Genomic DNA, 57,025 nt, shown 5'->3' with positions numbered 1-57,025 from the left:
GAAGATGCACCGCATGAAATTATGCTGACTATCGACGCCAGCACCGGACAGAACGCCGTTAGCCAGGCGAAGCTGTTCAATGAAGCGGTAGGACTGACCGGGATCGCGCTGACCAAGCTGGACGGCACCGCGAAAGGCGGGGTGATCTTCTCCGTAGCCGACCAGTTCGGCATTCCTATCCGCTACATCGGTGTGGGCGAGCGTATTGAGGATTTGCGTCCGTTTAAAGCGGACGACTTTATTGAGGCACTATTTGCCCGAGAGGACTAACAATGATTCGCTTTGAACACGTCAGCAAGGCCTATCTCGGTGGGAGACAAGCGCTGCAGGGAGTCACATTCCACCTGCAGCCAGGCGAGATGGCATTCCTGACCGGCCATTCCGGCGCGGGGAAAAGTACTCTGCTCAAGCTTATCTGTGGGATCGAACGGCCAAGCGCCGGGAAAATCTGGTTCAGCGGCCATGATATTAGCCGTCTTAAGAACCGTGAAGTGCCGTTCCTGCGTCGTCAGATCGGCATGATTTTCCAGGATCACCATCTGCTGATGGATCGCACCGTTTTCGATAACGTCGCTATCCCGCTGATTATTGCCGGTGCCAGCTATGATGATATCCGTCGTCGCGTCTCTGCGGCGCTGGATAAGGTTGGGCTGCTGGACAAAGCGAAGAACTTCCCGATCCAGCTCTCCGGCGGTGAACAACAGCGTGTGGGCATCGCCCGTGCGGTGGTGAACAAGCCGGCCGTACTGCTGGCGGATGAACCCACAGGTAACCTGGACGATGCGCTCTCCGAAGGGATTTTGCGTCTGTTTGAGGAATTCAACCGCGTTGGGGTCACAGTATTGATGGCGACGCACGATATCGGGCTGATTTCCCGTCGTTCGTACCGCATGCTGACTCTGAGCGATGGACATTTGCACGGAGGCCATGGTGAACAAGCGTGATGCAATGAACCAGATTCGGCAGTTCGGGAACCGGTTTGACCGTTTCCGTAAGCCGCAGGGTGGCGGTGATGGCAATCGTAACGCACCTAAGCGCCAGAAAGCGGCGCCAAAGCCGGCTTCGCGCAAAACCAACGTGTTTAACGAGCAGGTGCGCTACGCTTTCCACGGCGCGTTGCAGGATCTGAAAAGCAAACCGCTGGCAACGTTCCTGACGGTGATGGTCATCGCCATCTCCCTGACGCTGCCAAGCGTCTGCTACATGGTTTATAAGAACGTGAACCAGGCGGCGTCCCAGTATTATCCGTCGCCGCAGATCACCGTTTATCTGGATAAAGCGCTCGACGATAACGCGGCGGCGCAGGTGGTCGGGCAAATCCAGGCCGAGCAGGGCGTGGAGAAGGTCAACTATCTTTCCCGTGAAGAAGCGCTGGGCGAGTTTCGCAACTGGTCCGGTTTTGGCGGCGCGCTGGATATGCTCGAAGAGAACCCGTTACCTGCGGTTGCGGTGGTGATCCCGAAGCTCGATTTCCAGGGGACCGATTCGCTAAATACGTTACGCGATCGCATCGCCCGGATTAACGGAATTGATGAAGTGCGCATGGACGACAGCTGGTTTGCCCGTCTTGCCGCGCTGACCGGGCTGGTGGGACGTGTGTCGGCGATGATCGGCGTACTGATGGTGGCCGCGGTGTTCCTCGTCATTGGTAACAGCGTGCGCCTGAGCATTTTTGCTCGCCGCGATACCATTAACGTGCAGAAACTGATTGGCGCGACGGATGGCTTCATCCTTCGTCCGTTCCTCTATGGCGGCGCATTGCTCGGTTTTTCTGGCGCATTTCTTTCACTGATTTTGTCAGAAATTTTGGTGATGCGTTTGTCATCGGCCGTGACGGAAGTGGCGCAGGTTTTCGGAACTAAGTTTGATATCAGTGGCTTAGGCTTTGACGAGTGCCTGTTATTACTGCTGGTTTGCTCGATGATTGGTTGGGTGGCAGCCTGGCTGGCGACCGTTCAACATTTACGCCACTTTACTCCCGACTAATAAAAGCGTGATATAATCTTTCCCTGCACCGAGATGTTCGCTCTGCAGGGAAAGCGTCCCTGTTGTCTCTTCCCCTGTTATCATCTCCATGTCACATTTTGTGCGTAATTTATTCACTGTTGCACCTGGAACTTGTGGATAAAATCACTGTCTGATAAAAGAGTGAATGCTAATCTCGTTGCTCAAACGCTTTGGCATGGTTGTTGCCTGACGGGGACAACCTGGACCAGAAGAAACATTGAGAGGAATGAATGACCAAAGAAATGCAAACTTTAGCTTTAGCCCCTGTTGGTAACCTGGAATCTTACATCCGGGCTGCGAACACCTGGCCGATGTTAACGGCCGAGGAAGAAAAGGAGCTTGCTGAAAAGCTGCATTACCAGGGCGATCTGGAAGCAGCGAAAAAGCTGATCCTGTCTCACCTGCGCTTTGTTGTTCACATTGCTCGTAATTACGCGGGCTATGGCCTGCCGCAGGCGGACTTGATTCAGGAAGGTAACATCGGTCTGATGAAGGCTGTACGTCGCTTTAACCCGGAAGTGGGTGTGCGACTGGTCTCCTTCGCCGTACACTGGATCAAAGCAGAAATTCATGAATACGTGCTGCGCAACTGGCGTATCGTGAAAGTCGCCACGACAAAAGCGCAACGTAAACTGTTCTTCAACCTGCGTAAAACCAAGCAGCGTCTGGGCTGGTTCAATCAGGATGAAGTGGAAATGGTGGCGCGCGAGCTGGGTGTATCCAGCAAAGATGTGCGTGAGATGGAATCCCGTATGGCCGCGCAGGACATGACGTTTGATATGTCCTCCGACGACGACGGCTCTGACAGCCAGCCAATGGCCCCGGTTCTGTATCTGCAGGATAAAACCTCCAACTTTGCTGACGGCATTGAAGAGGATAACTGGGAAGATCAGGCCGCGAATAAGCTCACCCATGCGATGGAAGGCCTCGACGAACGTAGTCAGGATATTATCCGTGCCCGCTGGCTGGACGAAGACAACAAGTCCACGCTGCAGGAACTGGCCGACCGCTACGGCGTCTCCGCTGAACGTGTGCGTCAGCTTGAAAAGAACGCCATGAAAAAACTTCGCGCCGCTATCGAAGCGTAATTTCTGCGAAGTACACTGAGAACCCCTGGATGAGAGTCCGGGGGTTTTGTTTTTTTAGCGCCCGCTCTGGCGAATTCCTCCCCCCTGGCAAACACTTACTGATGCGCTAAGCAGGCGATTTTCTCAGGGGGACAGGGTGAAAAATAACGAACTGAACGACCGGCGTTTGCAGGCGACGCCGCGCGGTATCGGCGTCATGTGTAATTTCTATGCCGATAAAGCCGAAAATGCCACGGTGTGGGACGTAGAAGGCAACGAGTATATCGACTTCGCCGCCGGCATTGCGGTGCTGAATACCGGCCATCGCCATCCCAAAGTCATTTCCGCTATTGAAAAACAACTCCACGCCTTTACCCATACGGCGTACCAGATTGTGCCGTATGAAGGCTATGTGGCGCTGGCCGAGCGTATCAACCAGCGCGTGCCCATTGATGGCCCGGCCAAAACGGCCTTTTTCTCGACGGGCGCAGAAGCGGTTGAAAACGCGGTTAAAATAGCCCGCGCCTATACCCGACGTCCTGGCCTCATCACTTTCGGCGGCGCGTTCCACGGCCGTACTTTTATGACCATGGCGCTGACTGGCAAAGTTGCGCCGTACAAACTGGGCTTTGGTCCGTTCCCTGGCTCGGTGTATCACGCGCAGTATCCGAACGATCTGCACGGCGTTAGCACGAATGAGGCGTTAAAAAGCCTGGAGCGCATCTTTAAAGCGGATATCGCACCGGATCAGGTCGCGGCAATTATTCTCGAACCGGTTCAGGGGGAAGGCGGTTTCAATATTGCACCTGCCGATTTTATGCAGGCGCTGCGTGCCCTCTGTGATACCCACGGTATTTTGCTGATTGCCGACGAGGTACAAAGTGGTTTCGCCCGTACAGGCAAACTGTTCTCGATGGAACACCACTGCGTGAAGCCCGATTTGATCACCATGGCGAAAAGCCTCGCGGGTGGGATGCCGCTCTCTGCGGTATCGGGCCGTGCCGACGTGATGGACGCACCTGCGCCGGGCGGGCTGGGCGGTACTTACGCGGGGAACCCGCTGGCGATTGCCGCTGCGCATGCGGTGCTGGACGTGATTGATGAAGAGGATCTCTGTATACGTTCTGCGTATCTTGGTCATCACCTGGTAGAGGTGCTGAACAAAGCGAAGGAAGACTGTCCGTATATCGCCGACATTCGCGCGCAAGGATCGATGGTGGCGGTAGAGTTTAATGACCCGCAAACGGGCCAGCCTTCGCCGGAATTCACCCGCCAGGTACAGGAACGCGCGCTGCAGGAAGGTCTGCTTCTGCTGAGCTGCGGCGTTTACGGCAACGTTATTCGTTTCCTTTATCCGCTGACAATCCCCGAAGTGCAGTTCCGTCAAGCGCTGGACATTATCTCCGCCTCGCTGACACGTTAAAGCCGCGCGCCCGGTGAAATCTTTGCCGGGCTTATCATATATTCATTTCAAATTAGCTATTCCAAAATCATAAAAATGGGGTATGTTTTAGCAGAGTATGCTGAAAAAGCGCGAACAGCACACCAATAACTGAAATAAAGCGCTGCACAACAACATCACAACAATCGTAATAACCATAATAATGGGGAATCTCAGGATGAACATGAAGGGTAAAGCGTTACTGGCAGGATGTATTGCGTTGGCATTCAGCACCATGGCACAGGCAGACATTAAGGTGGCTGTGGTTGGCGCAATGTCCGGTCCGGTAGCACAGTACGGCGACCAGGAATTTACGGGCGCTGAACAGGCGGTTGCAGACATTAATGCTAAGGGCGGTATTAAAGGCGAAAAACTGCAGATCGTAAAATATGATGATGCCTGTGACCCGAAACAAGCGGTAGCGGTTGCGAACAAAGTGGTGAACGACGGGATCAAATACGTTATCGGTCACCTGTGCTCTTCCTCAACTCAGCCTGCGTCTGACATCTACGAAGACGAAGGGATTCTGATGATCACCCCGGCGGCGACCGCACCGGAGCTGACCGCGCGCGGCTACAAACTGACCCTGCGCACCACGGGCCTGGACTCTGACCAGGGTCCAACGGCGGCGAAATACATTCTGGATAAAGTGAAGCCGAAGCGTATCGCGATTGTTCATGACAAACAGCAGTACGGTGAAGGTCTGGCGCGTGCGGTGCAGGATGGTCTGAAGAAAGGCAACGCCAATGTGGTCTTCTTCGATGGGATCACTGCCGGTGAGAAAGACTTCTCCACGCTGGTGGCGCGCCTGAAAAAAGAGAATATCGATTTCGTTTACTACGGCGGTTACCACCCGGAGATGGGCCAGATCCTGCGCCAGGCGCGTGCAGCCGGTCTGAAAACCCAGTTTATGGGACCTGAAGGCGTAGCGAACGTTTCCCTGTCTAACATCGCGGGTGAATCTGCGGAAGGCCTGCTGGTGACCAAGCCGAAGAACTACGACCAGGTCCCTGCGAACAAACCTATCGTAGATGCCATCAAGGCGAAGAAACAGGATCCAAGCGGCGCGTTCGTCTGGACCACCTACGCGGCGCTTCAGTCTCTGCAGGCGGGTCTGAACCAGTCAGCCGATCCGGCTGAGATTGCGACCTGGCTGAAAGCGAACACCGTCGAAACCGTGATGGGACCGCTGTCCTGGGATGAGAAGGGTGACCTGAAAGGCTTTGAGTTCGGCGTGTTTGACTGGCATGCCAACGGTACGGCGACAGACGCCAAATAATTTTCCCGTCGCCTTTCGCGCCGCAGGTGCGTTGGCTGCGTTATTCAACCCCGGTCACTTACTTATGTAAGCTTCCGGGGATTTCATAACTTGCCGCCTTCCTGCAACACGAAATGCTTGGGAAAATACGGTGGAGAATGTAGGCCGGGTAAGGCGCAGCCGCCACCCGGCTTTCTTTTAGCGCTTCTCCCACCCACTCTCCTGCGCCGTAAACCCTAACGCCTGCATAAACGCCGCCATCACGCCGCGGTCTTCTACGCCTACGTCAGCCATCCACCATGAGGTCACGTTCGGGTTTTCGCGGATCACTTCTTCAATTAAATACTGCCCCACGCCGCGACGACGGGTGACGTCACGTACACGCAGTGAGTCCAGCGCCCCTTCTGTACCGCTCAGGGTCACGCGAACCGCAGCCAGCAGGCGTTCGTTGAAACGCGCGGCATAAATGCGGTGAGTCTCGTCGACGCGTAGCGACGAAGGGGAATATTCCGGCCAGATCTTGCCCAGGTCGATATGATCCTGGTCGCTAAAGGTCACCAGACGCACGATAGTCAGTTTCATTAGCTACATGTCCAAATCAAATTGAGTAGGGGCAGTGTACTCAATTTATTCACTCAGCGGCTTCCTCTTTTTATTCTCATTAACCAGGTGATTAGTTTTTTGGTAACGTGCTGGGCAGTTTGAAAACACATGGATCGAAAAATAAGCAGAATTTTAACCTGAATGGTAGTGATTTATTCGGCGCTTTGTACCGTTATTTTATGCTGCAAACTGCACTTTTATTTGTTTATCTCTGCATGATTTCAGAATATTATCTTTGCTTAATCGCCTGAAAAATAGAGATTTTAGTCTGGTTTTTGGCAAAAAACTGCGCTAAACCATTAAAGGCACTGGTAAAAATAGCGTTGTGCATTAAAAGTACAGAATGCTTTTTAACCATAATAAAACAAAATATAAACACGACATCACGAATGGGGATTCTGAGATGAAAAGGAACGCGAAAACATTTATCGCGGGAATGGTTGCACTGGCGATCTCGCATGCAGCCATGGCGGAAGAGATCAAAGTTGCGGTCGTGGGCGCAATGTCCGGCCCTGTTGCCCAGTGGGGTGATATGGAGTTCAACGGCGCGCGCCAGGCCATCAAAGACATCAACGCCAAAGGCGGCATCAAAGGCGACAAGCTGGTGGGCGTGGAATATGACGACGCCTGCGATCCGAAACAGGCCGTCGCGGTCGCCAACAAAATCGTCAACGATGGCATCCAGTATGTGATTGGCCACCTGTGCTCATCGTCCACCCAGCCTGCGTCTGATATCTACGAAGACGAAGGAATTCTGATGATCACCCCCGGCGCCACTAACCCAGAACTGACCCAGCGCGGCTATCAGCACATTATGCGTACCGCCGGTCTCGATTCTTCCCAGGGGCCCACCGCCGCCAAATTTATCCTCGAAACCGTAAAGCCAAAGCGCATTGCCATCATTCATGACAAGCAGCAGTACGGCGAAGGCCTGGCGCGTTCCGTTCAGGACGGCCTGAAAAAAGGTGGCGCGAACATCGTCTTCTTCGACGGCATCACTGCCGGTGAGAAAGACTTCTCCGCGCTGATTGCTCGTCTGCAAAAAGAGAACATCGACTTCGTTTACTACGGCGGCTACTACCCTGAAATGGGGCAGATGCTGCGTCAGGCACGCGCCACCGGTCTGAAAACCCAGTTTATGGGACCAGAGGGCGTGGGTAATGCCTCCCTGTCGAACATCGCGGGCGATTCTGCCGAAGGCATGCTGGTTACGATGCCAAAACGATATGACCAGGATCCTGCGAACAAGGCTATCGTTGATGCGCTTAAGGCGCAGAAAAAGGACCCGAGTGGTCCGTATGTCTGGATCACCTACGCGGCCGTACAGTCTCTGGCGACGGCTCTGGAGCGTACCGGCAGCAAAGAGCCGTTGGATCTGGTGAAAGATTTAAAAGCACACGGGGCGAACACCGTGATTGGGCCGCTGAACTGGGATGAGAAAGGCGATCTGAAGGGATTTGAGTTTGGTGTCTTTAAGTGGCACGCCGACGGGTCTTCCTCGGCCGCCAAATAATTATCCCGCCGCCCGGACCGCCGGGCGGGAATAAAAAGGTTTGCATATGTCCGAGCAGTTTCTCTATTTCCTGCAGCAGATGTTTAACGGCGTCACGCTGGGAAGCACCTACGCGCTGATTGCCATCGGCTATACGATGGTTTACGGCATTATCGGCATGATCAACTTCGCCCACGGCGAGGTGTACATGATCGGTAGCTACATCTCCTTTATGATCATCGCCGCCCTGATGATGATGGGCATCGACAGCAGCTGGCTGCTGGTTGCCGCCGGGTTTGTCGGCGCCATTGTGATCGCCAGCGCCTATGGCTGGAGCATCGAGCGCGTGGCCTATCGGCCGGTGCGCAGTTCCAAGCGTCTGATTGCGCTCATCTCCGCCATCGGTATGTCGATCTTCCTGCAAAACTACGTCAGCCTGACCGAAGGGTCGCGCGACGTGGCGCTGCCAAGCCTGTTTAACGGCCAGTGGATCGTGGGGGCCAGCGAAAACTTCTCTGCCTCTATCACCACCATGCAGCTCGTCATCTGGGTCGTGACCTTTATTGCAATGCTCGCCCTGACGCTGTTCATCCGTTATTCCCGCATGGGGCGCGCCTGCCGTGCCTGCGCGGAAGACCTGAAGATGGCGAGCCTGCTTGGCATCAATACTGACCGCGTGATTGCCCTGACCTTCGTGATCGGTGCCGCGATGGCGGCAGTGGCGGGCGTGCTGCTCGGCCAGTTCTACGGCGTGATCAACCCGTACATCGGCTTTATGGCCGGAATGAAAGCCTTCACCGCGGCAGTACTTGGCGGTATCGGCAGTATTCCTGGCGCGATGATCGGCGGCCTGATCCTGGGCGTGGCGGAAGCGCTCTCCTCGGCGTACCTGAGCACCGAATATAAAGACGTGGTGTCGTTTGCCCTGCTGATTCTGGTTCTGCTGGTCATGCCTACCGGTATTCTGGGCCGTCCGGAGGTAGAGAAAGTATGAAACCGATGCATTTTGCAATGGCGCTGCTCTCTGCCGCCATGTTCTTCGTGCTGGCGGGCGTCTTTATGGGCGTCCGGCTGGAGCTGAGCGGCACCAAACTGGTGGTGGATACCGCACCTGACATCCGCTGGCAGTGGGTGTTTATTGGCACGGCGGTGGTGTTCCTGTTCCAGCTGCTGCGTCCGCTGTTCCAGAAAACGCTGAAAGGTGTCTCCGGGCCGAAATTTGTTCTTCCGGCTATCGACGGTTCCACCGTGAAGCAAAAGCTGTTCCTCGTGGCGCTGCTGGTGGCGGCCGTGGCGTGGCCATTCGTGGTCTCGCGCGGCACGGTGGATATCGCTACCCTGACCATGATTTACGTGATTTTGGGTCTCGGTCTGAACGTGGTGGTGGGGCTCTCTGGCCTGCTGGTGCTGGGCTACGGTGGTTTTTACGCCATCGGTGCCTACACCTTCGCGCTGCTGAACCATTATTACGGCCTCGGCTTCTGGACCTGTCTGCCGCTGGCGGGCCTGGTTTCTGCCGCTGCGGGCTTCCTGCTGGGCTTCCCGGTGCTGCGCCTGCGCGGTGACTACCTGGCGATTGTGACCTTAGGCTTTGGCGAAATCGTCCGTATCCTGCTGCTGAATAACACCGAAATCACCGGTGGTCCGAACGGCATCAGCCAGATCCCGAAACCGACCTTCTTCGGGCTGGAGTTCAGCCGTACCGCCCGCGAAGGCGGCTGGGATACCTTCAGCAACTTCTTTGGCGTGAAGTATGACCCGTCCGACCGCGTGATTTGGCTCTACCTGGTTGCGCTGCTGCTGGTGGTGGTGACCCTTTTCGTGATTAACCGTCTGCTGCGCATGCCGCTGGGCCGCGCGTGGGAAGCGCTGCGTGAAGATGAGATCGCCTGCCGCTCCCTGGGCCTGAACCCGACCCGCATCAAGCTGACCGCGTTTACCATCAGCGCCGCGTTTGCCGGTTTCGCCGGGACGCTGTTTGCCGCGCGTCAGGGCTTCGTCAGCCCGGAATCGTTCACGTTTGCCGAATCGGCCTTTGTGCTGGCGATTGTGGTGCTCGGCGGGATGGGCTCGCAGTTTGCCGTCATTCTCGCGGCCATCCTGCTGGTGGTCTCGCGCGAGCTGATGCGTGACTTTAACGAATACAGCATGCTGATGCTGGGTGGTTTGATGGTGCTGATGATGATCTGGCGTCCGCAGGGCCTGCTGCCGATGACCCGTCCACAGCTGAAGCTGAAGAACGGGAAAGCGAAAGGAGAGCAGGCATGAGTCAGCCATTATTATCCGTTAACGGTCTGATGATGCGTTTTGGCGGCCTGCTGGCGGTCAACAACGTGAATCTGGATCTGCATAAGAAAGAGATCGTCTCCCTGATTGGCCCCAACGGCGCGGGAAAAACCACGGTGTTTAACTGTCTGACCGGTTTCTACAAGCCGACGGGCGGCACCATCATGCTGCGCGATAAGCACCTGGAAGGGCTGCCGGGCCAGCAAATTGCCCGCATGGGCGTGGTGCGTACCTTCCAGCACGTGCGCCTGTTCCGCGAGATGACGGTGATTGAGAACCTGCTGGTGGCACAGCATCAGCAGCTCAAAACCGGGCTGTTCTCCGGTCTGCTGAAGACTCCGGCCTTCCGCCGAGCCCAGGAGGAGGCCCTCGACCGCGCCGCCACCTGGCTCGACCGCATCGGCTTGCTGCAGCACGCCAACCGTCAGGCGAGCAACCTGGCCTACGGCGATCAGCGTCGTCTGGAGATTGTGCGCTGCATGGTGACGCAGCCGGAGATCCTGATGCTCGACGAACCGGCGGCGGGCCTCAACCCGAAAGAAACCAAAGAGCTGGACGAGCTGATTGCCGAGCTGCGCGATCACCACGACACCACCATCCTGCTGATTGAGCACGACATGAAGCTGGTGATGGGTATTTCGGACCGTATTTACGTGGTCAACCAGGGCACGCCGCTGGCAAACGGCACGCCGGAAGAGATCCGCAACAATCCGGACGTGATCCGCGCGTACCTTGGTGAGGCATAAGATGGAAAAAGCGATGTTAACGTTCGACAAGGTCAATGCGCACTACGGCAAGATCCAGGCGCTGCACGACGTCAGCCTGCACATCAATCAGGGTGAAATCGTCACCCTGATTGGCGCCAACGGCGCGGGCAAAACCACGCTGCTCGGTACCCTGTGCGGCGACCCGCGGGCTACCAGCGGGCGGATTGTGTTTGATGGCAAAGACATTACCGACTGGCAGACTGCAAAAATCATGCGTGAAGCGGTGGCGATTGTTCCGGAAGGGCGTCGCGTCTTCTCGCGCATGACGGTGGAAGAGAACCTGGCGATGGGCGGCTTCTTCGCTCACCGCGATGAATACCAGACCCGCATCAAGTGGGTATACGAACTCTTCCCGCGCCTGTGGGAGCGCCGTATTCAGCGTGCGGGCACCATGTCCGGCGGTGAGCAGCAGATGCTGGCGATTGGCCGCGCGCTGATGAGCCAGCCACGCCTGCTGCTGCTGGACGAACCGTCGCTCGGTCTGGCGCCGATCATTATCCAGCAGATCTTCGACACCATCGAGCAGCTGCGTAAAGAGGGGATGACCATCTTCCTCGTCGAGCAGAACGCCAACCAGGCGCTGAAGCTCGCCGACCGTGGCTACGTGCTGGAAAACGGCCGCGTGGTGCTTGAAGATACCGGCGATGCGCTGCTGGCGAACGAAGCGGTGCGGAGCGCGTACCTCGGAGGCTAAGCCGTCTGTGTTGCCCGGTGGCGCTTACGCTTACCGGGCCTACATGCCTTTCTCCCTCTCCCTGTGGGAGAGGGCCGGGGTGAGGGCATCAGACCGCACTCAATCACCCAACCCCCCAACACCCTTCACACAACCATCATCCCCCTGACGCTTTGCTGTCATTTATCTGTAAACAAACAGTTATTTTTCTGTCATTCGAGCATGTCATGTTACCTCGCGAGCATAAAACGCGTGATATCGCGCATCCGGCACAATAAGAGAGATGACAATGACATCGTTACGACACACAGCTTTGGGTCTGGCACTGGGTCTGGCTTTTGCGACCAACGCAATGGCTGTCACCACCATTCCATTCTGGCATTCCATGGAAGGGGAGTTGGGTAAAGAAGTTGACTCCCTGGCGCAGCGTTTCAACGACACCCACCCGGATTACAAGATTGTGCCGGTGTACAAAGGCAACTACGAGCAGAGCCTGAGCGCGGGCATCGCCGCCTTCCGTACCGGTAACGCTCCTGCACTGTTACAGGTTTATGAAGTGGGTACCGCGACCATGATGACCTCGAAAGCCATCAAGCCGGTCTATGAAGTCTTCAAAGAGGCGGGCATCAACTTCGACGAGTCGCAGTTCGTGCCAACCGTGGCGGGCTACTACACCGATTCCAAAACCGGTCACCTGCTGTCTCAGCCGTTTAACAGCTCCACGCCGGTCCTGTACTACAACAAAGATGCCTTCAGGAAAGCCGGTTTAGATCCGGAGCAGCCGCCAAAAACCTGGCAGGATCTGGCCGACTATACCGCGAAGCTGAAAGCTGCAGGGATGAAGTGCGGCTACGCCAGCGGCTGGCAGGGCTGGATCCAGATTGAAAACTTCAGCGCCTGGCACGGCCTGCCTGTTGCCACCAAAAACAACGGCTTCGACGGCACCGACGCGGTACTGGAGTTCAACAAGCCGGAGCAGGTGAAGCACATTGCGCTGCTGGAAGCGCTCAACAAAAAGGGCGATTTCAGCTACTTCGGCCGTAAAGACGAATCCACTGAAAAGTTCTACAACGGTGACTGCGCTATTACCACCGCGTCTTCCGGTTCGCTGGCAGATATCCGTCACTACGCCAAATTCAACTACGGCGTGGGCATGATGCCGTACGACGCTGACGTGAAGGGCGCGCCGCAGAACGCCATCATCGGCGGGGCCAGCCTGTGGGTGATGCAGGGCAAAGACAAGGGCACCTACAAAGGCGTGGCCGAGTTCCTCGACTTCCTGGCGAAGCCAGAGATTGCCGCTGAGTGGCACCAGAAAACCGGCTACCTGCCGATCACCAAAGCCGCCTATGACCTGACCCGCGAGCAAGGCTTCTACAGCAAAAACCCGGGCGCGGATATCGCGACGCGACAGATGCTGAACAAGCCGCCGTTGCCGTTCACCAAAGGTCTGCGTCTGGGCAACATGCCGCAGATCCGCACCATCGTGGATGAAGAGCTGGAAAGCGTGTGGACCGGGAAGAAAACGCCTCAACAGGCGCTGGATTCAGCGGTAGAACGCGGGAATCAGCTGCTGCGCCGTTTTGAGCAGTCGACCAAATCGTAATTAAAACCTGCCTCTCACCCTAACCCTCTCCCCATAGGGGAGAGGGGACTGCACGGAGCCGTCTTTTCTCCCTCGCCCCTTTGGGGAGAGGGTCGGGGTGAGGGGTGAATACCTACAGAGCTAACCTATGTCATCATCCCGTCCGGTGTTCCGTTCCCGCTGGCTGCCCTATCTTCTGGTCGCGCCGCAGCTGGTCATCACCGTTATCTTCTTTATCTGGCCTGCGGGCGAAGCGCTGTGGTACTCGGTACAAAGCGTCGACCCGTTCGGGCTGTCCAGCCAGTTTGTTGGCCTGGACAACTTCACCGCGCTGTTCCACGACAGCTACTATCTGGACTCCTTCTGGACGACGATGAAATTCAGCGCGCTGGTCACCGTCAGCGGTCTGGTCGCTTCGCTGTTCTTTGCCGCGCTGGTGGATTACGTGGTGCGCGGCAGCCGCCTGTATCAGACCCTGATGCTGCTGCCTTACGCCGTCGCGCCCGCCGTTGCGGCCGTGCTGTGGATCTTCCTGTTTAACCCGGGGCGCGGGCTGATTACCCATTTCCTGGCCGAATTGGGTTACGACTGGAACCACGCCCAGAACAGCGGTCAGGCGATGTTCCTGGTGGTGTTCGCCTCGGTGTGGAAGCAGATCAGCTATAACTTCCTGTTCTTCTTTGCCGCACTGCAGTCCATCCCGCGTTCGCTGGTGGAAGCCGCGGCGATTGACGGCGCAGGGCCGGTTCGCCGCTTCTTCAGATTATCGCTGCCGCTGATCGCCCCGGTGAGCTTCTTCCTGCTGGTGGTTAACCTTGTGTACGCCTTCTTCGACACTTTCCCGGTGATCGACGCGGCGACCGCGGGTGGCCCGGTGCAGGCGACCACGACGCTTATCTATAAGATCTACCGCGAAGGCTTTGCGGGGCTTGATCTCTCGGCCTCCGCCGCGCAGTCGGTGGTGCTGATGTTCCTCGTCATCATCCTCACGGTGGTGCAGTTCCGCTATGTTGAAAGTAAGGTGCGCTACCAATGATTGAGAACCGTCGCGGGCTGACGATTTTCAGCCATACCATGCTGATTTTAGGGATCATCGTCATCCTGTTTCCGCTGTACGTGGCGTTTGTCGCCGCCACGCTGGACACCAAAGCGGTGTTCGACACGCCGATGACGCTGATCCCAGGTTCGCATTTGTTTGAGAACATGAAGACCATCTGGACCCAGGGCGTGGGCGCGAACAGCGCGCCGTTCTGGCTGATGATGCTCAACAGCTTCATCATGGCGTTCGGCATCACCGTCGGCAAAATCACGGTGTCGATGCTCTCCGCCTTCGCCATCGTCTGGTTCCGTTTTCCGCTGCGCAACCTCTTCTTCTGGATGATCTTTATCACCCTGATGCTGCCGGTGGAAGTGCGTATCTTCCCGACGGTGGAAGTGATCGCCAACCTGAAGATGCTCGACAGCTATGCGGGCTTAACCCTGCCGCTGATGGCCTCGGCGACCGCCACCTTCCTGTTCCGCCAGTTCTTTATGACCCTGCCGGACGAGCTGATTGAAGCCGCGCGTATCGACGGCGCGTCACCTATGCGCTTCTTCCGCGATATCGTGCTGCCGCTGTCGAAAACCAACCTTGCGGCGCTGTTTGTGATCACCTTTATCTACGGCTGGAACCAGTACCTGTGGCCGCTGCTGATTATCCAGGACGTCAGCCTCGGCACCGCCGTCGCGGGCATCAAAGGCATGATTGCCACCGGCGAAGGCACCACCCTCTGGAACCAGGTGATGGCGGCGATGCTGCTCACCCTTATCCCACCCGTAGTCATTGTTTTAGCCATGCAGCGCGCGTTTGTCCGCGGCCTGGTCGATAGCGAGAAATAAGATGGCAGGTTTAAAACTTCAGGCAGTAACCAAAAGCTGGGACGGCAAAACCCAGGTCATTCAGCCGCTGACGCTCGACGTAGCGGACGGGGAATTTATCGTGATGGTTGGCCCGTCCGGCTGCGGCAAATCCACCCTGCTGCGCATGGTGGCGGGGCTGGAGCGCGTGACCTCGGGCGATATCTGGATTGACCGCCAGCGCGTCACCGAGATGGAACCGAAGGATCGCGGTATTGCGATGGTGTTTCAGAACTACGCCCTCTATCCGCACATGAGCGTGGAAGAGAACATGGCGTGGGGGCTGAAAATCCGCGGCATGGGCAAAGGCCATATCGACGAGCGCGTCAAAGAAGCGGCACGCATTCTGGAACTGGACGGCCTGCTCAAGCGCCGCCCGCGCGAGCTCTCCGGTGGTCAGCGCCAGCGCGTGGCGATGGGGCGCGCCATCGTGCGCGACCCGGCGGTATTCCTGTTCGATGAACCGCTCTCCAACCTGGATGCCAAGCTGCGCGTGCAGATGCGTCTTGAGCTGCAGCAGCTCCATCGCCGTCTGAAAACCACCTCCCTGTACGTGACCCACGATCAGGTCGAAGCTATGACCCTTGCCCAGCGCGTGATGGTGATGAACAAAGGCATCGCCGAGCAGATTGGTACGCCGGTGGAAGTTTACGAGAAACCGGCCACCCGCTTTGTGGCGAGCTTTATCGGCAGCCCGGCAATGAATTTGCTGGAAGGGCGTATCAGCAATGCAGGCACGCACTTTGAGCTGGAAAGCGGGATGGCATTACCGATCAACTGGTACTATCGTGGCTACGCCGGGCGTAAGATGACGCTCGGGATCCGCCCCGAGCATATCGGTTTAACCTCTCAGGCGGACGGCGGCGTGCCGCTGGTGATGGACACGCTGGAGATGTTGGGGGCAGATAACCTGGCGCACGGGCGCTGGGGCGAGCAAAAAATGGTGGTGCGTCTGGCACATCAGGAGCGCCCGAAAGCAGGCAGCACGCTGTGGCTGCACCTGCCGGAAAATCATCTGCACCTCTTTGATGGTGAAACAGGACAACGAGTATGAGCAACTGGCCTTATCCCCACATCGTCGCCCACCGTGGCGGCGGTAAACTGGCGCCGGAAAATACCCTGGCGGCGATTGATGTTGGCGCGCGCTACGGTCACACGATGATCGAGTTTGACGCCAAGCTGTCGAAGGACGGCGAGATTTTCCTGCTGCATGACGACAACCTCGAACGCACCAGCAACGGCTGGGGCGTGGCGGGTGAACTGCCGTGGCGCGATCTGCTGAAAGTGGATGCCGGAAGCTGGTACAGCGGTGAATTCAAAGGCGAACCGCTTCCGCTGCTGGCGGAGGTGGCGGACCGCTGTCGTCAGCACGGCATGATGGCCAATATTGAAATCAAACCGACCACCGGCACCGGGACGCTGACGGGTAAAGTCATTGCGCTGGCCGCGCGTGAGCTATGGGAAGGGATGACGGCGCCGCTGCTCTCCTCGTTTGAAATTGACGCCCTGGAAGCGGCCCAGGCTGCCGTGCCTGAACTCCCGCGTGGGCTGCTGCTGGACGAGTGGCGTGAGGACTGGCGCGAGCTGACGACCCGCTTAGGCTGCGTCTCTATCCATCTCAATCACAGGCTGCTGGACGAGGCGCGGGTGAAGATGCTCAAAGACGCGGGTCTGCATATTCTGGTTTATACCGTGAATAAACCCCAGCGTGCAGCCGAACTGCTGCGCTGGGGTGTGGACAGCATCTGTACCGATGCCATAGACCTGATCGGGCCGAAATTTATTTATTAAGCATGCTGCCATTCTGCTGGGTCGGCAGCATATGCTGCTGACCGCTGCTTTGCGACATCCCGCCGCCTAACATTCCGCCGTTTGCGTTTGGCAGCGGCTGCTCACGCACCTGTCCCTGCTGTACGCGCTGGGTGTTGGCGTTCATCTGATTTTGCAGGCTCTGCTGCTGCATCTGGGTCTGTGTTTTCAACTGCTGGTTCAGCATCCCTTTTTGCTGTTGCTGCTGGCTCATCATCTCCGTCTGCATACGCTGCTGGCTCGGGATGACATAACCCTGCTGGTTCGGGTTGTTCATGGTGTTAAGTGGCTGTGCGAGCGCGGCAAACGGGATCAGCGCCGCAAGAATCAGTAAGCGTTTCATTGCCATTTCCTCCTGTTGAGGTCTCTCTTAAGTTTACCCTGATTTCACCATGACGATGATTTTTTAGGAGTTGTGAACCAGGCTTAAGCGGGGAATATGGATCCCTTCACCTGGAGAACAATAATGATGAAACCAACGTTTTTGCGCTGGGTCGCCATCGCCGCGCTGATGGCAGGCGGGACATTTAGCGTGGCGGCCAACCCGCCAGCGGCTCCGCCAGTATCGTATGGCGTGGAGGAAGATGTTTTTCATCCCGTGCGGGCAACCCACGGTATGGTGGCGTCCGTGGATGCGCTGGCAACCCATGTGGGCGTCGACATTCTCAAACAGGGCGGTAACGCGGTAGATGCGGCGGTCGCGGTGGGATATGCACTGGCGGTAACGCACCCGCAGGCGGGGAATCTGGGTGGCGGCGGCTTTATGATGCTGCGCACCAAAGACGGCAAAACGACCGCCATCGACTTCCGCGAAATGGCGCCTGCTCAGGCGTCCCGCGATATGTTCCTCGACGACCAGGGGAACCCGGACAGTAAAAAATCCCTGACTTCCCATCTCGCAAGCGGCACGCCGGGCACCGTGGCGGGCTTCTCGCTGGCGCTGGAGAAATACGGCACCATGCCGCTGAACAAAGTGGTGCAGCCAGCCATTAAACTGGCCCGGGACGGCTTTGTGGTGAATGACGCTCTGGCGGACGATCTCAAAACCTACGGCAGTGAAGTGATTCCCAATCACGAAAATAGTAAAGCCATCTTCTGGAAAGACGGCGAGCCGTTGAAGAAGGGCGATAAGCTGGTGCAGAAGAACCTCGCCAAAAGCCTTGAGCTGATAGCTGAAAACGGTCCGGACGCGTTCTACAAAGGGGCGATTGCTGACCAGATTGCTGAAGAGATGAAGAAAAACGGTGGGCTCATCACCAAAGCGGACCTGGCCGAGTATAAGGCGGTAGAGCGTGAGCCGATTAGCGGAACCTATCGCGGCTACGAAGTCTTCTCGATGCCACCGCCGTCCTCCGGCGGGATCCACATCGTGCAGATCCTCAATATTCTTGAAAACTTCGATATGCATAAGTTCGGCTTCGGCAGCGCGGATGCGATGCAGGTAATGGCGGAGGCCGAAAAACGCGCCTACGCCGACCGCTCGGAATACCTCGGTGACCCGGACTTCGTGAAGGTGCCGTGGCAGGCGTTGACCAACAAGGCATATGCCAAATCCATTGCTGATGAGATCGACATCAACAAGGCTAAACCGTCCAGCGAGATCCGCCCCGGCAAGCTGGCACCGTATGAAAGCAACCAGACCACCCACTTCTCGGTGGTGGATAAAGACGGTAACGCGGTGGCGGTGACCTATACGCTCAACACCACCTTTGGTACCGGGATTGTGGCGGGCAACAGCGGCATTCTGCTTAACAACGAGATGGATGATTTCTCTGCCAAGCCGGGCGTGCCGAACGTCTACGGTCTGGTCGGCGGCGATGCGAATGCGGTTGGGCCGAAGAAGCGACCGCTGTCATCCATGTCACCCACTATCGTGGTGAAAGACGGTAAAACCTGGCTGGTCACCGGCAGTCCTGGCGGAAGCCGGATTATCACTACGGTGTTGCAGATGGTGGTCAACAGTATCGATTTTGGGATGAACGTCGCCGAAGCGACCAACGCGCCGCGTTTTCATCACCAGTGGCTGCCGGATGAACTGCGCGTTGAGAAGGGCTTTAGCCCGGACACCATCAAACTGCTGGAGCAACGTGGACAGAAGGTGGCGGTAAAAGAGGCGATGGGCAGCACCCAGAGCATTATGGTCGGGCCGGACGGCGCGCTGTTTGGGGCATCGGACCCGCGTTCGGTAGATGATTTGACGGCGGGGTACTGATTTTGTTGCCCGGTGGCGCTGCGCTTACCGGGCCTACAACGGCACGAATGTAGGCCGGGTAAGGCGAAGCCGCCACCCGGCAACAAATTACTTCATTCTCGCCATATAATACGCATCCACATACTCACCGTTGCGCAGGGCGTAGCGCTTGCCAGTACCTTCAATCTCGAATCCGTGTTTTTTGTACACGGCTATTGCCGGCTCGTTATCCACAAACACCGTTAATTCGATGCGGTCGACGCGCAGCCAGTTGTCGCACATGTCGATCATGGTGCGGATCAGCGCGCTGGCGACGCCGCGGTTGTGCCACTGTGCGCCTACGCAGATACCAAAATCGGCCACGTGGCTGCGGCGCGGGCGCTGGGCAACATCAATGGTGAGGTGCCCAACCACGATATCGTCAATACAGGCAACCAGTTGCTTAATACCGGGCTGGTCGCCTAGCCGCATCTGCCACATTTCCAGCGAAGGGTGAGGAACCTGTAGCGTGTTGTGGTACACCTCCGGCTGGGCGTGGATCTGACGAATGGCGTCATAATCTTTCGGTTCCGCGTGGCGTATCACAATCTCACTCATCCCTTGTTCCTCAGTCAGTTAAATGTCCCTCTCAACATCAATGACTTTAAAATTTGAGTCAACCGCTATTTTTTGCAAAAAGTATTGGACAAGTGCGAATGAGAATGATTATTATTGCTCTGCATTCAGGAAGACCCCTACGGGAACCTGAAAGCACGACATTGCTCACATTGCTTCCAGTATTACTTTAGCCAGCTTTTAGCTGGCTTTTTTTTTGTTATGGTTAGACTCAATAACCTTCCAAAAGGACTGAGCCATGACACTACATTGCGCATTTATTGGATTTGGTAAAAGTACGACCCGCTATCACCTGCCGTATGTCCTCAACCGTAAAGACAGCTGGCACGTCGCGCACATCTTCCGCCGCCGCGCGAAGCCGGAAGAGCAACTCCCGCAGTACTCCCATATTCATTTCACCAGCGATCTCGATGAGGTGCTTAACGACCCGCAGGTTAAGCTGGTGGTTGTCTGCACCCACGCCGACAGCCATTTTGACTATGCGAAACGCGCGCTGGAAGCGGGCAAAAACGTGCTGGTGGAAAAACCGTTCACCCCAACCCTTGCCGAAGCGAAAGTGCTGTTCGCGCTGGCAAAAAGCAAAGGGCTAACCGTGACGCCGTACCAGAATCGTCGCTTTGACAGCTGTTTCCTGACGGCGAAAAAAGCGATTGAAAGCGGTAAGCTCGGTGACATTGTGGAAATCGAAAGTCACTTTGATTACTACCGTCCGGTAGCGGAAACCCAACCCGGGCTGCCTCAGGATGGCTCTTTCTACGGACTTGGCGTGCACACCATGGACCAGGTCATCTCCCTGTTTGGCCGGCCGGACCACGCTGCGTATGACATTCGCAGTCTGCGCAATAAAGCCAACCCGGACGATACCTTTGAAGCGCAGCTGTTCTACGGTGACCTGAAAGCCATCGTCAAAACCAGCCATTTGGTGAAAATCGACTATCCGAAATTTATCGTTCACGGCACCCGTGGCTCGTTCATCAAGTACGGTATCGACCAGCAGGAGACGAGTCTGAAGGCCAACATTATGCCGGGTGAACCGGGCTTTGCGGCGGATGATTCCGTGGGCGTACTGAAATATGTCAACGACGAAGGCGTAACGGTCAAAGAAGCGCTGAAGCCGGAAACCGGCGACTATGGTCGCGTCTACGATGCGCTGTTTGAAACGCTGACCCGCGGGGCACCCAATTACGTCAAGGAATCTGACGTTCTTACCAACCTCGAACTGCTCGAGCGGGCGTTCGAACAGGCTTCTCCTGCCACGATCACCCTCGCGAAATACGCAAAAACGGCTCCTCTGCGCTTGTTCACAATTTTTGAACAGAGGAGTCAATTTTCACCCTCTATGATCCCAGGCTGTTTGCGTCCACACTTACTCCATCGAAACGAACTGAGGGTGAAAACAATGATCTATTTACGCAAAGCAAACGAACGTGGTCACGCGAATCATGGCTGGCTGGACTCATGGCATTCATTCTCGTTTGCCGACTACTACGACCCGAACTTCATGGGCTTCTCTGCACTGCGCGTCATTAACGACGACGTGATTGATGCAGGTCAGGGCTTCGGTACCCACCCGCACAAAGACATGGAAATCCTGACCTATGTGCTGGAAGGGGCGGTTGAGCACCAGGACAGCATGGGCAACAAAGAGCAGGTTCCGGCGGGCGAGTTCCAGATCATGAGCGCGGGTACCGGGGTGCGTCATTCCGAGTACAACCCGAGTAAAACGGAAAAACTGCACCTGTATCAAATCTGGATCATTCCAGAAGAGACCGGCATCACGCCGCGCTATGAGCAGCGCCGCTTCGACGCCAAACAGGGCAAACAGCTGGTGCTGTCCCCGGATGCGCGTGAAGGTTCCCTGAAAGTGCATCAGGACATGGAGCTGTACCGCTGGGCGCTGGCGAAAGATGAACAGTCTGTGCATCAGATTGCCGCTAACCGCCGCGTCTGGATCCAGGTAGTGAAAGGTGAGGTGTCCATCAACGGCACCAAAGCCACCACTGCCGATGGTCTGGCGATCTGGGATGAACAGGCACTCTCCGTGCATGCCGACAGCGAAAGTGAAATCCTGCTGTTTGACCTGCCGCCGGTCTAAATAATTTCTCAACCTTCCCTTTAAACGGGGAAGGTTGAGCTTTGTCCGTGATAAACTGAGCAAATCTCTCACTTCAAGATTTCTCAGGACGATGAAAAAGAAACGCCCCGTACTTCAGGATGTCGCCGATCGCGTCGGTGTGACCAAAATGACGGTCAGCCGCTTTTTACGTAACCCGGAACAGGTTTCCGTGGCGTTGCGTGGCAAGATTGCCGCAGCCCTTGATGAACTGGGTTATATCCCCAACCGCGCACCCGATATTCTTTCCAATGCGACCAGCCGTGCGGTGGGTGTCCTCCTGCCTTCCTTAACCAACCAGGTTTTCGCCGAGGTGCTTCGCGGCATTGAAAGCGTCACCGATGCGTTTGGTTACCAGACCATGCTCGCCCACTACGGGTACAAGCCGGAGCTGGAAGAAGAACGTCTTGAATCCATGCTTTCCTGGAACATCGACGGCCTGATTTTAACCGAACGTACGCACACCGCCCGCACGCTAAAAATGATTGAAGTGGCGGGTATTCCGGTGGTGGAGCTGATGGACAGCCAGTCGCCGTGCCTCGACATCGCCGTGGGTTTTGATAACTTCGAAGCGGCACGTCAGATGACGGCGGCCATCATCGCCCGGGGACATCGTCATATCGCCTATCTGGGCGCGCGTCTTGATGAACGTACTATCATCAAACAGAAGGGATACGAGCAGGCGATGCTCGACGCGAACTTAACCCCGTACAGCGTAATGGTTGAGCAGTCCTCTTCCTATACGTCGGGTATTGAGCTGATGCGTCAGGCGCGACGCGAGTATCCGCAACTGGACGGTATTTTCTGTACCAACGATGACCTTGCGGTCGGTGCAGCGTTCGAATGCCAGCGCCTGGGGCTGAAGATCCCGGAAGATATGGCGATTGCGGGTTTCCACGGCCATGACATCGGCCAGGTGATGGAGCCGCGTCTGGCGAGCGTGCTGACACCGCGTGAACGTATGGGCCGCATTGGCGCAGAACGCCTGCTGGCGCGCATTCGTGGCGAGACGGTTACGCCTAAGATGTTAGATTTAGGTTTCACCTTGTCACCGGGTGGATCTATTTGAGCTGACAAATTTGAACTAGCTCACACTTATTCACTTCGCGCACGTTTGGATATTGCTTCTCTTTTGCCCCGGCAGGACAATGTTACCGATAACTGTTACCCGTAACAATTGACTGAGGGACACCCTTTGAGCACGACTAATCATGATCACCACGTTTACGTCCTGATGGGCGTGTCCGGTAGCGGTAAATCTGCCGTGGCGAGCGAAGTGGCGCATCAACTCCAGGCTGCGTTTCTTGATGGTGACTTCCTCCATCCGCGCAGCAACATCATGAAAATGGCCTCCGGCGAGCCGCTGAACGACGACGATCGCAAACCGTGGCTGCAGGCGCTGAACGACGCCGCATTCGCTATGCAGCGTACCAACAAAGTTTCGCTGATCGTCTGCTCCGCGCTGAAAAAAACCTACCGCGATCTGCTGCGCGACGGCAACCCGAACCTCTCTTTCATCTACCTGAAAGGCGATTTCGAGGTGATTGAAAGCCGACTGAAGGCGCGTAAAGGTCACTTCTTCAAAACCCAGATGCTGGTGACGCAGTTCGATGCGCTCCAGGAGCCGGGTGAAGATGAGAAAGACGTCTTAGTGGTTGATATCGATCAGTCACTGGAGGGTGTTGTAGCCAGCACCATCGAGGTCATTAATAAAAGGCAGTAAGTTTTGAGTACATTAACGCTAGTTTTGACAGCAGTGGGTTCGGTATTGCTGCTGCTGTTTTTAGTGATGAAGGCGCGTATGCACGCCTTCGTTGCTTTGATGGTGGTTTCTATTGGTGCAGGTCTCTTTTCCGGTATGCCGCTCGACAAGATCGCTGCGACGATGGAAAAAGGGATGGGAGGCACGCTCGGCTTCCTGGCGATAGTGGTCGCGCTGGGCGCGATGTTTGGCAAGATTTTACATGAGACGGGCGCGGTCGATCAGATTGCCGTCAAGATGCTGAAATCCTTCGGCCACAGCCGCGCGCACTATGCGATTGGTCTGGCGGGTCTGATTTGCGCGCTGCCGCTGTTCTTCGAGGTGGCGGTTGTGCTGCTGATTAGCGTGGCATTCTCTATGGCGCGTCATACCGGTACCAACCTCGTGAAGCTGGTCATTCCGCTGTTTGCGGGCGTGGCGGCAGCGGCAGCGTTTCTGTTGCCTGGGCCCGCGCCGATGCTGCTGGCCTCCCAGATGCACGCTGACTTTGGCTGGATGATCCTGATTGGCCTGTGCGCCGCGATCCCGGGAATGATCATTGCCGGCCCGCTGTGGGGCAACTTCATTAGCCGTTACGTTGAGCTACACATTCCGGATGACATCACCGAGCCGCATTTGGGCGAAGGCAAAATGCCGTCCTTTGGCTTCAGTCTGTCACTGATCCTGCTCCCGCTGGTCCTCGTGGGTCTGAAAACCATCGCAGCGCGTTTTGTGCCGGTGGGCTCTACCGCCTACGAATGGTTTGAGTTCATTGGTCACCCGTTTACGGCGATCCTGGTGGCGTGTCTGGTGGCTATTTACGGCCTGGCGATGCGTCAGGGAATGCCGAAAGACCGCGTGATGGAGATCTGCGGTGCCGCGCTGCAGCCTGCGGGTATTATCCTGCTGGTGATTGGTGCCGGTGGCGTGTTCAAGCAGGTGCTGGTGGATTCTGGCGTGGGCCCGGCTCTGGGTGAAGCGCTGACCGGAATGGGCCTGCCGATTGCGGTAACCTGCTTCGTGCTGGCGGCGGCCGTGCGTATTATCCAGGGTTCCGCCACCGTGGCGTGTTTAACCGCCGTGGGTCTGGTAATGCCGGTGATTGAACAGCTGAACTACTCCGGTGCGCAGATGGCAGCGCTGTCTATCTGTATCGCGGGCGGTTCAATTGTGGTCTCTCACGTTAACGACGCTGGCTTCTGGCTGTTCGGTAAATTTACTGGCGCCACCGAAGCGCAAACCCTGAAAACCTGGACGCTGATGGAAACCATCCTCGGTACGACGGGTGCGATTGTCGGGATGATTGCCTTTACGTTGCTGAGCTGAATGCGGTGATTTAACCCGGCTCAAAAATAAGGCCCGGTAGCGTTAACGCTGACCGGGCCTTAATCTTTTCATCTTATGCAGAACATCAGGCCGGGAAAGATGAAACCACCACCCGGCTTTTTTACATCAGTCGCCCTGCGTCGCGCTCTCAATCGTCAAGCGCACATCTGACGTAATCAGCTCTGCCAGCATCTGGTAAACCTTCAGCGTCTCTTCTGGCTCGGCATCGCCCGTATCACTGATGAAGCCTTCATCACGCAGCGTCAGCACGAGGGAACTGAAGACCGCTTTGTCGAAGAATTCTGGTGCGTTAATGCCGTGCAGCACAGACAGGCGCTGTGCCAGCGTCCGGCTCTCTTTCTCCAGCGTACCGCGGTTGATCGACGGGTTCGCACTCAGCAGCCAGAACGTAATGGCGTAGCGCTGCAGCGTTTCGCGCGCGCCGGCCGCCAGCAGCTGCAGGGTTCGGGAGCGTGACGGATTGATATGCAGCTCATCGTTGGCAACGGTGATCAGCCCCTGACGACGAAGTTCTTCCGTCAGTTTATCCAGCTCAACGGCCAGCTCATCTTTGCTCCAGCGCAGGAACAGCTCCGCTTTCAGCATCGGGTAGAGCGTATCAACGTGACGCAATAGCTCCTGACGTGAAATGTGGCGATGCTGGGTAATGATGGCCGCCATCAGCGACGGCAGCATCAGCATATGCGCGATGTTGTTGCGATAGTACGTCATCAACACGGCCTGTTCGCGCGGCAGAATGATGATGTCGCCGATCGTGTCCTTCTCGACTTCAAACTTGTTCATCTGCAACGCGTGATCGATGAGCTCGCTGGCGGTAGCCGCAGGAACCGTTGAATCAACCGAGTACGGCACGTTGCGCATCATGTCCAGGTAGCAGTCCAGCTGCTCCGTGAGCTGTTCACGGGTCAGGGAGCGCTGACGAGAAGCCAGTAGCGCGGTACAGCACAGGTTCATGGCGTTAGCCGCCCCCGCGTTGTTAATACGCACCATCAGCTCGGATGCAATGCCGTTAACCGTTGGCGTCAGCCAGGCAGGACGAACCGCTTCGATAGGATCGATGGATTCGCGCCACTCCGGAACGTGATGGTTCAGGTACGTCATCAGCGGCATTGGCTCGCCAAAGTTCACGTAGCCCTGACCCAGGTTGCGTAACTTGCTCAGGCCGCGCAACATCTGCGGCAGGCTCTCTTTCTCTTTGGTTGCGCCACGCAGTTCTTTGGCATACGTACCCACTTCCATGACGTGCTCATAACCAATGTAGATAGGCACCAGCGTGATCGGACGGGTTCCGCCGCGCAGCATCGCCTGAATGGTCATCGACAGCGTGCCGGTCTTCGGATCAAGCAGACGTCCGGTACGGGAGCGACCACCCTCCACGAAGTACTCCACGGAATAGCCGCGACTGAACAGTTCGCCCAGATACTCGCGGAACACGGTGGAGTAGAGCTTATTGCCCTTGAAGGTACGACGGATAAAGAAGGCGCCCAGGCGGCGGAAGATCGGGCCCGCTGGCCAGAAATTCAGGTTAATACCGGCCGCGATGTGCGGTGGTACCAGCCCCTGGTGATAGAGCACGTAGGAGAGAAGCAGGTAGTCCATGTGGCTGCGGTGGCAGGGGACATAGACAATTTCATGGCCATCATGCGCCAGCTGGCGTACACGCTCGGCGTTATGAACGTTGATGCCCTGATACAGGCGGTTCCAGGTAAAGCCGAGAATACGATCGGAAAGGCGAATCATCTCGTAAGAGAAATTCGCGGCAATCTCTTCCATCAGCGCAATGGCGTTCTGCTGGGCTTTCTCATGCGAAATCTTCTTGCTACGCGCTTCGTCTTCAACGGCGCGGGCGATCGCTTTGGAGGCCAACAGTTTGTTGAACAGGTCCTGACGCGCCGGGAGTCGTGGCCCGACGGCCGCGAGGCGCTGACGGGCGAAGTGCATACGTGCTACGCGCGCCAGCTTCTGCGCGATGATCTTGTCGGTACCGTGCTCATCTGCCATTCGGCGCAGTGAAACGGAAGGGGAGAAGCGCACAAAGCTGTCGCGTCCCAGCCAGGAGACCGCGAAGAACTTCTGGATGCCGTTAAGCATACGCAGCGGCGGATTCTCTTCGCCTTTTTCACGGCCCGGACGGCGGCCAAACATCACCGATACCGGCACCATCTGCACATCCAAATCGGGATTGCTGCGGTGCAGGTCGAGATAGTCGTGGAACAGCTTAATGGACTCTTCTTTTGGCGTGTAATAGGTAAATACACGCGGCCCGCCATGAATGAACACGTAGCGCGGCAACAACGTGCCGTCGACTTCCAGCGGTTCAAGCGGGTCAGGTAAGTCATGCGCCAGACATTGGGCGCGAAGGGTCAGTAAGTCTGCCTTCGAGTTATAAGGCAAAACGTACATAATAGGACGCGACGTATCGAGCCCCAATTCCAGCGCGGGTTCTGCTGGGATAGACTTGCTTTTTACCAGGATGCTTAATGGTAAATTAAGTAATTTGTAGTAAATTCGTGGCCAGCCGGACATAAACGATGTAAAGCCTCTGGTTAATAATGCAATTGCGGCGCAAGGATAACAGAAAGCGCGCAAAATTTCTGTTGTTACCCGTCATACTTCAGGCTGTAGCGAAACGCGCTACAGTTCCTGTTACTGACGCTTTTTTTCATAAAAGGTTCTTTTAATGGCCAATAATACCACTGGGTTAACGCGTATCATCAAAGCCGCCGGCTATTCATGGAAAGGTTTCCGTGCAGCGTGGATCAACGAAGCCGCCTTTCGTCAGGAAGGTGTCGCCGCTATCATCGCGGTCATCATCGCCTGTTTCCTTGATGTCGATGCTATTACCCGCGTACTTCTCATCGGTTCCGTGCTTCTGGTGATGATAGTGGAAATTCTCAATAGCGCTATTGAGGCCGTTGTTGACCGTATTGGCTCAGAATTCCACGAGCTCTCCGGTCGCGCGAAAGACATGGGTTCTGCCGCTGTGCTGCTGGCGATTATCACTGCAGTCATTACCTGGGTCACGCTGCTTTGGTCACATTTCCGATGAGCCTCGAGGAATAATTAAGTCCCTGGTTTTTTGTGCAGTTTTTGGTTCCAAATTCACCTTTGACTGTATATACTCACAGCATAACTGTATATACACCCAGGGGGCGGAATGAAAGCATTAACGACCAGGCAGCAAGAGGTGTTTGATCTCATTCGGGATCATATCGGCCAGACGGGTATGCCACCCACGCGTGCGGAAATCGCTCAGCGTCTGGGCTTCCGTTCTCCGAATGCTGCCGAAGAACACCTGAAAGCGCTGGCACGTAAGGGCGTGATTGAAATTGTTTCAGGCGCGTCACGCGGTATCCGCCTGCTGGTGGAAGAAGAGACGGGCATTCCGCTGATAGGCCGTGTTGCTGCGGGTGAGCCGCTGCTGGCGCAGCAGCATATCGAAGGCCACTACCAGGTTGATCCTGGTATGTTCAAGCCGAGCGCAGATTTTCTGCTGCGCGTAAGCGGCATGTCGATGAAAGATATCGGCATTCTCGACGGCGATCTGCTGGCGGTACACAAAACGCAGGATGTGCGGAACGGCCAGGTGGTGGTCGCGCGCATTGATGACGAAGTGACCGTTAAGCGTCTGAAAAAGCAGGGTAACACCGTTCAGTTGCTGCCCGAAAACAGCGAGTTCTCTCCCATTGTGGTCGATCTCCGCGAACAGAGCTTCTCTATCGAAGGTCTGGCGGTCGGTGTGATTCGCAACGGTGAATGGCTGTAATCTCTTCCTGACAGGCTACGGTTCCGCTGTAGCCTGCCTTATTGACCACTCCCGGTGTTTCTCATGTCACTGCTGACGGCATCCGATAAGGCATTGTGGCGTCTTGCACTGCCGATGATTTTCTCCAATATCACCGTGCCCTTGCTGGGTCTGGTCGACACGGCCGTTATTGGGCATCTCGATTCCCCTGTCTATCTTGGCGGCGTGGCGATTGGCGCGACGGCAACCAGCTTCCTCTTTATGCTGCTGCTCTTTTTGCGCATGAGCACCACCGGACTCACGGCACAGGCGTATGGTGCAAAAGATCCGTTACGTCTGGCGCGGGCGCTGGTGCAGCCGCTGATTCTTGCGTTGGGCGCGGGCGCGTTAATCGTTTTACTCCGTGATCCCCTGATTGACCTTGCGCTCCATATCGTTGGCGGCAGTGAGGCGGTACTGGAGCAGGCGCGACGTTTTCTCGAAATCCGCTGGCTCAGTGCGCCCGCTTCGCTGGCAAATCTGGTTCTGCTGGGTTGGTTACTGGGCGTTCAGTATGCTCGTGCGCCAGTGATTCTGCTGGTCGTGGGAAACCTGCTCAACATCGTGCTGGATCTCTGGCTGGTGATGGGCCTCCATATGAACGTGCGGGGCGCGGCACTGGCGACGGCGATTGCTGAATACGGGACCTTTGTGATGGGGCTGTGGATGGTCTGGCGCGTGCTGGCGATGCGCGGGATCTCCCTCGCGCTGCTGAAAACCGCATGGCGCGGCAATATCCGTAAGCTGCTGGCGCTTAACCGTGACATCATGCTGCGCTCGCTGCTTCTGCAACTCTGCTTCGGCGCGCTGACGGTCTTCGGTGCACGGCTGGGGCCTGAAATCGTCGCGGTCAACGCGGTATTGATGACGCTGCTGACGTTTACCGCCTATGCGCTGGACGGCTTTGCCTACGCGGTTGAAGCACATTCGGGGCAGGCGTATGGCGCGCGTGAAAGCGGGCAGCTTCATGATGTCTGGCGGGCAGCCTGCCGTCAGTCAGGACTGGTAGCGCTGGTGTTTGCCGTGGTCTATGCCTGCTTCGGCGAACAGATTGTTGCTTTACTGACCTCTCTCCCTGCGCTGCGCGAACTGGCGAGCCACTATCTCATCTGGCAAGTCATCTTACCGGTGGTGGGTGTCTGGTGTTATCTGCTGGACGGCATGTTTATTGGTGCGACGCGCGGGGCGGAAATGCGTAACAGTATGGCCGTTGCGGCGGCGGGATTTGGCCTGACGCTGCTGACGCTTCCCTGGCTGGGTAATCACGGTTTGTGGTTGGCGCTTGCGGTCTTTCTCTCTCTGCGTGGCCTGTCGCTGGCTTTTATATGGCGCCGCCACTGGCAAAACAATACCTGGTTTCCTTCGCGTCACGATATATCGTGATGGTTAAAGATTCCGAATATGAAATCAACCGCCGAATCCTTAACTACAATAATTATCACGTCCAGCAGAAAAGAACGTAACGGACGTTACGACCCGACGCTTAACTAAGAGGACACGATGATGAATAAAGACGAAATCGGCGGCAACTGGAAGCAGTTCAAAGGTAAAGCGAAAGAACAGTGGGGTAAGCTGACAGATGACGATATGACCGTCATTGAAGGTAAGCGCGATCAGCTTGTCGGTAAAATTCAGGAACGTTACGGCTACGCGAAAGATCAGGCGGAAAACGAAGTCAAAGACTGGGAAACCCGCAACGATTACCGCTGGTAACGCTGAATAACCTACTGGGGCGGCTTCAGGCCGCCTTTTCTTTTGCTGCTAACGCGGCTTTTTTTTCACCAGAATAGAGTGGTCATGCTGACACTCATCCTGATGTCGACACGCTTCCACCTCGACACACGCTGAACACAGCCCGTGTGCTTCAATCACATTATGACGCAGGGCAAACCCCATTCTTGCCGCCAGCGTATGCATAATGTCTTCCACGCCTTCCGCAGCTTCTTCTTTCACTACGCCACAACGGTCGCAGATAAACATGGCCGACGTGTGGGTGGGCTGATCGAAAAGATGGCACAGTACATAGCTGTTTGTGGATTCCACTTTATGAACAAATCCTTGTTCCAGCAGGAAATCCAGTGCGCGATACACCGTCGGCGGTTTAGCCTGCGGCTCGCTTTCGCGGAGCAGGTCGAGCAGGTCATAGGCGCTGATGGCACCCTGTTGCAGGCTCATCAGACGTAAGACTTCAAGGCGCTGCGGAGTCAGGCGCACATTGCGTTGCGCGCACAGCTTTTCGGCCTGCGCTAACAGCTCTTTTGTGGACTTATCCATTGAGCACCTCGGATGTTCTGGGACGTAAAACCCTCACTTTATCATGTTCTGGTAAAAACACCGATATCCGTCAGGCTGTGCTATACCTGACGCATCGCAAATCGGGAATATCATCATGAAAAAACCAGACTGTATTAAGCACTGGCGCGACATAGAAGGGCCGGATGACGCCACCTACCCCGACAGTAATGAGCTCTTTTCTATCGGTGCACCGCTGGCCCGCAGCCTTGGCCTCCGACGTATCGGCATTCATCATGAGCGTTTAATGCCCGGGCGTCGGACATCCTATCCCCATGCAGAGAGTGACGAAGAAGAGTTTATCTACGTGCTTGAGGGCTATCCTGAAGCCTGGATTAATGGCTATTTGTGGAAACTTGAACCCGGCGACAGCGTGGGCTTTCCTGCCGGAACCGGCGTCTGCCATACCTTTATCAACAACACGGATGAAGAGGTTCGGTTACTGGTGGTGGGCGAGGCCAACAAGAAGCACAACCGCATCTACTATCCGCTCAATCCGGTCTATGCCGCCACGCGGGAGGATCGCTGGGTTGACCATCCTCCGCAGTTTTTTGGCCCGCATGATGGAAAACCTGTGAAAAAATAATTTCCTCTTCTATAAATATTGAAGGCCGTCACAAATTACAACAGGCCGTAAGGGAATTTCACTTAGGGAAAGAAATAGCGGGTCTTTTGCTTCTTATTCACAGCAATAGTTCGTTCCTGTTTGGGTGATAACAGACAGGGGTTATCTAATAACAAACTATTACGGGCATACTGTGAAAAAACATTTTAAATTTTCGGTGGTTAGCATTGCTGTTTCCCTGTTTATGGCAAATCAGGCGGGAGCAGCCAATACCTGGACAGAATCACGTAGCGACGCCATGGGCGGGACGGGCGTAGCCGCTGGCAGTTATGGCAGCGGAGCGTTAATCAACCCCGCGCTGCTGGCAAAGGCAAAACCGGACGATGATGTGACGGTCATTTTGCCATCCGTTGGGGTGCAGGTGACGGATGAAGACAATCTTCAGGATGAGATTGATACCATCAACGACAAAATCAATCACTATAAGGATGTGGTTGATAACCTTACGCCTATTGAAGTCATCACCAATCCGTTAGGTTCGATCAACCAGTTCCAGGGCGCGGCCAAAGATCTTGCCGATGAACTGGACTATCTCAAGGGTAAAACTGCACGTGCAACGGCAGGGGCAGGACTTGCCGTGAGTATCCCTAACGATGTGCTTTCCGTGGCCTTTATGGCCAAAGGTTATGCTCATGGTCGGGTTAGCTCATCTATCGACCAGCAAGATATTGATTATCTGCGCAGTATTCAACGAAGCGATGTGGTTGCTGCCGGTGTTGCCCTGGATGCAGCGCTGAATGGCACGGATCAGATTACCAAAAACCTCAACTCAACGGCGTCGGGTCGGGCGGCGATTGTGTCCGACTACGGTATTGCGGTTGCCCGTCAGTTCGATCTCGGGGGCATCCCGGTTTCCGTTGGCGTCACGCCAAAACTGCAAAAAACCTGGATCTATAACTACACCACTTCCATCTACGATTACGACAGTAATAAGTGGAACGATAGCCGCTACCGTACAGACGATACGGGCTTTAACGTTGATGCTGGTATTGCCGCTGATTTTGGCGAAAACTGGACGGTCGGCCTGAGCGGGCAAAACCTGATGTCACGCGATATCGACAGCAAGGATATCCGCATCCGCAACGGGCGCACGGGAGAAGTGGTGAGCTATAAAGACACCTACCAGATCCGTCCGCTGGTCACCGCGGGCGCCGCCTGGCACAACGATCTGGTCACGCTGACTGCTGATGGCGATCTGACCGAAACCAAAGGTTTCAAGAGCGAAGATACGTCGCAGTATGTTGGGGTAGGTGCTGAAGTGACCCCGCTGAGCTGGCTGGCGGTACGCGCAGGTTATCGCGCTGACGTGAAGGGTAACGACAGCAACGTCTTTACCGGTGGTGTCGGCTTCGCGCCGTTCAACACCGTGCATGTTGACCTGATGGGCCTCTACGGTGAAGACGAAACCTGGGGCGCAGGGGCACAGCTAAGCATGACGTTCTAAAGTGCACCGGAGGCGCTGCGCCTCCGGCTTTTCTTTGTGCTATAGTAGCGCCCCTTTTCCACCAGATGCTTAAAACTTCGCCATGTTGTCAGAATACCAGACCGCTTTCCCAGCACACCGTTTCTCCATTGCGCCAATGCTCGACTGGACGGACAGACACTGCCGCTTCTTCCTGCGTCAGCTCTCCCGCCATACGCTGCTGTACACCGAAATGGTGACCACCGGTGCAATCATTCACGGCAAGGGCGACTATCTGGCATACAGTGAAGAAGAGCATCCGGTTGCCTTGCAGCTGGGTGGCAGCGATCCGGCCGCGCTGGCGCAGTGTGCGAAGCTGGCGGAAGCGCGCGGCTATGACGAGATTAACCTCAACGTTGGCTGTCCTTCAGACCGTGTGCAAAACGGTATGTTCGGTGCGTGTCTGATGGGGAACGCGCAGCTGGTTGCCGACTGTATCAAGGCGATGCGTGATGTGGTCTCCATTCCCGTGACGGTCAAAACCCGTATCGGCATTGACGACCAGGACAGCTACGAATTCCTGTGCGATTTCATCAACACGGTGTCCGGCAAAGGCGAATGCGAGATGTTTATCATCCACGCCCGTAAAGCCTGGCTCTCCGGCCTGAGCCCGAAAGAGAACCGTGAGATCCCACCGCTGGACTATCCGCGCGTATATCAGCTTAAACGTGATTTCCCGCATCTGACGATGTCGATCAACGGCGGTATTAAGTCGCTTGAAGAAGCCAAAGCGCACCTCGAACATATGGACGGCGTGATGGTCGGACGCGAGGCGTATCAGAACCCGGGCATTCTGGCGACGGTCGACCGTGAAATCTTTGGCGTTGACGGCGCCGATACCGATCCGGTTGCCGTCGTGCGCGCCATGTATCCTTACATTGAGCGCGAGCTGAGCAACGGCACGTATCTCGGCCACATTACCCGCCATATGTTGGGCCTGTTCCAGGGCATACCGGGGGCGCGGCAGTGGCGTCGTTACCTCAGTGAGAACGCACATAAAGCCGGTGCGGATATCGAGGTGCTGGAACATGCGCTGCGACTGGTCGCAGATAAGCGATAATTTTCGCTAAAAGATCGTCAAATTCACCACGCCCTGCATATCATTGCGGGGCGTTTTTCTTTAAGAACAATGGTTTAGTTTTGGCATGATTCTTGTAATACAGACTGTATTACTCGGGAATTCGTGGGAGAGCACCATGCTGGAACTACTTTTTGTCATTGGCTTTTTTGTCATGCTTTTAGCCACGGGCGTTTCGCTGCTCGGCATTCTCGCTGCGCTCGTCGTGGCGACGGTGGTGATGTTTATCGGCGGACTGTTTGCCCTGACCATCAAACTGCTGCCGTGGTTATTACTGGCCATTGCGGTGGTGTGGGCGATACGGGCGATTAAATCACCAAAACTGCCGACTTATCAGCGCAATAACCGCTTCCGTTACTAAGGTATTGAGGGGTTCGTCACATACTTGTAACTTTCCCGGCAGCATTACTTAGAACAGAATAGGATTTACTTATCGAATCTGTCACTATGGCTGCCGCTACAGAATTCATCGAGCTGTACCCTACATACAGCCGAACTAAAAAAAGAAAGGGCTTCCCACGGGAAGCCCAATTTCTTTTTGGGGCTCAGGGAATGAGTAAACTTGAACCCTGTGTCGCCCGGCTTTCCAGCACCTCATGCGCACGCTGCGCATCGGTCAGCGGATATTTCTGCGCATCCGCCACGTCCACCTTAATCACGCCGCTGGCGATCAGCGAGAACAGCTCGTTGCTGGCTTCCTCCAGTTCTTCCCGGTTGGTGATATAGCCCTGCAGGGAAGGGCGGGTCACGTAGAGCGAGCCTTTCTGATTCAGGATGCCAAGATTGACGCCAGTGACAGCGCCTGACGCATTCCCGAAGCTCACCATCAGCCCGCGACGTTGCAGGCAGTCCAGCGACGCCTCCCAGGTGTCTTTGCCCACCGAGTCATACACCACGCGCACTTTTTTACCTCCAGTAATCTCTTTCAGGCGCTCGACGATGCTCTCTTCGCGATAGTTGATCACCTGCCACGCCCCCGCGTCCAGCGCACGCTGCGCTTTTTGGGCATTGCCCACGGTACCGATGAGTTTCGCGCCTAAGGCTTTCGCCCACTGGCAGGCAATCAGCCCCACGCCACCCGCTGCGGCATGAAAAAGAAACTGCTCGTCGGGTTTAATTTCATAGGTTTTGCGCAGCAGATAGTAAACCGTTAACCCCTTCAGGAACGAAGCGGCCGCCTGCTCGAAGGAGATAGCGCCAGGCAGCAGAGCGGCTTTATCCGCCGGAACGTTGTGGACGGAGCTGTAAGCGCCCAGCGCAGATTGCGCATACACCACGCGGTCGCCCTCTTTAATATGCTTAACCGCGCTGCCCACTTTAATGACGACACCGGCCGCCTCGGTGCCCAGACCACTCGGCATTGACGGAGGCGGGTAGAGACCGCCGCGAATATAGGTATCGATGTAGTTAATGCCGATAGCTTTGTTTTCAACCTGAATTTCGTTCTCGCCAGGCGCTGCGGGGGTAAACTCAACCGCTTTCAGTACGTCCGGACCGCCGTGTTTCTGGAACTCAATGCGCGTTGCCATGCTCCCTCCGTAAGAAAAATATGGTAATCTTTCGACCCACTCTTTATCTCGGTAACTCCATTCACTATGGCAGGAAACAAACCCTTCAACAAACAGACTGAACCTCGCGAGCGTGATTTCCAGGTCGCAGGGTTAAAAGTCCCGCCGCACTCGATTGAAGCGGAACAGTCGGTGTTGGGCGGTTTAATGCTGGATAACGAACGCTGGGACGACGTCGCTGAGCGCGTGGTGTCTGAGGATTTCTACACCCGTCCGCACCGTCATATCTTTACCGAAATGGCGCGCCTGCAGGAGTCGGGCAGCCCGATTGACCTGATTACGCTCGCGGAATCGCTTGAGCGTCAGGGGCAGCTGGACAGCGTCGGCGGGTTTGCCTACCTGGCAGAACTGTCAAAAAACACGCCAAGCGCGGCGAACATCAGCGCTTATGCTGATATCGTGCGGGAACGTGCCGTCGTCCGTGAGATGATATCGGTGGCGAACGAGATCGCCGAAGCCGGTTTTGATCCGCAGGGGCGCACCAGCGAAGACCTGCTCGACCTGGCGGAGTCCCGCGTCTTTAAAATTGCCGAAAGCCGTGCGAACAAAGACGAAGGGCCTAAAAACATTGCCGATGTGCTCGACGCGACCGTGGCGCGTATCGAGCAGTTGTTCCAGCAACCGCACGATGGTGTCACCGGGGTCAACACCGGTTATGACGACCTCAACAAAAAGACCGCCGGCCTGCAGCCGTCGGATCTGATTATCGTTGCAGCGCGTCCGTCGATGGGTAAAACGACATTTGCGATGAACCTCGTCGAAAACGCCGCAATGTTGCAGGATAAACCTGTTCTCATCTTCAGTCTTGAGATGCCCTCCGAGCAGATTATGATGCGTTCTCTGGCATCGCTGTCGCGCGTGGACCAGACCCGTATCCGTACCGGCCAGCTCGATGATGAAGACTGGGCGCGTATCTCCGGCACGATGGGCATTCTGCTGGAAAAACGTAACATCTATATCGATGACTCCTCTGGCCTGACGCCGACGGAAGTGCGCTCCCGCGCGCGCCGTATCGCCCGCGAACACGGCGGCATCGGCCTCATCATGATCGACTACCTCCAGCTGATGCGCGTGCCGTCGCTCTCCGATAACCGTACGCTGGAAATTGCAGAGATTTCCCGCTCGCTTAAGGCGTTAGCCAAAGAGCTGCACGTGCCGGTGGTGGCGCTGTCGCAGCTGAACCGCTCCCTGGAACAACGTGCCGATAAACGCCCGGTCAACTCCGACCTGCGTGAATCCGGCTCCATCGAGCAGGATGCCGACTTAATCATGTTCATCTACCGTGATGAGGTTTATCACGAGAACAGCGACCTGAAAGGGATCGCCGAAATTATTATTGGTAAACAACGTAACGGCCCGATCGGGACGGTGCGTCTGACCTTTAACGGACAGTGGTCGCGTTTCGACAACTACGCCGGTCCTCAATATGATGATGAGTAATTTCTAAGGAATTCAAATGCAAGCGGCAACTGTAGTCATTAACCGCCGCGCTCTGCGACACAACCTGCAACGTTTGCGTGAACTGGCGCCCGCCAGCAAGCTCGTTGCAGTCGTGAAAGCGAACGCTTACGGACACGGTCTTCTTGAGACCGCGCGAACGCTCCCCGATGCCGACGCCTTTGGCGTCGCCCGTCTTGAAGAAGCTCTCCGCCTGCGTGCGGGGGGGATCACGCAACCCATTTTGCTGCTGGAAGGCTTTTTCGAAGCCACAGACTTGCCTACGATTGCTGACCAGCATCTGCACACGGCGGTACATAACGAAGAACAGCTGTCCGCGCTGGAAAACGCCGAGCTGAGTGAACCCGTTACCGTCTGGATGAAGCTCGACACGGGCATGCACCGTCTGGGCGTTCGCCCGGAAAATGCGGAGGCGTTTTATCAGCGTTTGTGCCGGTGCAAAAATGTGCGCCAGCCCGTGAACATCGTCAGCCATTTTGCGCGTGCCGATGAGCCTGAATGTGGGGCAACCGAGCAGCAGCTCGATATCTTTAACACCTTCTGCGAAGGCAAGCCGGGAATGCGATCGATTGCGGCTTCCGGCGGGATCCTGCTGTGGCCGCAGTCGCACTTTGACTGGGCGCGCCCGGGCATTATTCTTTATGGCGTGTCGCCTCTGGAGAGCAAACCCTGGGGGCCGGACTTTGGCTTTAAGCCAGTGATGTCGCTGGTCTCGAATCTGATTGCCGTGCGTGAGCACAAAGCGGGCGAGCCGGTGGGCTATGGCGGCACCTGGATTAGCGAGCGCGATACGCGCCTTGGCGTGGTGGCGATGGGCTACGGAGATGGCTATCCGCGTGCTGCACCGACAGGTACACCGGTGCTGGTCAACGGTCGCGAGGTCAACATTGTCGGTCGCGTCGCGATGGACATGATTTGCGTGGACCTTGGACCCGACACCCAGGATAAAGCAGGTGATGATGTGGTGATGTGGGGTGAGGGCCTGCCCGTTGAGCGCATTGCTGAAATCACGAAAGTGAGTGCTTACGAACTTATTACTCGCCTGACCTCCCGGGTGGCGATGAAATACCTTGACTGAACCGTCTGTGAAGTGAGGTTATTAACCTCACTTCAACTTTATTAACATCCTCTCGACCTTCTCCCACTTCCGGTTTATTGTTGAAACTCCTGCCTCATCGAATTCCGGAGAACCATCGCGTGTTTCAGAACGTTGACGCCTATGCCGGCGACCCTATTCTCTCCTTAATGGAGCGTTTCAAAGAAGATCCTCGCAGCGATAAAGTGAACCTCAGCATCGGTTTGTATTACAACGAAGAGGGTATTATTCCTCAGTTACAAGCCGTTGCCGAAGCCGAAGCGCGTCTGAATGCGGTCCCGCATGGAGCGTCGCTCTATCTGCCGATGGAAGGGCTCAATGCGTACCGCAATACCATTGCACCGCTGCTGTTTGGGGCCGATCATCCGGTACTTGCGCAAAAACGTGTGGCGACCATCCAGACGCTGGGTGGATCGGGCGCGCTGAAAGTCGGTGCTGATTTCCTGAAAAAATACTTCCCGGATTCCGGCGTGTGGGTCAGTGACCCGACGTGGGAAAACCACGTCGCAATTTTTGAGGGCGCAGGCTTTAATGTCGAGACTTATCCGTGGTTTGACAGCGAAACCAACGGCGTGCGCGTTGAAGCCCTGCTGGAAAAACTGAAAACGTTGCCGGCGCGCAGCATTGTGTTGCTGCATCCGTGCTGCCACAACCCAACGGGTGCGGACCTCACCAATGACCAGTGGGATGCCGTCATTGAGGTGCTCAAGGCTCGCAACCTGATTCCATTCCTCGACATCGCCTATCAGGGCTTTGGCGCCGGGATGGAAGACGATGCCTATGCTATCCGCGCCGTTGCGAGTGCCGGCCTGCCTGTGCTGGTGAGCAACTCTTTCTCGAAAATCTTCTCCCTGTATGGCGAACGCGTCGGCGGGCTGTCCGTGGTCTGCGAAGATGCCGAAGCTGCCAGCCGCGTGCTGGGTCAGCTTAAAGCTACGGTGCGCCGTATCTACTCCAGCCCCCCGAACTTTGGTGCGCAGGTTGTGGCGACGGTACTCGGCGACGAACAGCTGAAAGCTAGCTGGCTTGCCGAAGTGGAATCCATGCGTAAGCGCATTCTGTCGATGCGTCAGGAGCTGGTCAACGTGCTGAAAGAGGCGGTACCGGGGCATAACTTTGATTATCTGATCAGGCAGCGCGGGATGTTCAGCTACACCGGTTTGAGCGCCGCGCAGGTCGACCGTCTGCGCGACGAGTTCGGCGTCTATCTGATTGCCAGCGGCCGCATGTGCGTCGCGGGTCTCAATGCCAGCAACGTTCATCGCGTGGCACAGGCATTTGCTGCGGTAATGTAAGTACTCACTACGGTTTCTCCCTCTCCCTGTGGGAGAGGGCCGGGGTGATGGCATCAGGCTACTCAGGTCGATGTCTCGCTTTGTGATCGTCTTCTTTTTCTTCAGATTGATAATCAAAAACTCCTTTTCTTCACCTGCCGCTGGGGTTATGGTCGGATAGTTTTTTGACCATTCACTCAAAATAAAACGATAACGAACTGAATATTCAGGGGAAAATATGCGCAAGATCACACTGGCGCTCAGCGCCGCCTGCTTATTGTTCTCACTTAATAGTGCCGTCGTCGCGCGCGCTTCTGCGCCAACGCCGCTTTACACCGGCACTACCGCTGCCATTCTTGCCGAACAGGCTCCTATTCACTGGGTATCCGTGGCCCAAATCGAAAACAGTCTGATGGGCCGCCCGCCCATGGCCGTTGGCTTTGATATTGACGACACCGTTCTGTTCTCCAGCCCGGGATTCTGGCGCGGCAAAAAAATGTATTCGCCGGACAGTGAAGCGTATCTGAAGAACCCGGCGTTCTGGGAAAAGATGAATAACGGCTGGGACGATTACAGTATCCCGAAAGAGGTCGCCCGGGCGGTCATTGCCATGCATGTGAAGCGCGGCGACAGCATTTACTTCGTCACCGGTCGTAGTCAGGCCAAAACAGAAACCGTCTCCAGAACCCTGCAGGATGATTTCCAGATCCCGGCTGCCAACATGAACCCGGTCATTTTTGCGGGTGACAAAGAAGGGCAAAACACCAAAACCCAGTGGCTGGAGAAGAAAAACATCAAAGTGTTCTATGGTGATTCGGATAACGACATTACCGCGGCGCAGGATACAGGAGCCAGAGCGATCAGGGTGTTACGCGCCTCTAACTCGACCTATCGACCGCTGCCGATGGCCGGAAAATTTGGCGAAGAGGTGATTGTTAACTCGGAGTATTAAGCGTCTGGCCGCGAGTTTGATTCTTTTTTAATCAAATATCGCTGCGGCGGGTTTTACCTTTCGACTTCTTGCTGCACACTTAGAAAGGTTCATCTTTCTAAACGGAGCAGCACATGTGGTATCAACAGACCCTGACCTTAAGCGCTAAACCCCGCGGGTTTCACCTGGTGACGGAGGAAGTCATCGGGCAAATCCGCGATTTGTCGCGCGTCACAACGGGTTTACTGCATCTGCTGCTTCAACACACGTCAGCCTCCCTCACGCTTAATGAAAATTGCGATCCCACTGTCCGGTCTGATATGGAAAACCATTTTCTGAAGAGTGTCCCGGACAACGCCCCCTATGAGCACGATTATGAGGGCGCAGATGACATGCCTTCGCATATCAAATCTTCTCTGCTCGGGGTATCGCTGATGCTGCCGGTACACAACGGGCGGCTACTGCTGGGAACGTGGCAAGGGATCTGGCTGGGAGAACATCGCATTCACGGTGGTTCGCGTAAAATTATCGCAACGCTACAAGGGGAATAATGATGACAATTTCGGAGCTACTTCAGTACTGCATGAGTAAACCTGGCGCGGAGCAGAGCGTGCATAGCGACTGGAAAGCCACGCAGATAAAAGTGGGAGATGTGCTGTTTGCGATGGTGAAAGAGGTCGAAGGCCGCCCGGCCGCGTCGCTGAAAACCAGCCCGGAGTTGGCGGATTTACTACGTCAGCAGCATGATGATGTGAGGCCGAGCAAACACCTGAATAAGGCGCACTGGAGCACGGTTTATCTGGATGGATCCCTGCCCGGCTCGCAAATTTACTATCTGGTGGATGCGTCTTATAAACAGGCCGTAGAGCTGCTGCCGGAAGCGACCCGACAACAACTCTCCGTCTGACATTACAGCAACGGTTTAAGGAAGCGCGCGGTGTGCGAGGCTTCGCACTCTGCAACGGTCTCTGGCGTACCGGAGACGAGGATTTCACCGCCGCCGCTGCCGCCTTCCGGGCCGAGATCGACAATCCAGTCCGCGGTTTTAATCACGTCCAGATTATGTTCGATGACCACAATCGTGTTGCCCTGATCGCGCAGCTGATGCAGCACGTCGAGCAACTGCTGGATATCCGCAAAGTGCAGACCGGTAGTCGGCTCATCCAGAATATACAGCGTCTGACCGGTGCCGCGTTTGGAGAGCTCACGCGCCAGCTTCACGCGCTGGGCTTCACCGCCCGACAGCGTAGTGGCGGACTGCCCCAGACGAATGTAGGTCAGACCGACGTCCATTAGGGTCTGCAGCTTACGCGCCAGCGCAGGGACGGCGTCAAAGAACTCGCGCGCCTCTTCGATGGTCATGTCCAGCACTTCGTGGATGGTCTTGCCTTTGTACTTAATTTCCAGCGTTTCGCGGTTATAGCGTTTACCTTTGCACTGGTCGCACGGGACGTAGATGTCCGGCAGGAAGTGCATCTCAACTTTGATGACGCCATCGCCCTGGCACGCTTCACAGCGGCCGCCGCGCACGTTAAAGCTGAACCGTCCCGGCGTGTACCCGCGTGAACGCGCTTCCGGCACGCCGGCGAACAGTTCACGTACGGGCGTGAAGACGCCGGTATAAGTCGCCGGGTTCGAGCGAGGGGTTCGGCCAATCGGGCTCTGGTCAATGTCGATAACCTTATCGAAATGTTCCAGCCCCTGAATGTCTCGGTACGGCGCGGGCTCGGCCAGCGTCGCACCGTTCAGCGCCGTCTGCGCAATCGGGAACAGGGTATCGTTAATCAGCGTCGATTTACCGGAACCGGACACGCCAGTGATGCAGGTAAACAGGCCAACCGGTAGCGTCAGCGTCACATCTTTCAGGTTGTTGCCGCGCGCGCCGGTCAGCTTCAGCACTTTTTCCGGATCTGCCGCTACGCGCTGTTTTGGCACCTCAATCTTACGCTTGCCGCTCATGTACTGGCCGGTCAGCGACTCGGGTACCGCCATAATATCTTTCAGCGTCCCTTCCGCGACCACCTGACCGCCGTGTACGCCCGCGCCAGGACCAATGTCGATCACGTGATCCGCAGCGCGAATCGCGTCTTCGTCGTGCTCCACCACAATCACCGTGTTACCGAGGTTGCGCAGGTGGACCAACGTGCCGAGCAGACGTTCGTTGTCGCGCTGGTGCAGGCCGATTGACGGCTCATCCAGTACGTACATCACGCCCACCAGGCCTGCGCCAATCTGGCTGGCCAGGCGGATACGCTGGGCCTCACCGCCGGACAGCGTTTCTGCCGAGCGGGAAAGCGTCAGGTAGTTCAGACCCACGTTCACCAGGAACTTGAGACGATCGCCAATCTCCTTCAGCACTTTTTCAGCGATTTTCGCGCGCTGACCGGAGAGCTTCAGGTTGTTGAAGAAGTCCATCGCGTGGCCGATGCTCATGTCTGAGATGGTCGGCAGCGCCGTGTTTTCGACAAAGACATGACGCGCTTCGCGACGCAGACGCGTGCCTTCACATGTGGCACAGGAGCGGTTGCTGATGAACTTCGCCAGCTCCTCGCGTACCGCGCTGGATTCGGTCTCTTTGTAGCGGCGCTCCATATTGTGCAGCACCCCTTCGAACGGGTGGCGACGCACGGAGGTATCACCGCGATCGTTCATGTATTTGAACTCGATGTTCTCTTTACCGGAACCGAACAGGATCACTTTGTGCACGTTCGGGCTGAGGCTGGCCCACGGCGCTTCCACGTCGAACTTATAGTGCTCCGCCAGCGATTTCAGCATCTGGAAGTAGTAAAAGTTACGCTTATCCCAGCCGCGAATGGCGCCGCCTGCCAGCGACAGCTCAGGGTTCTGGATCACGCGGTCCGGGTCGAAATACTGCTGTACGCCCAGGCCGTCGCAGGTTGGGCATGCGCCTGCCGGGTTGTTGAACGAGAACAGACGCGGTTCCAGCTCGCGCATGCTGTAGCCGCAAATCGGGCAGGCAAAGTTGGCGGAGAAGAGCAGCTCTTCCGCTTTCGGGTCGTCCATATCGGAAACAACGGCTGTACCACCGGAGAGTTCCAGCGCCGTTTCGAACGATTCCGCAAGACGCGTCGCGAGGTCTTCACGCACCTTAAAGCGATCGATCACCACCTCAATGGTGTGCTTTTTCTGCAGCTCCAGTTTTGGCGGATCCGACAGGTCGCACACTTCGCCGTCAATACGGGCGCGGATATAGCCCTGGCTTGCCAGGTTCTCCAGCGTTTTGGTGTGTTCGCCTTTACGCTCTTTAATAATTGGCGCCAGCAGCATCAGGCGTTTGCCTTCCGGCTGCGACAGCACGTTATCCACCATCTGGCTCACGGTCTGCGCCGCCAGCGGGACGTCGTGGTCCGGGCAGCGCGGCTCACCCACGCGCGCATACAGCAGACGCAGGTAGTCGTGAATTTCAGTAATGGTACCGACCGTTGAACGCGGGTTATGCGAAGTCGACTTCTGCTCGATGGAGATCGCAGGCGATAACCCTTCAATATGATCGACATCCGGTTTTTCCATCAGCGACAGGAACTGACGCGCGTACGCGGAGAGAGATTCAACGTAACGACGCTGTCCTTCGGCATACAAGGTGTCGAAAGCCAGTGAGGATTTGCCAGACCCCGAAAGCCCGGTCACGACGATGAGTTTGTCGCGAGGGATTATGAGGTTGATATTTTTGAGATTGTGGGTGCGGGCGCCCCGAACTTCGATCTTATCCATTCACCTTTCCCGGTTGAAACACGGATTGCCTGGTTTGTTTGAAGGACAAACGGCTGTCAGAAACGGCTAATTATGACACAATTTAACCTGTTTGAATATACAGTATTGGAATGCATTTTCTGATTCGCTGTGTAACAATGTTCAGTTCGCGCGCGAACTCTGGAAGATACTACGCAACTATCAAAGTGGCGTCTGGAAATGGTACACTCGCGCGTTTACACTATTAAGAAACGTATTCAGGAGACACGAACATGGCCAGCAGAGGCGTAAACAAGGTGATTCTCGTCGGTAATCTGGGCCAGGACCCGGAAGTACGCTACATGCCGAGTGGTGGCGCAGTTGCCAACATTACGCTGGCTACTTCCGAATCCTGGCGTGATAAAGCGACCGGTGAGATGAAAGAGCAGACTGAATGGCACCGCGTGGTGCTGTTTGGCAAACTGGCAGAAGTTGCCGGTGAGTATCTGCGTAAAGGTTCTCAGGTCTATATCGAAGGCCAGCTGCGCACCCGTAAATGGACCGATCAGTCCGGCGCTGAGAAGTACACCACCGAAGTTGTGGTAAACGTTGGCGGTACCATGCAGATGCTGGGCGGCCGTCAGGGCGGTGGCGCGCCAGCAGGTGGCGGTCAGCAGCAGCAGGGCGGTTGGGGTCAGCCTCAGCAGCCACAGGGCGGCAACCAGTTCAGTGGCGGCGCGCAGTCTCGTCCGCAGCAGCAGTCTGCTCCGGCACCGTCTAACGAGCCACCAATGGACTTCGACGACGACATCCCGTTCTGATCAACGGATGCTCAAACAAAAAACCCAGACATCGTCTGGGTTTTTTGTTTATACAGGAATCAGGTAATCACCATTGGCCAGTCTGGTGGCTGGTGGCTCATTGCCTCTACCATCACGACTTTAATATTTTCCCAGACAGCGGCAATATCCAGCAGGGTGATGCCCAACAGGCCCGTTGCGAACCAGCAAGCCGCGCCAAGTCCCAGCAGAGTGCTGATGACCGCAAGACCCGCGTAGTCAGATTTACGAAACTGAATGTTCAGCGTGCTGGCTAAAAACATCAGTACCGCGCTCAACAAAGGCCAGCGCAGGAGAACCATGCTGGTAGTAATGGTTGCCATAGAACCCATCCTCTACAAAACAGACGAACTGAATGAAACGGTGTTTCTCGTTACAGAATATGTGTGAACTATATCACATTTGTTGATTTATTCGCCAGCGTCTGAGCGTTCAAAATGGGGATTTTATTACGCAAAAAAGGCGATGGTGCCGGGTACCTGGGTCCCGATACCTGGCTGAGCGGACACACGATGGGCCAGCCACGAGGTTTTTATAAGTGGCACGTTATTTTTTGCTCATCCTGAAAATAATGTGGTAATAGCCGGGCATTTATAAAACATCGATTCTCTGTTGTGTTATCTTCAAACCCCACATGTGCGCTGGATAATTATTTCCCTTAATTGAAACGGAACGAATACTTACAGTTTAGCTTACGGGAAAATATTATCGTCATAACGAAATTTAAGATTTTTAATACTAAAAGTCAGTTGCTAACTTCGCATGATTCATGCAACGTAATCACCTGTTTAACAAAGCATCCGGCCTTCATTACTACAGGCGTACAACATGCAGGGATATAGGGCGGGAAATGAATCGTAGCGCGCGGCGCAAAATGCTCAGGGTAGTAGGGATCATCATGGTAGTTATGCTGCCGGTGATGCTTGCCCTATGGTTTGCCCAGCTAAGAGCCGTGTCGGAAACAAGCGCTCAGCTCCGTACATTTGCTGAACTGGCTTTAGACAAAACAGAACTGGTTATTCAACAAGTTGATCTGGCCCGGGACGAGGCCGAAAAATATCAGGGTAAACTTTGTACACCGGAACATCGCCAATATATGTTGAACGTTGTGCGTGGCCGCCTGTTTGTCGCTGATTTAATTTATGCAGAAGGTCAGAATTTTCTTTGTTCAACCGTTTTTACGCCGGACCAACCTTACGCGATCCCGATTGCCAATTACACCCGTAAACCTGACATCGCTATCTATTATTTTCGCGACACGCCATTTTATACTGGCTATAAAATGACATATATGCAGCGTGGAAATTATGTCGTGGTGGTCAATCCGCTTTCTTACAGCGAAGTGATGTCTACCGATCATTCTCTCTCCTGGGGAGTGTACGACACGGTAACCAATGCATTCTTTTCCGTTAGCCAGAAAGCTAATCCTTCTTTATTAAATTCGATGATTCAGGATAAGGAATCGGTATTTCAAAAAGATAACCGTTTCTATACCGTCGTGAAATCACCAAAACGGCCGATTGCCGCTATCGTGTCGACGTCAAATAAGCGTTTTTACGAAACGCTCTACCATCAGGCGACGTTGACGCTGCCGCTGGGGATGATCTGCAGCATTATTATTTTGCTGGTATGGTCGCGGACGCACCGCGAGCTTAATTCGCCAGGGCGGTTGCTGCATCGGGCGTTGCACAAGCGACAGCTTTGCCTGCACTACCAGCCGATTATTGATATCAAGAACAACCAGTGCGTGGGGGCAGAGGCGTTGTTGCGCTGGCCGGGTTTCAACGGACAGGTGATGAGTCCGGCTGAGTTTATTCCGCTGGCTGAAAAAGAGGGAATGAGCGAGCGGATTACGGATTATGTCGTTGAGGAGGTATTCAGCGATCTGGGTCATTTCCTGGCTGAGCATCCGCATCTCTATATTTCAATTAACCTGTCGGCCACGGATTTCCACTCCTCACGGCTGATCGCCATGATTTCTGACAAGGCGCGCCACTATGCCGTCCGTGCTCAGCAAATCAAAATCGAAGTGACGGAACGTGGGTTCATTGATGTGCCAAAAACCACACCGGTGATTCAGGCTTTCCGGCAGGCGGGTTATGAAGTGGCGATCGATGATTTCGGGACCGGTTACTCGAACCTGCACAATCTCTATTCGCTGAACGTCGACATTCTGAAAATCGATAAATCGTTTATCGATACTCTAACGACCAACAGCACCAGCCATCTGATCGCCGAGCATATTATCGAGATGGCGCAAAGCCTGCGGCTTAAAACCATTGCGGAAGGGGTCGAAACGGCAGAGCAGGTGAGTTGGTTGCTGAAGCGCGGCGTCCAGTTCTGTCAGGGATGGCACTTCGCGAAAGCGATGCCGCCCCAGGAATTTATGACCTGGCAGCAGCAACCTTTGCACTAAGGGTGATTAATTCAACTGGTGGCGATAGTCGCTCGGCGTACGGTCAAACTCGCGGCGAAACACGCGGGAAAAGGTTTGTTGCGACACATAGCCAAGATCCATCGCGATATCAAAAATCGGTCGCTGCGTTGAGCGTAACGCCTGCGCCGCCAGCAGTAATCTGCGCTGACGAATGTACTCACCCAGGGTTTGATGCATAACCGTGCGGAACATTCTCTGTAAATACCATTTCGAATAGCCCGACTTTTTAGCGACCACATCGATGTTCAACGGTTGATCGATATGATCATCAATCCATTCAATAAGTGTCTGAATAATCTGCTGATGCGACATAAGGTTGCCCCTCTGTAGATACAACTTTCTTGGTTGATTCGTCGTTTTCTCTGCGGGGGAGTATAATTCCTCAAGTTAACTTGAGGTAAAGAGGTTTTATGGAAAAGAGATTGCCGCGTATTAAAGCGCTTTTAACCCCCGGCGAAGTGGCAAAGCGAAGCGGTGTTGCGGTATCGGCGCTCCACTTCTATGAAAGCAAAGGGTTAATTAAAAGCATCCGTAACGGCGGAAACCAGCGCCGCTATACCCGTGACGTTCTCCGTTATGTGGCGATTATCAAAATTGCGCAACGAATCGGCATTCCCCTGGCGACGATAGGTGAGGCGTTTGGGGTGTTGCCGGAGGGCAACACGCTGAGCCCGAAAGAGTGGAAAGAGCTCTCCTCCCAGTGGCGTGAAGAGCTGGACAGACGTATTCATACGCTGGTTGCGCTGCGCGATGAACTGGACGGTTGTATCGGCTGCGGCTGTCTGTCCCGCAGCGACTGCCCGTTGCGGAACCCTGGCGACAGGCTGGGCGAGCAGGGGACAGGGGCGCGGCTGCTGGAGGAGGAGTAAGTCTCTGCGGCCTGCGCGTCGGGTGGCGGCTGCGCCTTACCCGACCTACAAAAACCACATTCTCGAACGTAGGCCGGGTAAGGCGCAGCCGCCACCCGGCATACACACGCACCCTATAAAGAACTAAAGCGCCACTAAGGGCGCTTTAGTTTTTCCCGGTCTTTGTCTTTCTCTCTATCCCGCTGGTTCACGGGAGGGTTTCCCCCGACATCAGCACCCCTCGTGTCGAGCTGGTTGGTGAGGTTCCGGATTGTGCTGACACTTTAATTCTATGCAAGCCCCGTTTTTTCGCCAGCGTCGCTGACCGGTTTTTAGCCGAATTTTTTTCGCGGTGTTGTTCAATTTTCTATAGTTAAAAAGTATGAATCACAGGAGAAGACCATGCTCACGGTACATCACCTTAACCAGTCGCGCTCACATCGTGTGATCTGGGCGCTGGAAGAACTCGCCCTGCCTTATGAGATCGTTCACTACCAGCGCGAAAAGAACATGCTGGCGCCGGAGGCTCTCAAAAAGGTGCATCCGTTGGGCAAATCACCCATCATCGAAGATAACAGACTTATCCTCGCGGAATCGGGTGCCATTCTGGAATACCTCCAGGAAACCTATGATGCCGAATCGCGCCTTAAGCCGTTAGATCCGGCGCATAAGGTGCAATACCGCTTCTGGCTGCATTACGCGGAAGGATCGCTGATGCCACTGCTGTTAATGAAGCTGGTTTTCAACAGCCTCGGCAAGCCGCCCGTGCCGCCAGGCATCCGACTCCTGGGCAAGGCGCTGGGTAAGGGGGTGCAGAAAGCGTATCTCAATCCCCAGCTGGAAACGCATGCGCGCTTTATTGATTCGCATCTCGCTCAAAACAGCTGGTTTGCCGGGGACGCGCTCAGCATGGCCGACATTCAGATGAGTTTCCCGATCTTTGCCCTGCTGGCGCGTGGGGGCATCGACAATCTGCCGCATATTGAGGCCTGGAAGCAAAAGGTCGATAACAGTCCCGGCTGGAGGCGAACCCTGGAACAGGGTGGGCCATTATCCATCCCGGGTGAGGATTAAATGTAAACAAATTGCGCATAGACGATAACGTTTGCGCATCCTCTGTTTATTTCTTCAGCGTCATAAGCGAATTTTAGTGAAAAACGATAAAGTTCAGTTGAAAAGGGCGGTGTTTAGGCTGGATAATCGTTTGCCTTAATTTGACCACCCGTTTTTAAGCGCGGAGCTAAACGTTTGCTTTTTTTGTGACGCCCTTTCGTCGCAAACGCAAAACAAGGATTTGACGTATTAGCTGGCAGTGGCGTCTCCACCACGCTTATGAACGTTCTATAAAAACTCTCAGGGGATGTTTTCTATGTCTACGCCATCTGCGCGTACCGGCGGTTCACTTGACGCCATGTTTAAAATTTCGGCTCGCGGCAGCACCGTGCGTCAGGAAGTTGTTGCCGGTCTGACAACGTTTCTGGCGATGGTTTACTCCGTCATCGTTGTGCCGGGCATGCTGGGTAAAGCGGGCTTCCCGCCAGCAGCTGTTTTTGTCGCGACCTGCCTGGTAGCCGGTGTGGGCTCCATTGTGATGGGGCTGTGGGCGAACCTGCCGCTGGCGATTGGTTGCGCCATCTCTTTGACCGCGTTCACCGCGTTCAGCCTGGTGCTGGGTCAGCAGATCAGCGTACCGGTCGCACTCGGCGCTGTGTTCCTGATGGGTGTGCTGTTCACCATTATCTCTGCTACCGGCATTCGTAGCTGGATTTTGCGCAACCTGCCGCAGGGCGTGGCGCACGGCACCGGTATCGGCATCGGTCTGTTCCTGCTGCTAATCGCCGCTAACGGCGTGGGCCTGGTGATCAAGAACCCGCTGGACGGCCTGCCGGTGGCGCTGGGGCATTTCGCGAGCTTCCCGGTGATCATGTCGCTGATCGGTCTGGCGGTGATTATCGGTCTGGAAAAACTGAAAGTGCCGGGCGGCATTCTGCTGACCATTATCGGTGTATCCATTGTCGGCCTGATTTTCGATCCGAACGTTCACTTCTCCGGTATTTTCGCCATGCCGTCGCTGAGCGATGACAAGGGCAATTCTCTGATCGGCAGCCTGGATATCGTTGGTGCGCTTAACCCGGTAATCCTGCCAAGCGTGCTGGCGCTGGTGATGACCGCCGTGTTTGACGCAACCGGTACGATTCGCGCGGTGGCCGGTCAGGCTAACCTGCTGGATAAAGACGGTCAGATTATTGATGGCGGCAAAGCCCTGACGACTGACTCCCTGAGCAGCGTCTTCTCAGGACTGGTGGGCGCAGCGCCTGCGGCAGTGTATATCGAGTCCGCAGCGGGCACGGCTGCAGGCGGTAAAACCGGCCTGACGGCCATCACCGTCGGCGTGCTGTTCCTGCTGATCCTGTTCCTCTCTCCGCTCTCTTATCTGGTACCGGCTTACGCGACCGCGCCAGCGCTGATGTATGTCGGCCTGCTGATGCTGAGCAACGTGGCGAAGATCGACTTTGCGGATTTCGTGGATGCCATGTCTGGCCTGATTACCGCCGTGTTTATCGTGCTGACCTGTAACATCGTGACCGGCATCATGATCGGTTTCGCGTCGCTGGTCATTGGTCGTCTGGTCTCTGGTGAATGGCGCAAGCTGAACATCGGCACCGTGGTGATCGCCGTTGCGCTGGTGGCATTCTACGCAGGCGGCTGGGCCATCTAAGTTGTCCATTGATGCGAAAACGGGTGGCTCAGGCCGCCCGTTTTTATTTTCAGAGCTCATCCCGTTGCCTTTTGCGTTACTCTGAAGAAGATAGAATAAAAGGCACGACGCCTTCCGTAGTACATAAGTAACACAGCAAACAGGGAACGCATGGAAATCTTCTTCACAATACTCATCATGACCCTTGTGGTCTCATTATCCGGGGTGGTCACACGCGTACTGCCCTTTCAGGTCCCCCTGCCATTAATGCAAATTGCCATCGGCGCGCTGCTGGCGTGGCCGACGTTTGGCCTGCACGTGGAATTTGACCCCGAACTGTTCCTCGTGCTGTTTATTCCGCCACTGCTGTTTGCTGATGGCTGGAAAACGCCCACGCGCGAATTCCTTGAGCACGGGCGAGAGATCTTCGGACTGGCGCTGGCGCTGGTCGTCGTCACCGTCGTCGGGATTGGCTTCCTGATTTACTGGGCCGTACCGGGTATCCCGTTAATCCCCGCCTTTGCGCTGGCCGCCGTGCTCTCGCCAACCGATGCCGTGGCGCTTTCCGGCATTGTGGGTGAAGGTCGTATTCCGAAGAAAATCATGGGGATTTTGCAGGGCGAGGCGCTGATGAATGACGCCTCTGGTCTGGTCGCCCTGAAGTTTGCCGTGGCGGTTGCCATGGGGACGATGGTCTTTACCATTGGCGGCGCGACGCTGGAATTCTTCAAAGTGGCGATTGGCGGTATCCTCGCGGGCTTTGTGGTGAGCTGGCTGTATGGTCGCTCCCTGCGCTTCCTCAGCCGCTGGGGCGGTGATGAACCCGCCACGCAAATCGTACTGCTGTTCTTGCTGCCGTTTGCCTCCTACCTGATTGCCGAACATATTGGCGTATCGGGCATTCTGGCGGCGGTAGCGGCAGGGATGACCATTACCCGCTCCGGCGTGATGCGCCGCGCGCCGCTGGCAATGCGTCTGCGTGCCAACAGCACCTGGGCGATGCTGGAATTCGTGTTTAACGGCATGGTATTCCTGCTGTTGGGCCTGCAACTGCCGGGCATTATGGAGTCCTCGCTGATTGCGGCAGAGGCCGATCCGAACGTTGAAGTCTGGATGCTGTTTACCGACATCGTGCTGATCTACATGGCACTGATGCTGGTGCGTTTTGGCTGGCTCTGGACGATGAAGAAATTCAGCGTGCGCTTCCTGACGAAAAAGCCGATGGAGTTTGGCTCCTGGACCACACGCGAGCTGCTGATTGCCTCTTTCGCTGGCGTGCGTGGGGCGATCACCCTTGCCGGTGTGCTCTCTATTCCGCTGCTGCTGCCGACGGGCGATGTCTTCCCGGCGCGCTACGAGCTGGTGTTCCTGGCGGCAGGCGTGATCCTCTTCTCGCTGTTCGTGGGCGTGGTGATGCTGCCGATTTTACTGCAGCACATTGACGCCGGGGATTCGACCCAACAGCATAAAGAGGAGCGTATTGCGCGTGCGGCTACCGCCGAAGTGGCGATAGTCGCTATTCAGAAAATGGAAGAGCGTCTGGCGGCGGATACAGACGAGAACATCGATAATCAGCTGCTGACGGAAGTGAGTTCCCGCGTGATTGGTAACCTGCGCCGTCGGGCTGACGGACGTAATGACGTGGAAAGCTCGCTGCAGGAGGAAAACCTGGAACGCCGGTTCCGCCTGGCGGCGCTGCGTTCAGAGCGTGCCGAGCTGTACCATCTGCGTGCCACGCGGCAGATCAGCAACGAGACGCTGCAAAAGCTGCTGCACGATCTGGATTTGCTGGAAGCGTTGTTGATAGAGAATCAGTAGCGCGCTTTTGCCCGGTGGCGCTGCGCTTACCGGGCCTACATTCGAATCGTAGGCCGGGTAAGGCGAAGCCGCCACCCGGCACTATTCAGACTGCACCCAAAACCCCTCACAACACTGCAGCCATGCCTGTGCGCTATGCGACAGATACACCCCTTCACGCCAGATCATCCCTAACTGCCAGTGCAGCTCGCTCTCCAGCGGGACCCAGCGAAGCGTATTTTTATCCAGCCGCTCGCAAATCGGCTGCGGCAGAATGGCAATCCCCACGCCAGCCTGAACCATCGCGGCCAGAAAATCCCACTGACCGCTGCGCACCGCAATGCGTGGCTTCACATTATGTTGGTTAAACAGCGTCATCAGCTGGCGGCTTAAGGCGAAGTCTTCGTTGTAGATCAGCAACGGATGTTCGCCGAGCAGTTCGGGTTTCACCGAGTCAATTTTCAGCCAGTCACCGGAGCGCGGTACGAGCACGCACAGCGGATGGCTGAACAGCGGCAGCGTCGCCAGACCGCTCTCTTCCTCTACGGGGAGGGCCGTCATCGCCACATCCAGCTCGCCGTTCATCACGGCCTGCTGGACGGTCAGGCCGCCAAATTCAGAAATTTTTAGCTCAACGCCGGGGTAGCGCTGACGAAAGAGGCTAATCGGCCCGGCCATCATCATGCCGACCATCGGCGGAATGCCAAGACGTAATAGCCCTTTGGTAAGGTGGTTGATATCCGCAAGCTCAGCCTCAAGCTGGCGGAACTCAGCCAGAATCGCCAGCCCGCGCTCGAAGACCACGCGCCCGGTATCCGTCAGCAGCAGCTTGCGTCCGTCACGAAGCAGCAGGGTACAGTTCAGCTCGTCCTCAAGGTTTTTCAGCATCTTGCTGATGGTCGGCTGGGTAACGAACAACTTCTCCGCTGCGCGGGTAAAACTTTGCTGGCGAACCACCTCGACAAAATAGCGCAGCGTTCTTATGTCCATGATTATTCCTCGAAACTATACCTTCGATGATTTTAATTCATTTCTGTCCCTGACGTGCGCTCACTATACTGGCGCCTCGTCTCAATTTTGAGGAAAACCCCCATGGCCGTGGCGTTAAGTCGTGTTACGCCTGCCGTTGTGCAACGACTCCAGGTACCGGTTCAGGTACTGCTCTATGCCGGACTGTTTGTTTTCGCAGAATATCTTGTCGACTGGCTGCACCTGTCTTTACCCGCCAACCTGGTCGGGATGGTGCTAATGCTAACGCTGATCCTCTGTCGCGCGTTGCCCCTTAGCTGGGTGCGAGCCGGCGCGCGCTGGCTGCTGGCGGAGATGCTGCTGTTCTTCGTGCCTGCGGTGGTCGCGGTGGTGAACTATGCCCAGCTGCTGATGGTCGACGGCTGGCGCATCTTCGCGGTTATCGCCCTGAGTACGCTGATGGTATTGGGCGCCACTGCCTGGGTGGTGGATAAAGTCTATCGCTATGAAATCAGCAGGCAGAAGCATGACTAACGTTCAGATAAGCGTGCTGTGTCTGATTGCGACCATCGTAATCTATTTTGCCAACAAGCGTTTGTACCGCCGCTTTCGCGCGCTGCCGCTCATGCCGCTGGTGTTCACCCCCATCCTGCTGGTGCTCATGCTGGTCTTCGGCCATATTTCCTGGCAGAACTACATTGGGGAATCCCATTGGCTGCTGTGGCTGCTCGGCCCGGCCACCATCGCCTTTGCCGTTCCCGTGTACGACAACCTGAATATTATTAAACGCCACTGGATGTCGCTTAGCGCAGGCGTTCTGACTGCCACGGTGGTGGCGGTGTGTAGCTCGGTCTGGCTGGCGCGGCTGTTTACGCTGCCCGATGAAATTCAGCGCAGCCTGGCCGTGCGTTCGGTGACGACGCCGTTTGCGCTGGCAGCGGCTAAACCGCTTGGCGGGCAGCCGGATCTGGTGGCGCTGTTTGTGGTCGTGACGGGCGTCTTTGGCATGGCGGTGGGCGATATGCTCTTTTTGCGGCTTTCTATTCGGGAGGGGATGGCGAAAGGGGCAGGGTTTGGCGCGGCGTCTCATGGCGCAGGTACGGCGCGTTCGTATGAGCTGGGTCAGCAGGAAGGCGTGGTGGCAAGTCTGGTGATGATGCTCTCTGGCGTGACGATGGTGCTTATCGCACCGCTGGTGGCATGGGTGATGTTTTAAACTCCCCGGCCTGAGAGACCGGGGAGAAAGGCTTAGTGTGCGCGGCCCTGTTCAACGCCCAGGCCGGTTTGGGAGCGAATAAACTGGGCGCGGAATTTCTCACGCTCCAGGTTACCTTCCGGCGAGTTGTCGGTGGCCGAGAAGACCCAGATACCAATAAACGCCACGGCAATCGAGAACAGCGCCGGATACTCATACGGGAAAATGGCGCTTTCGTGACCGAGGATCTGTACCCAGATGGTCGGGCCCAGAATCATCAGGATCACCGCCGTCAGCAGCCCCAGCCAGCCGCCAATCATCGCCCCACGGGTGGTCAGTTTTGACCAGTACATGGAGAGCAGGATGATCGGGAAGTTACAGCTCGCCGCAATCGAGAAGGCCAGCCCCACCATAAAGGCGATGTTCTGCTTCTCGAACAGAATACCGAGCAAAATGGCGACCACACCCAGCACCAGCACGGTGATCTTAGAGACTTTCAGCTCGTCACGTTCGCTTGCCCCTTTACGGAACACGTTGGCGTAGAGGTCGTGCGAGACCGCAGAGGCACCGGCCAGCGTCAGTCCCGCTACTACGGCAAGGATGGTGGCGAAGGCCACGGCAGAGATAAAGCCGAGGAACAGGTTACCGCCCACCGCGTCGGCCAGATGCACCGCCGCCATGTTGTTGCCGCCAATCAGCGCACCCGCCGCGTCTTTAAACGCCGGGTTTGCCCCTACCAGCATGATCGCGCCAAAGCCGATGATAAAGGTCAGGATGTAGAAATAACCCATAAAGCCGGTGGCGTAGAAGACGCTCTTACGCGCTTCACGCGCATCGCTCACGGTGAAGAAACGCATCAGAATGTGTGGCAGGCCCGCGGTACCGAACATCAGGCCGAGACCGAGGGAGAGTGCGGATATCGGATCTTTCACCAGCCCGCCCGGGCTCATGATTGCCTCTCCTTTTGGATGAACCGCCATCGCTTCGGTAAACAGGTTATTGAAGCTGAACCCGACGTGCTTCATCACCATAAAGGCCATAAAACTGGCGCCGAACAGCAGCAGGACCGCTTTGATAATCTGTACCCAGGTGGTCGCCAGCATGCCGCCGAACAGGACGTACATCACCATCAGGACGCCAACCAGTACCACGGCGATGTGGTAGTTCAGACCGAACAGCAGTTCGATCAATTTACCTGCCCCGACCATCTGCGCAATGAGGTATAGCGCAACCACCACCAGCGAACCGCAGGCGGAGAGGGTGCGAATAGGCCCCTGTTTCAGGCGATAGGAGGCCACGTCAGCGAAGGTATAGCGCCCGAGGTTGCGCAAGCGCTCGGCAATGAGGAACAGGATGATCGGCCAGCCGACGAGGAAGCCCAGGGAGTAGATCAGGCCGTCGTAGCCGGAGGTATAAACCAGCGCGGAGATCCCGAGGAACGAGGCGGCAGACATAAAGTCGCCCGCTATCGCCAGCCCGTTCTGAAAACCGGTAATGTTGCCGCCCGCGGTGTAATAATCATTACGGGAGCGCACGCGCTTCGACGCCCAGTAAGTGATGTACAGCGTCAGCAGGACGAAAATCAGGAACATCACAATCGCCTGCCAGTTAGTCGGCTGACGCTGAACGTCGCCGGTGATGGCATCCGCCGCGTGGGCGGCAAAAGGAAGTGTGGCGGCAAGCGCCGTCAGGATCCGCTTCATGATGCTTTTACCTCTTGCAGTACCGCTCTGTTGAGACGATCGAATTCACCGTTCGCGCGCCAGACGTACACGCCGGTCAGCAAGAAGGAGATCACAATCACGCCAATGCCAATAGGAATGCCGCGCGTGACGCTGGTGCCCGCGTGCAGCGGGGTGCCCAGCCAGTGCGGAGCAAAGGCGATCAGCATAATAAAGCCGACGTAGATAATCAGCATGATGATAGAAAGGATGAAGGCAAACCGTTGCCGTTTTTCGACGAGCTCCCTGTAGTGCGCACTATTCTCTATCTGCTGACAAATATGGTCATTCATCACAGAGTCTCCAAAGGTAAGGTTGGTTTGTTTTTAGTCCCCTCTCCCCTTTGGGGAGAGGGTTAGGGTGAGGGGAGAG

55 protein-coding genes and 1 pseudogene (1 of these 56 only partly in view) are annotated in these 57,025 nt (G+C 55.9%); 44 read left to right on the top strand and 12 right to left on the bottom strand.

Annotated elements, in window-relative coordinates; all coding sequences use genetic code 11:
- The 6 genes from ftsY to livJ form a co-directional block, all read left to right on the top strand.
- On the top strand, positions 1–270 hold the 3' end of the coding sequence (gene ftsY / locus ACOTXR_RS16685; RefSeq protein ID WP_222834743.1) for a signal recognition particle-docking protein FtsY. The gene continues 1,197 nt to the left of window position 1, outside the view; the window shows 270 of its 1,467 coding nt (coding positions 1,198–1,467); its start codon lies off the left edge, out of view; the stop codon is at positions 268–270.
- Between the two features lie 2 nt (positions 271–272).
- A complete protein-coding gene (gene ftsE / locus ACOTXR_RS16680) occupies positions 273–944 on the top strand; it encodes a cell division ATP-binding protein FtsE (RefSeq protein ID WP_014882113.1) in 672 nt (223 codons plus the stop codon).
- Positions 931–1,986, top strand: coding sequence for a permease-like cell division protein FtsX (gene ftsX, locus ACOTXR_RS16675; RefSeq protein WP_058690165.1), 1,056 nt, complete (start codon positions 931–933; stop codon positions 1,984–1,986). Before ftsE ends, ftsX begins: the two co-directional genes overlap by 14 nt.
- A 251-nt stretch (positions 1,987–2,237) precedes the next feature.
- Positions 2,238–3,095, top strand: coding sequence for an RNA polymerase sigma factor RpoH (gene rpoH / locus ACOTXR_RS16670; RefSeq protein WP_014882115.1), 858 nt, complete (start codon positions 2,238–2,240; stop codon positions 3,093–3,095).
- A gap of 136 nt (positions 3,096–3,231) precedes the next feature.
- Positions 3,232–4,497: a 4-aminobutyrate--2-oxoglutarate transaminase gene (locus tag ACOTXR_RS16665; RefSeq protein WP_058690156.1), complete on the top strand. Its 1,266-nt coding sequence runs from the start codon at positions 3,232–3,234 to the stop codon at positions 4,495–4,497.
- A gap of 196 nt (positions 4,498–4,693) precedes the next feature.
- Positions 4,694–5,794 carry a branched chain amino acid ABC transporter substrate-binding protein LivJ gene (gene livJ, locus ACOTXR_RS16660; protein ID WP_014882117.1) on the top strand — a complete coding sequence of 367 codons (1,101 nt, stop codon included), beginning with the start codon at positions 4,694–4,696 and terminating at the stop codon, positions 5,792–5,794.
- A gap of 177 nt (positions 5,795–5,971) precedes the next feature.
- On the opposite strand, the gene panM is transcribed toward livJ, so the two are convergent.
- Complete coding sequence (panM, locus tag ACOTXR_RS16655; RefSeq protein WP_014882118.1) at positions 5,972–6,355, bottom strand: aspartate 1-decarboxylase autocleavage activator PanM; 384 nt, start codon at positions 6,353–6,355, stop codon at positions 5,972–5,974.
- A gap of 424 nt (positions 6,356–6,779) precedes the next feature.
- Between panM and livK the strand changes: the two genes are divergently transcribed.
- The 10 genes from livK to ugpQ all read left to right on the top strand — a co-directional run bounded on the left by livK (position 6,780) and on the right by ugpQ (position 16,866).
- Positions 6,780–7,889, top strand: a complete 1,110-nt coding sequence (gene livK, locus ACOTXR_RS16650; protein ID WP_014882120.1) for a high-affinity branched-chain amino acid ABC transporter substrate-binding protein LivK — start codon at positions 6,780–6,782, stop codon at positions 7,887–7,889.
- Positions 7,890–7,935: 46 nt separating this feature from the next.
- A complete protein-coding gene (livH, locus tag ACOTXR_RS16645; RefSeq protein ID WP_014882121.1) occupies positions 7,936–8,862 on the top strand; it encodes a high-affinity branched-chain amino acid ABC transporter permease LivH in 927 nt (308 codons plus the stop codon).
- Positions 8,859–10,136 carry a branched chain amino acid ABC transporter permease LivM gene (gene livM / locus ACOTXR_RS16640; protein ID WP_023336594.1) on the top strand — a complete coding sequence of 426 codons (1,278 nt, stop codon included), beginning with the start codon at positions 8,859–8,861 and terminating at the stop codon, positions 10,134–10,136. Before livH ends, livM begins: the two co-directional genes overlap by 4 nt.
- Positions 10,133–10,900 (top strand): high-affinity branched-chain amino acid ABC transporter ATP-binding protein LivG, encoded by a 768-nt coding sequence (livG, locus tag ACOTXR_RS16635; protein ID WP_014882123.1) that lies wholly within the window; start codon positions 10,133–10,135, stop codon positions 10,898–10,900. The genes livM and livG overlap by 4 nt, the downstream gene beginning before the upstream one ends.
- A 1-nt stretch (position 10,901) precedes the next feature.
- Complete coding sequence (gene livF / locus ACOTXR_RS16630) at positions 10,902–11,615, top strand: high-affinity branched-chain amino acid ABC transporter ATP-binding protein LivF (RefSeq protein WP_006812273.1); 714 nt, start codon at positions 10,902–10,904, stop codon at positions 11,613–11,615.
- 268 nt (positions 11,616–11,883) lie between these two features.
- Entirely contained in the window at positions 11,884–13,200 is a 1,317-nt protein-coding gene (gene ugpB, locus ACOTXR_RS16625) for a sn-glycerol-3-phosphate ABC transporter substrate-binding protein UgpB (protein ID WP_421767058.1), read from the top strand.
- A gap of 127 nt (positions 13,201–13,327) precedes the next feature.
- On the top strand, positions 13,328–14,215 hold the full coding sequence (gene ugpA, locus ACOTXR_RS16620; RefSeq protein WP_023331792.1) for a sn-glycerol-3-phosphate ABC transporter permease UgpA: 888 nt from the start codon (positions 13,328–13,330) through the stop codon (positions 14,213–14,215).
- Positions 14,212–15,057, top strand: coding sequence for a sn-glycerol-3-phosphate ABC transporter permease UgpE (gene ugpE / locus ACOTXR_RS16615; RefSeq protein ID WP_023331793.1), 846 nt, complete (start codon positions 14,212–14,214; stop codon positions 15,055–15,057). The genes ugpA and ugpE overlap by 4 nt, the downstream gene beginning before the upstream one ends.
- A gap of 1 nt (position 15,058) precedes the next feature.
- Complete coding sequence (locus tag ACOTXR_RS16610; protein ID WP_058690155.1) at positions 15,059–16,129, top strand: sn-glycerol-3-phosphate import ATP-binding protein UgpC; 1,071 nt, start codon at positions 15,059–15,061, stop codon at positions 16,127–16,129.
- Positions 16,126–16,866 (top strand): glycerophosphodiester phosphodiesterase, encoded by a 741-nt coding sequence (ugpQ, locus tag ACOTXR_RS16605; RefSeq protein ID WP_058690154.1) that lies wholly within the window; start codon positions 16,126–16,128, stop codon positions 16,864–16,866. Before ACOTXR_RS16610 ends, ugpQ begins: the two co-directional genes overlap by 4 nt.
- On the opposite strand, the gene ACOTXR_RS16600 is transcribed toward ugpQ, so the two are convergent.
- Positions 16,856–17,227 carry a DUF2756 family protein gene (locus ACOTXR_RS16600; RefSeq protein WP_058690153.1) on the bottom strand — a complete coding sequence of 124 codons (372 nt, stop codon included), beginning with the start codon at positions 17,225–17,227 and terminating at the stop codon, positions 16,856–16,858. The two genes, ugpQ and ACOTXR_RS16600, sit on opposite strands and share 11 nt — an antisense overlap.
- 123 nt (positions 17,228–17,350) lie before the next feature.
- On the opposite strand from ACOTXR_RS16600, the gene ggt reads away from it, so the two are divergent.
- Positions 17,351–19,096, top strand: a complete 1,746-nt coding sequence (gene ggt, locus ACOTXR_RS16595; protein WP_023331796.1) for a gamma-glutamyltransferase — start codon at positions 17,351–17,353, stop codon at positions 19,094–19,096.
- Between the two features lie 87 nt (positions 19,097–19,183).
- Here ggt and yhhY read toward each other — a convergent pair whose 3' ends face one another.
- Complete coding sequence (yhhY, locus tag ACOTXR_RS16590) at positions 19,184–19,672, bottom strand: N-acetyltransferase (RefSeq protein ID WP_014882131.1); 489 nt, start codon at positions 19,670–19,672, stop codon at positions 19,184–19,186.
- Positions 19,673–19,928: 256 nt separating this feature from the next.
- Here yhhY and ACOTXR_RS16585 point away from each other — a divergent pair.
- The 5 genes and pseudogenes from ACOTXR_RS16585 to gntU all read left to right on the top strand — a co-directional run.
- Positions 19,929–20,963, top strand: a pseudogene (locus tag ACOTXR_RS16585) (oxidoreductase); the annotation flags it as partial.
- A 126-nt stretch (positions 20,964–21,089) separates the two neighbouring features.
- Positions 21,090–21,785, top strand: coding sequence for a pirin family protein (locus tag ACOTXR_RS16580; RefSeq protein ID WP_000639796.1), 696 nt, complete (start codon positions 21,090–21,092; stop codon positions 21,783–21,785).
- A 91-nt stretch (positions 21,786–21,876) separates the two neighbouring features.
- Entirely contained in the window at positions 21,877–22,872 is a 996-nt protein-coding gene (gene gntR / locus ACOTXR_RS16575; RefSeq protein ID WP_014882133.1) for a gluconate operon transcriptional repressor GntR, read from the top strand.
- Between the two features lie 126 nt (positions 22,873–22,998).
- Positions 22,999–23,526 carry a gluconokinase gene (gene gntK / locus ACOTXR_RS16570; protein ID WP_014882134.1) on the top strand — a complete coding sequence of 176 codons (528 nt, stop codon included), beginning with the start codon at positions 22,999–23,001 and terminating at the stop codon, positions 23,524–23,526.
- Positions 23,527–23,529: 3 nt separating this feature from the next.
- Positions 23,530–24,870, top strand: coding sequence for a gluconate transporter (gene gntU / locus ACOTXR_RS16565; RefSeq protein ID WP_014833577.1), 1,341 nt, complete (start codon positions 23,530–23,532; stop codon positions 24,868–24,870).
- A 126-nt stretch (positions 24,871–24,996) separates the two neighbouring features.
- Here gntU and plsB read toward each other — a convergent pair whose 3' ends face one another.
- On the bottom strand, positions 24,997–27,417 hold the full coding sequence (plsB, locus tag ACOTXR_RS16560) for a glycerol-3-phosphate 1-O-acyltransferase PlsB (RefSeq protein ID WP_047624764.1): 2,421 nt from the start codon (positions 27,415–27,417) through the stop codon (positions 24,997–24,999).
- 154 nt (positions 27,418–27,571) lie between these two features.
- Between plsB and ACOTXR_RS16555 the strand changes: the two genes are divergently transcribed.
- From ACOTXR_RS16555 to ACOTXR_RS16540, 4 genes are all read left to right on the top strand, one after another.
- Positions 27,572–27,940, top strand: a complete 369-nt coding sequence (locus ACOTXR_RS16555; RefSeq protein WP_014882136.1) for a diacylglycerol kinase — start codon at positions 27,572–27,574, stop codon at positions 27,938–27,940.
- A gap of 108 nt (positions 27,941–28,048) precedes the next feature.
- On the top strand, positions 28,049–28,657 hold the full coding sequence (gene lexA, locus ACOTXR_RS16550; protein WP_014882137.1) for a transcriptional repressor LexA: 609 nt from the start codon (positions 28,049–28,051) through the stop codon (positions 28,655–28,657).
- A 63-nt stretch (positions 28,658–28,720) separates the two neighbouring features.
- Entirely contained in the window at positions 28,721–30,058 is a 1,338-nt protein-coding gene (dinF, locus tag ACOTXR_RS16545) for an MATE family efflux transporter DinF (RefSeq protein ID WP_014882138.1), read from the top strand.
- Between the two features lie 120 nt (positions 30,059–30,178).
- Complete coding sequence (locus tag ACOTXR_RS16540; protein WP_014882139.1) at positions 30,179–30,388, top strand: CsbD family protein; 210 nt, start codon at positions 30,179–30,181, stop codon at positions 30,386–30,388.
- Between the two features lie 48 nt (positions 30,389–30,436).
- Here the strand turns inward: ACOTXR_RS16540 and zur are convergent, their stop codons facing one another.
- Positions 30,437–30,949, bottom strand: a complete 513-nt coding sequence (zur, locus tag ACOTXR_RS16535; RefSeq protein ID WP_014882140.1) for a zinc uptake transcriptional repressor Zur — start codon at positions 30,947–30,949, stop codon at positions 30,437–30,439.
- A gap of 115 nt (positions 30,950–31,064) precedes the next feature.
- Between zur and ACOTXR_RS16530 the strand changes: the two genes are divergently transcribed.
- The 4 genes from ACOTXR_RS16530 (at position 31,065) to pspG (ending at position 34,493) form a co-directional block, all read left to right on the top strand.
- Positions 31,065–31,553, top strand: a complete 489-nt coding sequence (locus ACOTXR_RS16530; RefSeq protein WP_048996666.1) for a cupin domain-containing protein — start codon at positions 31,065–31,067, stop codon at positions 31,551–31,553.
- Positions 31,554–31,776: 223 nt separating this feature from the next.
- Positions 31,777–33,036, top strand: a complete 1,260-nt coding sequence (gene traF / locus ACOTXR_RS16525) for a conjugal transfer protein TraF (RefSeq protein ID WP_176602214.1) — start codon at positions 31,777–31,779, stop codon at positions 33,034–33,036.
- An 82-nt stretch (positions 33,037–33,118) separates the two neighbouring features.
- On the top strand, positions 33,119–34,114 hold the full coding sequence (gene dusA / locus ACOTXR_RS16520) for a tRNA dihydrouridine(20/20a) synthase DusA (protein ID WP_014882143.1): 996 nt from the start codon (positions 33,119–33,121) through the stop codon (positions 34,112–34,114).
- Positions 34,115–34,250: 136 nt separating this feature from the next.
- Positions 34,251–34,493, top strand: coding sequence for an envelope stress response protein PspG (pspG, locus tag ACOTXR_RS16515; RefSeq protein ID WP_014882144.1), 243 nt, complete (start codon positions 34,251–34,253; stop codon positions 34,491–34,493).
- Between the two features lie 184 nt (positions 34,494–34,677).
- Here pspG and ACOTXR_RS16510 read toward each other — a convergent pair whose 3' ends face one another.
- The gene (locus ACOTXR_RS16510; protein WP_014882145.1) at positions 34,678–35,661 is read right to left on the bottom strand and encodes a quinone oxidoreductase; all 984 of its coding nucleotides are present in this window, start codon (positions 35,659–35,661) and stop codon (positions 34,678–34,680) included.
- Between the two features lie 66 nt (positions 35,662–35,727).
- On the opposite strand from ACOTXR_RS16510, the gene dnaB reads away from it, so the two are divergent.
- The 6 genes from dnaB to ACOTXR_RS16480 all read left to right on the top strand — a co-directional run bounded on the left by dnaB (position 35,728) and on the right by ACOTXR_RS16480 (position 41,366).
- Positions 35,728–37,140: a replicative DNA helicase gene (gene dnaB, locus ACOTXR_RS16505; protein ID WP_008503375.1), complete on the top strand. Its 1,413-nt coding sequence runs from the start codon at positions 35,728–35,730 to the stop codon at positions 37,138–37,140.
- Positions 37,141–37,156: 16 nt separating this feature from the next.
- On the top strand, positions 37,157–38,236 hold the full coding sequence (alr, locus tag ACOTXR_RS16500) for an alanine racemase (RefSeq protein ID WP_058690139.1): 1,080 nt from the start codon (positions 37,157–37,159) through the stop codon (positions 38,234–38,236).
- 119 nt (positions 38,237–38,355) lie between these two features.
- Positions 38,356–39,549, top strand: coding sequence for an aromatic amino acid transaminase (gene tyrB, locus ACOTXR_RS16495; protein WP_014882147.1), 1,194 nt, complete (start codon positions 38,356–38,358; stop codon positions 39,547–39,549).
- 217 nt (positions 39,550–39,766) lie between these two features.
- Positions 39,767–40,480, top strand: a complete 714-nt coding sequence (aphA, locus tag ACOTXR_RS16490) for an acid phosphatase AphA (RefSeq protein WP_058690138.1) — start codon at positions 39,767–39,769, stop codon at positions 40,478–40,480.
- Between the two features lie 113 nt (positions 40,481–40,593).
- Entirely contained in the window at positions 40,594–41,010 is a 417-nt protein-coding gene (locus tag ACOTXR_RS16485) for a secondary thiamine-phosphate synthase enzyme YjbQ (protein ID WP_058690137.1), read from the top strand.
- A gap of 2 nt (positions 41,011–41,012) precedes the next feature.
- On the top strand, positions 41,013–41,366 hold the full coding sequence (locus ACOTXR_RS16480; RefSeq protein ID WP_014882150.1) for an MmcQ/YjbR family DNA-binding protein: 354 nt from the start codon (positions 41,013–41,015) through the stop codon (positions 41,364–41,366).
- A 2-nt stretch (positions 41,367–41,368) separates the two neighbouring features.
- Here ACOTXR_RS16480 and uvrA read toward each other — a convergent pair whose 3' ends face one another.
- Positions 41,369–44,191, bottom strand: a complete 2,823-nt coding sequence (gene uvrA / locus ACOTXR_RS16475; protein WP_023331804.1) for an excinuclease ABC subunit UvrA — start codon at positions 44,189–44,191, stop codon at positions 41,369–41,371.
- Between the two features lie 251 nt (positions 44,192–44,442).
- Between uvrA and ssb1 the strand changes: the two genes are divergently transcribed.
- Positions 44,443–44,970, top strand: a complete 528-nt coding sequence (ssb1, locus tag ACOTXR_RS16470) for a single-stranded DNA-binding protein SSB1 (protein WP_014882152.1) — start codon at positions 44,443–44,445, stop codon at positions 44,968–44,970.
- 59 nt (positions 44,971–45,029) lie between these two features.
- On the opposite strand, the gene ACOTXR_RS16465 is transcribed toward ssb1, so the two are convergent.
- A complete protein-coding gene (locus ACOTXR_RS16465; RefSeq protein WP_014882153.1) occupies positions 45,030–45,311 on the bottom strand; it encodes a YjcB family protein in 282 nt (93 codons plus the stop codon).
- A gap of 527 nt (positions 45,312–45,838) precedes the next feature.
- Between ACOTXR_RS16465 and ACOTXR_RS16460 the strand changes: the two genes are divergently transcribed.
- Complete coding sequence (locus ACOTXR_RS16460; protein WP_023336605.1) at positions 45,839–47,404, top strand: EAL domain-containing protein; 1,566 nt, start codon at positions 45,839–45,841, stop codon at positions 47,402–47,404.
- A gap of 6 nt (positions 47,405–47,410) precedes the next feature.
- Here ACOTXR_RS16460 and soxS read toward each other — a convergent pair whose 3' ends face one another.
- Positions 47,411–47,737 carry a superoxide response transcriptional regulator SoxS gene (gene soxS / locus ACOTXR_RS16455; protein ID WP_008503387.1) on the bottom strand — a complete coding sequence of 109 codons (327 nt, stop codon included), beginning with the start codon at positions 47,735–47,737 and terminating at the stop codon, positions 47,411–47,413.
- Positions 47,738–47,835: 98 nt separating this feature from the next.
- On the opposite strand from soxS, the gene soxR reads away from it, so the two are divergent.
- From soxR to ACOTXR_RS16435, 4 genes are all read left to right on the top strand, one after another.
- Positions 47,836–48,294: a redox-sensitive transcriptional activator SoxR gene (gene soxR, locus ACOTXR_RS16450; protein WP_200923772.1), complete on the top strand. Its 459-nt coding sequence runs from the start codon at positions 47,836–47,838 to the stop codon at positions 48,292–48,294.
- Between the two features lie 381 nt (positions 48,295–48,675).
- A complete protein-coding gene (locus ACOTXR_RS16445; RefSeq protein WP_058690670.1) occupies positions 48,676–49,347 on the top strand; it encodes a glutathione S-transferase family protein in 672 nt (223 codons plus the stop codon).
- A gap of 295 nt (positions 49,348–49,642) precedes the next feature.
- Complete coding sequence (gene ghxP / locus ACOTXR_RS16440; RefSeq protein ID WP_058690669.1) at positions 49,643–50,992, top strand: guanine/hypoxanthine transporter GhxP; 1,350 nt, start codon at positions 49,643–49,645, stop codon at positions 50,990–50,992.
- Positions 50,993–51,142: 150 nt separating this feature from the next.
- Positions 51,143–52,789 carry a Na+/H+ antiporter gene (locus tag ACOTXR_RS16435; protein ID WP_014882158.1) on the top strand — a complete coding sequence of 549 codons (1,647 nt, stop codon included), beginning with the start codon at positions 51,143–51,145 and terminating at the stop codon, positions 52,787–52,789.
- Between the two features lie 81 nt (positions 52,790–52,870).
- On the opposite strand, the gene ACOTXR_RS16430 is transcribed toward ACOTXR_RS16435, so the two are convergent.
- Positions 52,871–53,758, bottom strand: a complete 888-nt coding sequence (locus tag ACOTXR_RS16430) for a LysR family transcriptional regulator (RefSeq protein ID WP_058690668.1) — start codon at positions 53,756–53,758, stop codon at positions 52,871–52,873.
- 102 nt (positions 53,759–53,860) lie between these two features.
- On the opposite strand from ACOTXR_RS16430, the gene ACOTXR_RS16425 reads away from it, so the two are divergent.
- Together ACOTXR_RS16425 and ACOTXR_RS16420 are read left to right on the top strand one after the other, a co-directional pair.
- Entirely contained in the window at positions 53,861–54,271 is a 411-nt protein-coding gene (locus ACOTXR_RS16425) for a CidA/LrgA family protein (RefSeq protein WP_421767057.1), read from the top strand.
- Positions 54,264–54,953 carry an LrgB family protein gene (locus tag ACOTXR_RS16420; protein ID WP_014882161.1) on the top strand — a complete coding sequence of 230 codons (690 nt, stop codon included), beginning with the start codon at positions 54,264–54,266 and terminating at the stop codon, positions 54,951–54,953. Before ACOTXR_RS16425 ends, ACOTXR_RS16420 begins: the two co-directional genes overlap by 8 nt.
- 32 nt (positions 54,954–54,985) lie before the next feature.
- Here ACOTXR_RS16420 and actP read toward each other — a convergent pair whose 3' ends face one another.
- Together actP and ACOTXR_RS16410 are read right to left on the bottom strand one after the other, a co-directional pair.
- A complete protein-coding gene (gene actP / locus ACOTXR_RS16415; RefSeq protein WP_014882162.1) occupies positions 54,986–56,635 on the bottom strand; it encodes a cation/acetate symporter ActP in 1,650 nt (549 codons plus the stop codon).
- On the bottom strand, positions 56,632–56,946 hold the full coding sequence (locus ACOTXR_RS16410) for a DUF485 domain-containing protein (protein ID WP_014882163.1): 315 nt from the start codon (positions 56,944–56,946) through the stop codon (positions 56,632–56,634). Before ACOTXR_RS16410 ends, actP begins: the two co-directional genes overlap by 4 nt.
- Positions 56,947–57,025: the final 79 nt, after the last annotated feature.

Origin of the sequence: Enterobacter cloacae complex sp. IR53030 (genome assembly GCF_049238365.1) — a bacterium.
Classification (GTDB): Bacteria; Pseudomonadota; Gammaproteobacteria; order Enterobacterales; family Enterobacteriaceae; genus Enterobacter; species Enterobacter kobei.
The sequence above is the reverse complement of the archived record's forward strand: the minus strand, read 5'-3'. Positions and strand labels throughout refer to the sequence as shown.

Bases quoted from the DNA above. Each gene is read 5' to 3' on its own strand.
- ssb1 (WP_014882152.1), top strand. From the start codon at position 44,443: ATGGCCAGCAGAGGCGTAAACAAGGTGATTCTCGTCGGTAATCTGGGC.
- ggt (WP_023331796.1), top strand. From the start codon at position 17,351: ATGATGAAACCAACGTTTTTGCGCTGGGTCGCCATCGCCGCGCTGATG.
- soxR (WP_200923772.1), top strand. From the start codon at position 47,836: ATGGAAAAGAGATTGCCGCGTATTAAAGCGCTTTTAACCCCCGGCGAA.
- ugpQ (WP_058690154.1), top strand. From the start codon at position 16,126: ATGAGCAACTGGCCTTATCCCCACATCGTCGCCCACCGTGGCGGCGGT.
- ugpE (WP_023331793.1), top strand. From the start codon at position 14,212: ATGATTGAGAACCGTCGCGGGCTGACGATTTTCAGCCATACCATGCTG.
- aphA (WP_058690138.1), top strand. From the start codon at position 39,767: ATGCGCAAGATCACACTGGCGCTCAGCGCCGCCTGCTTATTGTTCTCA.
- pspG (WP_014882144.1), top strand. From the start codon at position 34,251: ATGCTGGAACTACTTTTTGTCATTGGCTTTTTTGTCATGCTTTTAGCC.
- livJ (WP_014882117.1), top strand. From the start codon at position 4,694: ATGAACATGAAGGGTAAAGCGTTACTGGCAGGATGTATTGCGTTGGCA.
- ACOTXR_RS16445 (WP_058690670.1), top strand. From the start codon at position 48,676: ATGCTCACGGTACATCACCTTAACCAGTCGCGCTCACATCGTGTGATC.
- ACOTXR_RS16425 (WP_421767057.1), top strand. From the start codon at position 53,861: ATGGCCGTGGCGTTAAGTCGTGTTACGCCTGCCGTTGTGCAACGACTC.
- ACOTXR_RS16540 (WP_014882139.1), top strand. From the start codon at position 30,179: ATGAATAAAGACGAAATCGGCGGCAACTGGAAGCAGTTCAAAGGTAAA.
- actP (WP_014882162.1), bottom strand. From the start codon at position 56,635: ATGAAGCGGATCCTGACGGCGCTTGCCGCCACACTTCCTTTTGCCGCC.
- lexA (WP_014882137.1), top strand. From the start codon at position 28,049: ATGAAAGCATTAACGACCAGGCAGCAAGAGGTGTTTGATCTCATTCGG.
- ACOTXR_RS16430 (WP_058690668.1), bottom strand. From the start codon at position 53,758: ATGGACATAAGAACGCTGCGCTATTTTGTCGAGGTGGTTCGCCAGCAA.
- dnaB (WP_008503375.1), top strand. From the start codon at position 35,728: ATGGCAGGAAACAAACCCTTCAACAAACAGACTGAACCTCGCGAGCGT.
- dinF (WP_014882138.1), top strand. From the start codon at position 28,721: ATGTCACTGCTGACGGCATCCGATAAGGCATTGTGGCGTCTTGCACTG.
- livG (WP_014882123.1), top strand. From the start codon at position 10,133: ATGAGTCAGCCATTATTATCCGTTAACGGTCTGATGATGCGTTTTGGC.
- panM (WP_014882118.1), bottom strand. From the start codon at position 6,355: ATGAAACTGACTATCGTGCGTCTGGTGACCTTTAGCGACCAGGATCAT.
- rpoH (WP_014882115.1), top strand. From the start codon at position 2,238: ATGACCAAAGAAATGCAAACTTTAGCTTTAGCCCCTGTTGGTAACCTG.
- soxS (WP_008503387.1), bottom strand. From the start codon at position 47,737: ATGTCGCATCAGCAGATTATTCAGACACTTATTGAATGGATTGATGAT.
- uvrA (WP_023331804.1), bottom strand. From the start codon at position 44,191: ATGGATAAGATCGAAGTTCGGGGCGCCCGCACCCACAATCTCAAAAAT.
- ACOTXR_RS16510 (WP_014882145.1), bottom strand. From the start codon at position 35,661: ATGGCAACGCGCATTGAGTTCCAGAAACACGGCGGTCCGGACGTACTG.
- dusA (WP_014882143.1), top strand. From the start codon at position 33,119: ATGTTGTCAGAATACCAGACCGCTTTCCCAGCACACCGTTTCTCCATT.
- zur (WP_014882140.1), bottom strand. From the start codon at position 30,949: ATGGATAAGTCCACAAAAGAGCTGTTAGCGCAGGCCGAAAAGCTGTGC.
- ACOTXR_RS16480 (WP_014882150.1), top strand. From the start codon at position 41,013: ATGACAATTTCGGAGCTACTTCAGTACTGCATGAGTAAACCTGGCGCG.
- ACOTXR_RS16610 (WP_058690155.1), top strand. From the start codon at position 15,059: ATGGCAGGTTTAAAACTTCAGGCAGTAACCAAAAGCTGGGACGGCAAA.
- ACOTXR_RS16465 (WP_014882153.1), bottom strand. From the start codon at position 45,311: ATGGCAACCATTACTACCAGCATGGTTCTCCTGCGCTGGCCTTTGTTG.
- ACOTXR_RS16530 (WP_048996666.1), top strand. From the start codon at position 31,065: ATGAAAAAACCAGACTGTATTAAGCACTGGCGCGACATAGAAGGGCCG.
- ugpA (WP_023331792.1), top strand. From the start codon at position 13,328: ATGTCATCATCCCGTCCGGTGTTCCGTTCCCGCTGGCTGCCCTATCTT.
- traF (WP_176602214.1), top strand. From the start codon at position 31,777: ATGGCAAATCAGGCGGGAGCAGCCAATACCTGGACAGAATCACGTAGC.
- ACOTXR_RS16410 (WP_014882163.1), bottom strand. From the start codon at position 56,946: ATGAATGACCATATTTGTCAGCAGATAGAGAATAGTGCGCACTACAGG.
- ACOTXR_RS16555 (WP_014882136.1), top strand. From the start codon at position 27,572: ATGGCCAATAATACCACTGGGTTAACGCGTATCATCAAAGCCGCCGGC.
- ACOTXR_RS16435 (WP_014882158.1), top strand. From the start codon at position 51,143: ATGGAAATCTTCTTCACAATACTCATCATGACCCTTGTGGTCTCATTA.
- ACOTXR_RS16485 (WP_058690137.1), top strand. From the start codon at position 40,594: ATGTGGTATCAACAGACCCTGACCTTAAGCGCTAAACCCCGCGGGTTT.
- ACOTXR_RS16460 (WP_023336605.1), top strand. From the start codon at position 45,839: ATGAATCGTAGCGCGCGGCGCAAAATGCTCAGGGTAGTAGGGATCATC.
- yhhY (WP_014882131.1), bottom strand. From the start codon at position 19,672: ATGAGTGAGATTGTGATACGCCACGCGGAACCGAAAGATTATGACGCC.
- livH (WP_014882121.1), top strand. From the start codon at position 7,936: ATGTCCGAGCAGTTTCTCTATTTCCTGCAGCAGATGTTTAACGGCGTC.
- ACOTXR_RS16420 (WP_014882161.1), top strand. From the start codon at position 54,264: ATGACTAACGTTCAGATAAGCGTGCTGTGTCTGATTGCGACCATCGTA.
- ACOTXR_RS16600 (WP_058690153.1), bottom strand. From the start codon at position 17,227: ATGAAACGCTTACTGATTCTTGCGGCGCTGATCCCGTTTGCCGCGCTC.
- alr (WP_058690139.1), top strand. From the start codon at position 37,157: ATGCAAGCGGCAACTGTAGTCATTAACCGCCGCGCTCTGCGACACAAC.
- livF (WP_006812273.1), top strand. From the start codon at position 10,902: ATGGAAAAAGCGATGTTAACGTTCGACAAGGTCAATGCGCACTACGGC.
- livK (WP_014882120.1), top strand. From the start codon at position 6,780: ATGAAAAGGAACGCGAAAACATTTATCGCGGGAATGGTTGCACTGGCG.
- livM (WP_023336594.1), top strand. From the start codon at position 8,859: ATGAAACCGATGCATTTTGCAATGGCGCTGCTCTCTGCCGCCATGTTC.
- ugpB (WP_421767058.1), top strand. From the start codon at position 11,884: ATGACATCGTTACGACACACAGCTTTGGGTCTGGCACTGGGTCTGGCT.
- ghxP (WP_058690669.1), top strand. From the start codon at position 49,643: ATGTCTACGCCATCTGCGCGTACCGGCGGTTCACTTGACGCCATGTTT.
- gntR (WP_014882133.1), top strand. From the start codon at position 21,877: ATGAAAAAGAAACGCCCCGTACTTCAGGATGTCGCCGATCGCGTCGGT.
- ACOTXR_RS16580 (WP_000639796.1), top strand. From the start codon at position 21,090: ATGATCTATTTACGCAAAGCAAACGAACGTGGTCACGCGAATCATGGC.
- ftsE (WP_014882113.1), top strand. From the start codon at position 273: ATGATTCGCTTTGAACACGTCAGCAAGGCCTATCTCGGTGGGAGACAA.
- plsB (WP_047624764.1), bottom strand. From the start codon at position 27,417: ATGTCCGGCTGGCCACGAATTTACTACAAATTACTTAATTTACCATTA.